Here is a 57,671-nt window from a genome sequence, read left to right on the forward strand (position 1 = left end):
ACTCGGCGATCCTATCCATATCGAAACGCGTCGCGTAAGTCTGGTATTGCGTAAGAAAGATCTGGCGTTATTAGAAGTGGAAGCGGTTTCCTGTTAATACAGTGAGTCTATAAAAATGAAAAAACTAACCATTGGTTTAATTGGCAATCCTAATTCCGGCAAGACTACTTTATTCAACCAGCTTACCGGCGCACGCCAGCGTGTAGGCAACTGGGCAGGCGTTACCGTTGAGCGTAAAGAAGGTCATTTCGCAACGACGGACCACCAGGTCACGCTGGTTGATTTACCCGGCACCTATTCTCTGACGACAATCTCATCCCAGACCTCTCTCGATGAGCAGATCGCCTGTCACTATATTTTAAGCGGCGACGCGGATCTCTTGATCAACGTGGTCGATGCTTCAAACCTTGAACGCAACCTCTACCTGACGTTGCAACTGCTTGAGCTGGGCATCCCCTGCATCGTCGCGTTGAATATGCTGGATATTGCCGAGAAGCAGCAAATCCGTATTGATATCGATGCCCTCTCCGCTCGCCTTGGCTGCCCGGTGGTTCCGCTGGTATCCACCCGCGCCCGCGGCATTGAAGCGCTGAAGCTGGCGATCGATCGCTACAAAGAAAACGACACCGTCGAGCTGGTTCATTATGCCCAGCCGCTGCTGCAGGAAGCGGATTCCCTCGCCGATGCGATGGCCAAAGATATGCCGTTAAAACAGCGCCGCTGGCTGGGCCTGCAGATGCTGGAAGGCGATATCTACAGCCGGGCCTACGCGGGTGATGCCGCGCAAAACCTTGATGCCGCCATTGCACGTCTGAGCGAGACAATGGACGATCCGGCACTGCACATCGCCGATGCGCGCTATCAGTGCATTGCCGCTATCTGCGATACCGTCAGCAACACCCTGACGGCAGAGCCGAGCCGCTTCACCACCGCAGTAGATAAAATCGTCCTCAACCGCTTCCTCGGGCTGCCGATTTTCCTGTTCGTGATGTACCTGATGTTCCTGCTCGCCATCAACATTGGCGGCGCGCTGCAACCGTTGTTTGACGTCGGCTCCGTAGCGCTCTTTATCCATGGGATTCAGTGGATTGGCTACACGCTGCACTTCCCGGACTGGCTCACGATCTTTTTGGCGCAAGGTCTTGGCGGCGGGATTAACACCGTGCTGCCACTGGTACCGCAAATCGGTATGATGTACCTGTTCCTCTCCTTCCTTGAAGACTCCGGTTACATGGCGCGCGCCGCGTTTGTAATGGACCGTCTGATGCAGGCGCTGGGACTGCCGGGCAAATCGTTTGTCCCGCTGATCGTCGGCTTTGGCTGTAACGTACCGTCGGTGATGGGCGCACGTACGCTGGACGCCCCGCGTGAACGTCTGATGACCATCATGATGGCGCCGTTTATGTCTTGTGGCGCTCGCCTGGCGATTTTCGCCGTCTTTGCCGCTGCGTTCTTTGGTCAGAACGGTGCGCTGGCGGTCTTCTCACTGTACGTACTGGGTATCGTTATGGCGGTATTGACCGGTCTGATGCTCAAACACACCATCATGCGTGGCGAAGCAACGCCGTTCGTGATGGAGCTACCGGTGTACCACGTGCCGCACATTAAGAGTCTGATTATTCAGACCTGGCAACGCCTGAAAGGCTTCGTTCTGCGTGCGGGTAAAGTCATCATCATCGTCAGCATTTTCCTCAGCGCGTTTAACAGTTTCTCGCTGAGCGGAAAAATCGTCGACAACATCAACGACTCTGCTCTGGCTTCCGTCAGCCGCGTAATCACGCCGGTCTTCAAGCCGATTGGCATTCACGAAGATAACTGGCAGGCAACCGTAGGTCTGTTCACCGGCGCGATGGCGAAAGAAGTGGTTGTCGGTACGCTGAACACGCTCTATACCGCAGAAAACATTCAGGAAGAAGAGTTCAACCCGGCAGATTTCCACCTCGGTGACGAGCTGCTCGGCGCGGTAGATGAGACCTGGCAAAGCCTGAAAGACACCTTCAGCCTGAGCGTACTGGCTAACCCTATTGAAGCCAGCAAGGGCGACGGTGAAATGGCTACGGGTGCAATGGGCGTGATGGGCGAAAAATTTGGCAGCGCTGCCGCCGCTTACAGCTACCTGATTTTCGTGCTGCTGTATGTGCCGTGTATTTCGGTAATGGGCGCTATTGCACGTGAATCCAGCCGTGGCTGGATGAGCTTCTCGATTCTGTGGGGCCTGAACATCGCCTACTCTCTGTCGACGCTGTTTTATCAGGCGGTCAGCTACAAAGAGCACCCGACCTACAGCCTGGTGTGCATTTTAGCTGTCATCCTGTTTAACATTGTGTTGCTGGGCCTGCTGCGTCGAGCTCGCAGTCGCGTGGATCTCGCACTGCTGGCGACCAACAGGACGGCAAGCTCCTGCTGTTCCAGCACCACTGGCGACTGCCACTAAGGTTATCGACAATGGCATCGCTTATTCAGGTTCGTGATTTATTGGCTTTGCGGGGACGCATGGAGGCAACTCAGATTAGCCACACGCTGCACACCCCGCAGCCCATGATTGACGCCATGCTGAATCAGTTAGAAAAGATGGGCAAAGCGGTGCGGATTCAGGAAGATGCCGACGGGTGTCTTTCCGGAAGCTGCAAGAGTTGTCCGGAAGGTAAAGCCTGCCTGCGCGAGTGGTGGGCTTTGCGCTAGTTCGATGCCGGATGGCGCTACGCTTCCGGTCTAAAAATGACTGCAAACGCCCTGGCCGGATAAAGCGTTTATGCTGATATCCGGCTTTTTGCGTAATGGATTCCACAAAGATGTCCCTGTTTCAGCAAAGCTGATCTATCCTCCAGCCTGTCGCGCATCGTTATCAACTCGTGGATGATTACTGGCGACCAGGGAAGTAGAGTCTCGTCATCTTGTTTCTCAGGTGACGGATCGCCATGAATACTGACACGACTGCTACGCCGCATGACGCGATTTTTAAAACGTTCTTAAACCACCCTGCTACCGCACGCGACTTTCTTCGGCTCCATCTTCCAGCCTCTTTGCAAAAACTGTGCGATCTGAACACGCTACAACTGGAATCGGGCAGCTTTATTGAGGACGATTTGCGCGCGTACTATTCCGATGTGCTGTGGTCATTAAAAACCCGCGAAGGCGATGGCTATATTTACACCATCATTGAGCATCAGAGTACCGCCGATGCCCATATGGCATTTCGGCTGATGCGTTATGCCATTGCGGTTATGCATCGTCATTTGGCTGCAGGTCACAAGAAACTCCCGCTGGTGATACCCATGCTTTTTTATCATGGCGCGGCTAGTCCATACCCCTACTCACTCTGCTGGCTGGACGAATTTGACGACCCAAAGGCTGCCAGACAACTTTATACCGCAGCGTTTCCACTGATCGATATCACCGTTGTTCCCGATGACGAGATCATGCAGCATCGCCGGATGGCGCTGTTGGAACTCATCCAAAAACATATTCGTAAACGCGATTTGATGGGGCTGGTAGAAAAACTGGCCATCCTGATTATTAAAGGACACGCTAATGACAGCCAGTTGAAAGCCTTGTTTAATTATCTAATGCAGGTCGGGGACACCACACATTTTACCGAGTTTCTTCATGAGGTCGCCGAACGTTTACCCCAACATAAGGAAAAGTTGATGACTATCGCCGAAAGATTACGACAAGAAGGGCATCTTAATGGTCTTCAGGAAGGTCATATGAAAGGGTTACAAGAGGGATTACAAGAAGGGTTACAAACGGGCTTGCAACAAGGTAAACGAGAGGAAGCTTTACGTATTGCATCAACCCTGCAGGCTGATGGTATCGACCCGCTGACCATCTTCAGAATTACCGGCCTGACCGCTGAGGATCTGGCTACGCGCAGCCATTAATCTCAAGCCCGGTAAGCGCGGCTCTACCGGGCAACACAACAGATTTATAGGCGTTTTTTTAACGCCACCAGCGCTGCGCAGAACTCTGCAGGATGCGAGATAAACGGTGCATGCGCCGCTTTAGCAAATATCAACGACTCGCTATGCGGCCACAGGGCATCGAGCATTGGGACCACTTTGCGCGGAACCAGTCCATCGAGATAGCCGTACAACCGCAGAAAAGGCATGTCCACAGCGCACAGAGGCTCACGCAGATCGACCGTTTTCAGGATCTCCAGTCCGCCATTGAGCACCTCGACATTCGGCATGGGTAACGCCAGAACTGTTTTCTTCAGTGCCCGTGCATCCTGACGCGCGGTGTCCGTGCCCATCGTCTGCAACGCCAGAAAACGTTCCACCGTACGCTGGAAATCTTCGCTCAACTGCTGCTGGAAACCTGCCAGCACTTCTGGCTTGATACCCGGCCACTCGTCGCGCGCGCTAAAGCAAGGGGAAGACGCCACGGTCACCAGCGCCTGAACACGTTCAGGATGGGTTAACGCCACCTGGCTTGCGACCAGCCCGCCCAGACTCCAGCCGAGCCAGATGGCTTTCTCCGGTGCCTGTTTTACTACCCGCTCAGCCATCTCTTCCAGCGACATTGCGCCGAACCCCTGGCTGCGACCAAATCCCGGTAAGTCGACAAGATGCAGCGTGAAATGCGAACTCAATTCCTCGCTTATGCAATGCCACACTTGCGCATTCAGTCCCCATCCGTGCAGCAGCACAAGATGACAATTTCCCGAACCCTGGGTCTGCCACCAGATGTCATTCATCAGTTATTGTTCTCTTTTAGCCTGAAAGGATGCTTCTATGCTAACAGTACCGGGATTGTGCTGGCTATGCCGAATGCCCCTGACGTTAGGGCATTGGGGGATCTGTTCAGTCTGCACACGGGCAACGCATCAGCACGTCAGCCGGTGCCCTCAATGTGGACTCCCTGCCGCGCATACCGTCGTTCCCTGCGGGCGCTGTCTGCAAAAACCACCGCCGTGGCAGCGACTGGTTACCGTCAGCGACTATGCTCTGCCGTTGAGCGGGCTTATCCACCAGCTCAAGTTTTCCCGACGTGGCGAAATGGCCCCCGCTCTTTCACGCTTGTTGTTGCTGGAGGTATTACAGGCCCGGCGCGTCAGCGGTCTTCCTCTGCCGGACAGGCTCGTCAGCGTCCCGCTCTGGCAACGCCGGCACTGGCGCAGAGGGTTTAATCAGAGCGACTTACTGTGTCGTCCCCTGGCACGCTGGCTAGGCTGCGACTGGGACAGCCGGGCCATCACGCGGGTTCGGGCAACCGCCACACAGCACCATCTCAGCGCCCGATTACGTAAACGTAACCTGAAAAACGCCTTTCGCCTTGAATTGCCAGTGCAGGGACTCCATATGGTCATTGTGGATGATGTCGTCACTACCGGAAGTACCGTCGCGGAAATCGCGCAGCTGCTTTTACGCAACGGCGCGGCGACTGTCCAGGTATGGTGCCTGTGTCGAACCTTGTAGAGCCTCGATGATGGGCGTATTATAACCAAGTAAAATAGTCAACTATTAGGCCATTACTATGATCCATATTTCCGATGCTGCACAAGCGCACTTTGCCAAACTGCTGGCAAATCAGGAAGAAGGGACACAAATCCGCGCATTTGTGATTAATCCCGGCACGCCTAACGCTGAATGCGGCGTTTCTTATTGTCCGCCGGACGCCGTGGAAGCAACCGACACCGCCATTAAATTTGACCTGCTGACCGCATATGTTGATGAACTGAGCGCACCGTATCTGGAAGATGCAGAAATCGATTTCGTTACCGACCAGTTAGGCTCCCAACTGACCCTGAAAGCACCAAACGCCAAAATGCGTAAAGTTGCCGATGATGCGCCGCTGATGGAACGCGTGGAGTACATGCTGCAATCGCAGATCAACCCACAGCTGGCAGGTCACGGTGGCCGCGTCTCTCTGATGGAAATCACCGATGAAGGCTACGCTATTCTGCAGTTTGGCGGCGGATGTAACGGCTGTTCAATGGTAGATGTAACGCTGAAAGAAGGTATCGAGAAGCAGCTGCTGGCTGAATTCCCTGAACTGAAAGGCGTTCGCGATTTAACCGAACACCAGCGCGGCGAGCACTCTTACTACTAACGCCTCAACCTGTAGAGTTTCCGTAGGCCCGTTAAGACGCATCCGCGCCGCCATCGGGCATTGATGCCGGATGGCAGCGTAATCGCTTTATCCGGCCTACAACCTTGCATTTCTCCGCATATTTCCTGCAACAATCCCCCTCATAATTTGACCAGCCTCTCATAATTTAAATTTTGCCTGCCCAGGTGATTTTCAAGCGCCGTATGTTACCCGTATCATTCGCATCAGCACCTAACACACACATAACAGCCAGCTAAACTGATTAGTTTTGAAGGCAACCAGCATTGGTGCTGAGAATGCTCTGTTCCCGGTCGGGACAATCGGAATTTGTCATCTAAACACTGACGTTACCCATAACAAAGTAAAGGCCAGGTAAATCATGCCATTAGTCATCGTTGCTATCGGTGTAATCTTGTTACTCCTCCTGATGATCCGTTTCAAAATGAACGGTTTCATCGCTCTCGTCCTGGTGGCGCTTGCTGTCGGATTGATGCAAGGGATGCCACTGGATAAAGTCATCGGTTCGATTAAAGCCGGCGTCGGCGGAACCCTTGGCAGCCTCGCCCTGATTATGGGTTTTGGCGCCATGCTGGGCAAAATGCTGGCGGACTGCGGCGGCGCACAGCGCATCGCAACCACCCTGATCGCTAAATTCGGCAAAAAACATATTCAGTGGGCGGTGGTATTAACCGGCTTCACCGTCGGTTTTGCCCTGTTCTACGAAGTCGGCTTCGTGCTGATGCTGCCGCTGGTGTTCACCATCGCCGCTGCTGCCAACATCCCGCTGCTGTATGTTGGCGTGCCGATGGCTGCTGCGCTGTCCGTAACTCACGGCTTCCTGCCGCCGCACCCAGGTCCGACCGCTATTGCCACCATTTTCCACGCAGATATGGGTAAAACCCTGCTGTTTGGTACGATTCTGGCAATCCCGACCGTTATTCTCGCCGGTCCGGTGTACGCTCGCTTCCTGAAAGGCATCGATAAGCCAATCCCGGAAGGTCTGTACAGCGCGAAAACGTTTACCGAAGAAGAGATGCCTGGCTTTGGCGTCAGCGTCTGGACCTCCCTGGTACCGGTTATCCTGATGGCGATGCGCGCCGTGGCGGAGATGATTCTGCCAAAAGGCCACGCTTTCCTGACGATGGCAGAATTCCTGGGTGACCCGGTCATGGCAACGCTTATCGCGGTGCTGATTGCGATGTTCACTTTTGGTCTGAACCGTGGACGTTCGATGGATCAGATCAACGACACGCTGGTGTCCTCCATCAAAATCATCGCGATGATGCTGTTGATCATTGGTGGTGGCGGTGCCTTCAAACAGGTCCTGGTGGATAGCGGCGTGGACAAGTACATCGCGTCAATGATGCACGGTTCAAACGTTTCTCCGCTGCTGATGGCATGGTCTATCGCTGCGGTACTGCGTATCGCACTGGGCTCCGCAACCGTTGCAGCGATCACCGCTGGTGGGATTGTGGCACCGCTGATTGCAACGACCGGCGTAAGCCCTGAGCTAATGGTTATTGCGGTTGGTTCCGGTTCCGTCATTTTCTCCCACGTGAACGATCCGGGCTTCTGGCTGTTCAAGGAGTACTTCAACTTGACCATAGGTGAAACCATTAAGTCATGGTCAATGCTGGAAACCATTATCTCCGTCTGCGGTCTGGTAGGATGTCTGCTGCTGGGTATGGTGGTCTGATAAAACTGTGCCGGGTGATGCTTCGCTGACCCGGCCTACCTGCTATCACCCTAAAAAAGCCGGGGAAATCCCCGGCTTTTTTACTTCTTCTTCGCGGCCGCTTTTCGGCGCTTATCCAAATCCTTAATCAGCTTGTTCACACCGTCATCGGCAAACATCTGCTCCAGCGTGGCGGTGAGCTTACGCCGCCAGTTTTTGTACTGGTCGCTGGTCCCCGGAATATTGACCGGCTCAGCCATATCCAGCCAGTCTTCCGGTTGCAGGCCCAACAGCGCACTGTTGCTGTCAGCGATGTAGCGTTGCATGCCGCGATTAAGAATCGGCGTCATCGACATCAGTGACGCCTTGTGACCAGCACGTTTTGGCAGGCACCCGTATTTGTGCAGCGCGTCCAGCAGCCCCTGTTTCGCCAGTTCTCTGTCCTGATACAACCCACGCAGCACGACTTCATCCGGGTACAGACCCAGCGCCTTACCCAGCGTCAGATCGCCGCTATCCCAATAACCTTTAAGCGTAGGAAGGTCATGCGTCGCCGCGACTGCCATTGATTGTTCCGGGTACGCTTTCGGCGCGCGGAAGTTTTTCTCATGGTCATTCTCAAAATAAAGCACTTTGTAGGAGTACACGCCGCTGTCACGCAGCTTGCTGACGATCTCTACCGGCACAGTCCCCAGATCTTCACCAATTACCATGCAGTGATGACGTTTACTTTCCAGCGCCAGAATTGAAAGCAGATCGTCGACCGGATAATGCACGTAGGCGCCGTGATCGGCAGTTTCGCCGTAAGGGATCCACCACAGACGCAGCATCGACATAACATGGTCGATACGCAACGCACCGCAGTTCTGCATATTGGCACGCAGCAGTTCGATAAACGGTTCGTAAGCGCGTGCCGTGATGATATGCGGATCCATCGGCGGCAATCCCCAGTTTTGCCCGAGCGGACCGAGAATATCCGGCGGTGCGCCAACCGAGGCTTTCAGGCAATACAACTCGCGGTCGCACCAGGTTTCCGCCCCGCCTTCGGCCACGCCGACAGCCAGATCGCGATATAATCCAATCGGCATCGCAAAGCCCTGGCTGGTTTTCCAGCAATCAGCAAACTGGGTATACGCCAGCCACTGCAACCACAGGTAGAAATCCACTTCATCACGATGCTCTTCGCAAAAGCGTTTCACCTCTGGCGAATCCACCGACTGGAAAGCTTGCGGCCACACCGGCCAGCCCCAGCGCAGTGCGTCCTCTTTCACCTGATGCGCATGCAGCGCGTCAAAGGCCGCCTGCCAGTACAGGCTATCCCCTTCCTGAGTCACAAACTGGCGAAATGCCGCCATCTGCTCATCGTCACGTGCAGAGAAGCTTTTCCATGCCATACGCAGCGCTGTCATCTTCAATGCGGTAACGGCAGAATAATCAACCCACTCGGTATCACGCGCGCGTTGCAGAGCTTGCTGAGTCGCGGGTTTCTGCCACCAGGCCTGCGCCTCTTTACTCAGGCGAAAATCGTCTACTGCGTTCACATCTATATAAATAACGTTCAGCCAGCGGCGTGACGACGGGCTGTACGGACTGGCACTCTCCGGGTTCGCCGGATACAGCGCGTGAATCGGATTCAGGCCAATAAACGCGCCGCCGCGTTGCGCCACCTCCACCAGCATGGCACGGAGATCGCCAAAGTCGCCAATCCCCCAGTTTTTTTCTGAACGCAGGGTATAGAGCTGAACGCATGCGCCCCACAGCTTCTGCCCGGCTAACAGAGCCTGCGGCTCATAGCAGCGTTTCGGCGCGACGATGATGCGGCAATAGGTACGCAACTCCCCCTGGGTGAGGGTAAGCGTGTGATACCCTTCCGGCAGCTTCGCCGGAAGGTTGAACGATTTACCGCCGACGGCATGCCCTTTGTGCTGCACGCCCTCTTCGGTGGTCAGCAGCCAGGTAAACTCTCCGCGTCCCTCAACTGCCAGCGGCATTTTCTTACCAGCGGTATAAACCATGACATTCGGCACCGGGGTCACCGCCACCTGAGCGGTGGCGGTGGAGCGATGCATAGCGTCAAGCAAACGCCGCTTGGTTTCGACGCCAATAGACTGCGGTTTACCGTGGGCATTAATGTAATTGGGGCTGATCCCCGCCGCCAACGCGGCATTATCCAGACGTTTGCTTTCCATCGCGATTCCTTAACGTTTCGCCTGCCAGATACGAGTCTGATAATCGCGGATGGAGCGATCCGAACTGAACATGCCGCAACGCGCGGTATTCAGAATCGCCGCCCGGGTCCAGGCCTCCTGGTCACGATACAACACGTCAACCTGCTTCTGGGCTTCAACGTAGGCCGCGAAGTCCGCCATTAACAGATACGGGTCACCGCCCTGCTTGCCGATACTGTGCAGCATCTGGTCGAAGGCATGTTTATCGCCGTCGCTGTACTTCCCGCTTTCCAGCTCTTTCAGAACAGCATCCAGCACTTTATCTTTCTTACGCCATTTCACCGGGTCGTACCCTTTGGCCTTGAGCGCCTTCACCTCTTCCACAGTATGACCAAAGATAAAGATATTCTCGTCACCGACCTTCTCGGCGATTTCGACGTTTGCGCCATCCAGCGTACCGACGGTTAACGCACCGTTCAGCGCCAGCTTCATGTTACCGGTGCCGGAAGCCTCTTTCCCTGCGGTGGAGATTTGCTCAGAGATATCCGCCGCTGGGATCAACATTTCCGCCGCCGAGACACAATAATCCGGCAGGAATACGACCTTCAGCTTGTCGCCCACTTGCGGGTCGTTATTGATGGTTTCTGCGACCTTGTTAATGGCGAAGATGATATTTTTCGCCAGGTAGTAACCCGGAGCGGCTTTCGCGCCAAACAGGAATACGCGCGGCACGCGATCGGCCTGCGGGTTCTCACGGATTTCTTTGTATAACGCCAGAATATGCAGCAAGTTGAGGTGCTGACGCTTGTACTCATGCAGGCGTTTAATCTGAATATCAAAGAGAGCGTTAGTCGTTATCTCAATACCGGTACGCGCTTTAATAAACTTCACCAGACGCACTTTGTTCGCCAGCTTGATGTCACGATACTGCTGACGAAACTTCGCGTCGTCGGCGTATTTTTCCAGGTTAATCAACTGATCAAGGTCGTTGGCCCACTCTTTTTTCAGCGATTTATCCAGCAGCGCGGCAAGTGCCGGGTTGCACTGCTTAATCCAGCGACGCGGAGTAATCCCGTTAGTGACGTTATGGAATTTGTTCGGCCAGAGCTGATGATATTCCGGGAACAGATCCTTCACCACCAAATCGGAGTGCAGCGCCGCCACGCCGTTAACCGCAAAGCCGCTGACCACGCACATGTTGGCCATACGCACCTGTTTGTTGTGCACCACCGCCAGCTTCGCCCAAACTTCAGCATCACCCGGCCAAGTTTTATCGACCAGCTTCTTAAAGCGGTCGTTAATCTCTTTGATGATTTGCATATGGCGCGGCAGTAGTGCTTTCACCAGCTTCTCGTCCCAGCACTCCAGCGCCTCTGGCATCAAAGTGTGGTTGGTATAAGCAAAGGTCTTGCTGGTAATAGCCCACGCATCGTCCCAGCTCATCTGGTGCTCATCAATCAGTACACGCAGTAGCTCAGGGATGGCGATGGTCGGGTGAGTATCGTTGAGCTGAATCACCTCAAAATCAGCCAGCTCATGCAGTTTACGCCCTGCCAGATGATGGCGGCGCAGAATGTCAGCTACGGAGCAAGCGCACTGGAAGTATTGCTGCATCAGGCGCAGCTTTTTACCCGCGGTGTGGTTGTCGTTCGGGTACAGCACTTTGGTGAGTTTTTCAGCGTCGATGCCCTGCTGCTCTGCGCGCAGGAAATCGCCGTCATTAAATTTGGTCAGGTTAAACGGATGCGCGTGACTGGCCTGCCACAGACGCAGCGGTTGCGCCACGCCGTTACGGTAGCCGAGAACCGGTAGATCCCAGGCCTGGCCGGTGATAACAAACCCCGGCTCCCAGTGCCCTTCTTTGGTGACCTTGCCGCCAATCCCTACTTGCACATCCAGTGCCTCGTTGTGACGGAACCACGGATAGCTGCCGCGATGCCAGTCATCCGGGGCTTCCATCTGCTGCCCATCGGCAAATGACTGACGGAACAGGCCGTACTGGTAGTTGAGACCATAGCCCGTCGCCGATTGACCGACTGTCGCCATCGAATCAAGGAAGCAGGCCGCCAGGCGCCCCAATCCACCGTTACCCAGCGCCGGGTCGATCTCTTCTTCCAGCAGGTCGGTTAGGTTGACGTCATGCGCTTTCAGCTCATCGCTCACCGCCTGATACCAGCCGAGATTGAGTAAGTTGTTGCCAGTCAGACGGCCAATCAAAAACTCCATCGAGATGTAGTTAACATGGCGCTGATTTTTTGCCGGTTTCGCCGCAGGCTGGGCGCTGAGTAACTCAGCCAACGCCCCACTCACTGCCTGCCACCACTGGCGCGACGTCATTTCTTGAGCCGACAGTAAACCGAAGCGCTGCCACTGACGCGTCAGGGCAGCCTGAAATTGATCTTTGTTGAAAGTAGGCTGTGACATAGGGGTTCCAGATCCTTAGGTAATAAAACAACGTTATCGCTAGTTTGCCAGGCTCGTTGTTGACCTTCCTCATCCTGGCACGGATTAGGCAGGGAGGAGGAGCGGGGATGAGCATAAAAGTGTGATCGCTGCCACTTAAAGAGGGTGTTATCGCCCGTAAATTCGCGTAAGTCCGGCATAACGCCCCTGTAATGCCCAACGGACGACGCATTAATAACAAGAGATAAATCGACAATATCAAATAGAGGGGTGACGATGGGAAACAATCTGTAAACAGAGAAATAGTTTCTAACCTGAAATATCCAAGGTGGATAAGATAATTCACATAAAACTTTTAAGTCGGCCACAAAATTCGGCTCTTTACATTAAACAACTGAGTAACCTTATAAAAAGGGAGGTATTTTTCGGCTCAGCCAAAATACCGACGGATCCAGTCGCCACGCCTGTTGTGACTCTTTAAAGCAATTAATGTAATAGATGTATAGATTTGTGACATAGTGCAAAATCAGACACACAAAAAGTCCGCTTAGCTTGCATAAAACACTAATCTGGCCGACCTTATATCTATTAATTACGAAGCGCAAAAAAAAATCATTTTTCCCCATTTTCACACAGTGAAGTGAGTAACTTATGTTGATTCCGTCTAAATTAAGTCGTCCGGTTCGACTCGACCATACGGTGGTTCGTGAGCGCCTGTTGGCTAAACTTTCCGGCGCGAACAATTTCAGGCTTGCCCTGATAACAAGTCCTGCTGGTTATGGAAAAACGACGTTGGTTTCACAATGGACAGCGGGGAAGAACGAATTAGGCTGGTACTCTCTGGATGAAGGCGATAATCAGCAAGAGCGCTTTGCCAGCTATCTGATCGCCGCTATCCAGCAGGCAACCGGTGGACACTGCACCACCAGCGAAGCAATGGTGCAAAAGCGCCAATACGCCAGCCTGACGTCACTGTTTGCGCAGCTATTTATTGAACTGGCCGAGTGGCATCGCCCGCTCTACCTGGTAGTGGATGATTATCATCTCATCTCCAATCCGGCAATTCACGAAGCGATGCGTTTCTTCCTGCGTCATCAGCCTGAGAACCTCACGTTGGTCGTGCTGTCGCGCAACCTGCCGCAGTTGGGTATTGCCAACCTGCGAGTACGCGATCAGTTGCTGGAGATAGGCAGCCAACAGCTGGCGTTTAACCACCAGGAAGCCAAACAATTTTTCGATCGACGTTTGTCCTCGCCTATCGAAGCGGCAGAAAGCAGCCGGATGTGCGATGACGTTGCTGGCTGGGCCACGGCGTTACAGCTGATTGCCCTCTCCGCCCGCCAGAACAACCACTCTGCACACCAGTCCGCACGCCGCCTCGCCGGGATCAACGCCAGCCATCTGTCCGATTATCTGGTTGATGAAGTGCTGGACAGCGTCGACCTCGGCACCCGTCATTTCCTGCTGAAAAGCGCCATTCTGCGCTCAATGAACGACGCACTGATCGTCCGGGTCACCGGGGAAGAAAACGGCCAGATGCGGCTGGAGGAGATTGAGCGCCAGGGATTATTCTTGCAGCGGATGGATGACGTCGGGGAGTGGTTCAGCTATCACCCGCTGTTTGGCAGCTTTTTACGCCAGCGCTGTCAGTGGGAGCTGGCAAGCGAACTGCCCGAATTACACCGCGCCGCCGCTGAAAGCTGGATGGCGCAAGGTTTCCCCAGCGAAGCTATCCACCACGCGCTGGCGGCAGGCGACGCGCATATGCTACGCGATATCCTGCTTAACCATGCGTGGGGACTGTTTAACCACAGCGAACTGACATTACTGGAAGAGTCGCTGAAAGCCCTGCCGTGGGAAAGTCTGCTGGAAAATCCGCGTCTGGTTCTGCTGCAAGCCTGGCTGATGCAAAGCCAGCACCGCTACGGCGAGGTTAATACCCTGCTGGCGCGCGCTGAGCAGGAAATGAAAGGCGACATGGAACCGACGCTGCACGCCGAATTTAACGCCCTGCGTGCGCAGGTCGCGATTAACGACGGAAATCCTGACGAAGCCGAGCGCCTGGCAAAGCTGGCGCTAGATGAGTTACCCATCGCCTGGTTCTATAGCCGTATCGTCGCCACCTCGGTACACGGTGAAGTCCTGCACTGCAAGGGCGATCTCACGCGTTCTCTGGCGTTAATGCAGCAAACCGAGCAAATGGCGCGCCACCATGACGTCTGGCATTACGCGCTGTGGAGTTTAATCCAGCAAAGCGAAATTTTGTTTGCCCAGGGCTTTTTACAGGCCGCCTGGGAGACTCAGGAAAAAGCGTTTCAGCTGATCAAAGAGCAGCATCTGGAACAGCTGCCGATGCACGAGTTCCTGGTGCGTATTCGCGCGCAGCTGCTGTGGGCATGGGCGCGCCTGGACGAATCGGAAGCGTCTGCCCGCTCGGGTATTGAACTGCTTTCCACATTCCAGCCGCAGCAACAGCTACAGTGCCTGGCGCTGCTGATTCAATGTTCGCTGGCCCGGGGGGATCTCGATAATGCGCGTAGCCTGCTCAACCGCCTGGAAAACCTGCTGGGTAACGGTCACTATCACAGTGACTGGATCTCGAACGCCGATAAGGTACGGGTGATTTACTGGCAAATGGTGGGCGACAAAAACTCGGCCGCCAACTGGCTGCGCCACACGCCGAAACCGGAATTCGCCAATAACCACTTCCTGCAAAGCCAGTGGCGCAACATCGCCCGCGCGCAGATCCTGCTGGGCGAGTTTGAACCGGCTGAGATTGTGCTGGAAGAGTTGAATGAAAATGCGCGCAATCTGCGCCTGATGAGCGATCTGAACCGTAACCTGCTGCTGCTTAATCAGCTCTACTGGCAGGCAGGACGCAAAAATGACGCACAGCGCGTGTTACTCGACGCGCTGCAGCTGGCCAACCGCACCGGATTTATCAGTCACTTTGTCATTGAAGGTGAGGCCATGGCGCAGCAACTGCGTCAGCTGATTCAGCTCAATACCTTACCGGAACTCGATCAGCACCGCGCCCAGCGTATTTTGCGTGAGATTAACCAGCATCACCGCCATAAATTCGCCCACTTCGATGAAGGATTCGTTGAGCGTCTGCTTACTCACCCGGAAGTACCGGAGCTTATTCGCACCAGCCCGCTGACCCAGCGCGAATGGCAGGTTCTTGGGCTGATTTATTCGGGCTACAGCAACGAGCAGATCGCCGGAGAATTGGCCGTCGCGGCAACGACCATCAAGACGCACATCCGCAATTTGTATCAAAAGCTCGGCGTCGCACACCGCCAGGATGCGGTGCAACATGCGCAGAAACTGCTGAAAATGATGGGGTATGGGGTTTAGTTAATGCCTGATACGCTACGCTTATCAGGCCTGGAATTAACTTAGCACAGCTCTAACTGAATATGATGATCCGCGATAACCTGCATCACGCCAGCTGGCGGCAGCGTGTCGGTATACACCGCATCCACCATGCTGATACTGCCCATATTCACCATCGCGTTACGCCCAAACTTCGAGTGATCCACCACCAGCATCACATGCCGTGAATTCTCAATAATCGCGCGCTTGGTGCGAACTTCGTGATAATCAAACTCCAGCAGGGAGCCATCGCTATCGATACCGCTAATCCCTAAGATGCCGAAGTCCAAGCGGAACTGAGAAATAAAGTCGAGGGTCGCTTCGCCCATAATACCGCCGTCGCGGCTACGCAGTTCGCCACCGGCGAGTATGATGCGGAAATCCTCTTTCGCCATCAGCGTATTCGCCACATTGAGGTTGTTGGTCACAATGCGTAAATTGCTGTGATTGAGCAGCGCGTGAGCCACCGCTTCCGGCGTGGTGCCGATATCAATGAACAACGTAGAACCGTTCGGGATCTGCGTGGCAACTTTGCGGGCAATGCGCTCTTTTTCCGACGTCTGTGTCGCTTTACGGTCATGCCACGGGGTGTTGACCGAGCTGGAGGGCAGCGCCGCGCCACCGTGATGGCGCAAAATCATGTTCTGATCGGCCAGATCGTTAAGATCGCGGCGAATCGTCTGCGGGCTGACGGAGAAATGCTCCACCAGCTCCTCGGTACTGACGTATCCCTGTTTCTTTACCAGCTCGATGATCGCGTCATGTCGTTGTGTTTGCTTCATTATTGTTCCCTGAAATTACGTTCGTTTTCGTACATTCATAGTATCGGCAAACGCCATTGCCAGACCCACGGCCAGCCCGGCGATATGTGCGCCGTTCGCCATCGACATGCCGAACACATCAAACCAGCCGGCAACAATCCAGATCAAAGCAAAGATAATCAAACCACGCTGCAGGAAAATACCACTTTGTGGATCGCGCTCGCCGCGCAACCACACATAACCCATCAGCGCATATACCACGCCAGACAGCCCACCAAACCACGGGCCGCTAAATTTCTGCTGAACGTAGCCGCTTAGCAGGGCGCTGATCACGGTAATTACAATCAGTTTTCCGCTGCCCAGACGCTTTTCTACCGCACCGCCGAGATACCACCACCACAGCAGGTTGAACAGAATATGCATCAGCGAGAAGTGCATAAAAGCGTGGGTAAAATAACGCCAGAATTCAAATTTCAGCGAAGGGTCAAACGGCCATGCCAGCCAGAGCATCACGGTCTGGTCGCCCAGCATGTTCATCGCGATAAACACTAGCACACACGCGGCCATCACCACCCAGGTTACCGGGCCTGCGCGTTCGCGCAATGTGGCCAGGAACGGATAACGCTGGTAGCGCAGACCGCTGTCGGTATGACCCGACTGCCAGCTTGCCGCGAGGTAACGCGGATCGCCTGGATTCTCCAGAAATCGCGCCAGCTCAGCATGCACGCGCTCAGCCTGGGACTCATCCGCCAGCCAGACATCCGTTTGCTGATGTTGTTGAATCGTCAGGATAACGCCCTGTGTCGCCATATAATCAACAAATGCCTGCGCCACGCGGGGGTTAGCAAAAGAGGTAATCATCAACATGGTTGCTGTCGCTTATTCCACACAAAAGAGGACAGTATATATACCCTTCTGACTTCGAGCTGCATCTTTGTTGGCTTTCCTCACTCACTCCGGTCACGTACTGTTCGTACGCTCCCGGAGATTCGCTGCGTCGCCGTCGCGATGCAACTCGAATTAATTTGGGTATAGTCTTACGAACCGTATGCCACTTCTGCCGGAAAATGTCGATGCCAGGCGTCGAAGCCGCCGTCAACACTGTAAACCGCGTCATAGCCCTGCTGAAGAAGATATTGCGCCGCGCCTTTACTGCTGTTGCCGTGATAACACATTACTAACACGGCGGTGTCGAAATCATGCTCGCGCATAAATGACCCCAGCGTGTCGTTCGTCAGATGAAACGCCTGCGGGGCGTGACCCATCGCATAGCTTTGCGGGTCGCGGATATCCACTAACACCGCGGCCCCCTGGTGCAGCTTCTGATGCGCTTCTTCGACATTAATACATTCAAACTGATCCATTGCTCTCTCTTCTTTATATTGCAGGTGACGCTTTTCAGACATGTTACTTCTTAGTGTACGTCCCGACGGCAGTTAAACGCCATAATGTTATATGTATCACTGTAAATTGTTTATCCGATGTTACCAATGGCGCGATTCTTTGCTATTATGCTCGATAACGAACATTAATGAGCTATAACGAAAGTGCGAGAGGCCAGCATGGAAACCAAAGATCTGATTGTGATAGGTGGAGGCATCAACGGTGCCGGTATCGCGGCAGATGCCGCTGGACGCGGTTTATCCGTGCTGATGCTGGAAGCGCAGGATTTAGCCTGCGCCACCTCTTCCGCTAGCTCCAAACTCATCCACGGTGGCCTGCGCTACCTGGAACACTACGAATTTCGCCTGGTGAGCGAAGCGCTGGCCGAACGTGAGGTGTTGTTGAAAATGGCACCGCATATCGCCTTCCCGATGCGCTTTCGTCTGCCCCATCGCCCGCACCTGCGTCCAGCATGGATGATCCGCATTGGTCTGTTTATGTACGATCATCTGGGCAAACGCACCAGTTTGCCGAGTTCGACCGGTTTGCGTTTTGGCGCAGATTCCGTAATGAAACCTGAGATTGTGCGCGGTTTCGAATATTCTGACTGCTGGGTAGACGATGCGCGGCTGGTTTTGGCAAACGCCCAAATGGTCGTACGCAAAGGCGGAGAGGTGTTAACCCGCACTCGCGCTACCTCCGCTCGCCGTGAAAACGGTTTGTGGATTGTTGAAGCTGAAGATATCGATACCGGTAAAAAGCACACCTGGCAGGCGCGTGGTCTGGTCAATGCCACCGGCCCATGGGTGAAAGAGTTCTTCGACGACGGCATGCATCTGCCATCGCCGTACGGTATTCGTCTGATTAAAGGCAGCCACATCGTGGTGCCGCGCGTCCATACCCAGAAGCAAGCTTATATTCTGCAAAACGAAGATAAACGTATTGTATTTGTCATCCCATGGATGGACGAATTCTCGATCATCGGGACGACTGACGTCGAATACAAAGGCGACCCGAAAGCGGTAAAAATTGATGAGAGTGAAATCAATTACCTGCTGAAGGTCTACAACGCGCACTTTAAGAAACAGCTGGGCCGTGACGATATCGTCTGGACCTACTCGGGCGTACGTCCGCTGTGCGATGACGAGTCCGACTCGCCGCAGGCTATCACCCGTGATTACACGCTGGATATCCACGACGAAAACGGCAAAGCGCCGCTGCTGTCGGTCTTTGGTGGTAAGCTGACGACCTATCGTAAGCTGGCCGAACACGCGATGGAAAAACTGGCGTCGTACTATCAGGGAATCGGTCCGGCGTGGACAAAAGAGTGCATTCTGCCAGGCGGTGACATCGGCGGCGATCGTGAAGATTACGCGGCCAAACTGCGCCGTCGCTACCCGTTCCTGACCGAGTCGCTGGCGCGCCATTATTCGCGCACCTACGGCAGTAACACCGAATGGATTATCGAGGAAGCCACCTCGCTTGCCGAGTTAGGTGAAGACTTCGGCCATGAGTTCTATGAGGCCGAGCTGAAATATCTGGTCGATCACGAATGGGTGCGCCGTGCGGAAGATGCGCTGTGGCGTCGCACGAAAGAAGGTATGTGGCTGAACGCTGAACAGCAGTCGCGCATGACCCAGTGGCTGGCAGAGTACATTGAGAAACAGCAGCTGTCGCTGGCGTCTTAAGACACTCGATATAAAACTGTAGGCCCGGTAAGCGTCAGCGCTACCGGGCCTTTTGCCGGATGGCGGCTAACGCCTTATCCATCCGGCCTACAGATCGTCCTGCCCTTGTTACAACCGCACCGAGTCGATATGCCAGATGTTTTCGGCGTACTCTTTGATCGTCCTGTCCGACGAGAAGTAGCCCATGTTGGCGATATTAATCATCGACTTGGTGGTCCACTCTTCCGGGTGGCGATACAGTTCGTCAACCTTATCCTGGCAATCAACGTAGCTGCGATAATCCGCCAGAACCTGATAGTGGTCGCCAAAGTTGATCAGCGAGTCAACCAGGTCACGATAGCGCCCCGGCTCCTCAGGGCTGAATACACCGCTGCCAATCTGCGTCAGCACCTGGTGCAGCTCTTCGTCTTTCTCGTAATACTCACGCGGCTTGTAGCCCTGGCTGCGTAAGGCTTCGACCTCTTCCGCCGTATTACCAAAGATAAAGATATTTTCTGCGCCCACATGCTCCAGCATCTCGACGTTGGCACCGTCCAGCGTCCCAATGGTCAGCGCGCCGTTGAGGGCAAACTTCATATTACTGGTACCAGAGGCTTCGGTCCCGGCCAGCGAAATCTGCTCAGACAGGTCGGCAGCAGGAATAATCACCTGCGCCAGGCTGACGCTGTAGTTAGGAATAAACACCACTTTCAGCTTGTCACCAATTTGCGGATCGTTGTTGATCACTTTCGCGACGTCGTTGATCAGGTGAATGATGTGCTTCGCCATGTAATAGGCCGAAGCCGCTTTACCGGCGAAGATATTCACGCGCGGCACCCACTCGGCATCAGGATCGGCCTTAATGCGGTTGTAGCGGGTGATCACATGCAGCACGTTCATCAACTGGCGTTTGTACTCGTGAATACGCTTGATCTGCACATCAAACAGCGATTTCGGGTTCACCACCACGTTAAGCTGCTGGGCAATGAGCGTTGCCAGACGTTTTTTATTCTCCAGTTTCGCACGGCGCACCGCCTGATTTACCAGCGGGTAATCGCAGTGCTGTTCAAGCTCGCTTAGCTGGCTGAGATCGGTTCGCCAGGTGCGGCCAATGTTCTCATCCAGCACCTCAGAGAGCGATGGGTTAGCCAGCGCCAGCCAGCGGCGCGGCGTCACGCCGTTGGTGACGTTACAGAAGCGAGTCGGGAAAATCTTCGCAAAGTCAGCAAACAGCGACTGCACCATCAGGTTGGAGTGCAGCTCAGAAACGCCGTTAACCTTGTGGCTCACCACCACTGCGAGCCATGCCATACGCACCCGGCGGCCGTTGGATTCATCGATAATCGACGTCCGTCCCAGCAGACTGGTATCGTTCGGATACTGTTCCTGCAATGTCTTCAGGAAGTAGTCGTTAATCTCAAAGATGATTTGCAGATGGCGCGGCAGAATTTTGCCCAGCATATCGACAGGCCAGGTCTCCAGCGCTTCGCTCATCAAGGTGTGGTTGGTATACGAGAAGACCTGGCAGCAGACCTCGGACGCATTATCCCAACTGAATTTGTGCTCATCGATCAGCAGACGCATCAGCTCAGGAATCGACAGTACCGGATGGGTGTCGTTGAGGTGAATGGCGATCTTATCTGCCAGGTTGTCGTAGGTTTTGTGCAGTTGATAATGACGGTTCAGGATGTCCTGCACCGTGGAGGAGACCAGGAAATACTCCTGGCGCAAACGCAGCTCGCGTCCGGAATAGGTGGAGTCATCCGGATACAGCACGCGGGAGACGTTCTCGGAGTGGTTTTTATCTTCCACCGCCGCAAAGTAGTCGCCCTGGTTAAATTTACCGAGGTTGATTTCGCTACTGGCCTGGGCATTCCACAAGCGCAGCGTATTGGTGGCGTCTGTGTCATAACCGGGAATAATTTGGTCGTAGGCTACCGCGAGGATCTCTTCAGTTTCTATCCAGCGCGTTTTCTTGCCTTCCTGCTGAATACGCCCGCCAAAGCGCACTTTGTAACGCGTATTGTGGCGTTTGAATTCCCACGGGTTACCGTATTCCAGCCAGTAGTCCGGTGACTCTTTCTGTCGGCCATCAACAATGTTCTGTTTGAACATGCCGTAGTCATAACGAATACCGTAGCCGCGTCCCGGCAGACCCAACGTTGCCAGTGAGTCCAGGAAGCAGGCCGCCAGGCGCCCGAGGCCACCGTTGCCAAGACCAGGGTCGTTTTCTTCATCGATCAGATCTTCAAGATCCAACCCCATACCTTCCAGCGCATTTTTGACATCGTCATAAATACCCAACGATAACAGTGCATTGGAAAGTGTGCGGCCAATCAGAAACTCCATTGACAGATAATAAACCTGTCGAGTTTCCTGGGATAATTGCGCACGGTTAGAACGCAGCCAGCGCTCCACGAGACGATCGCGCACCGCGAACAACGTGGCGTTCAGCCACTCATGTTTATTGGCAATAACCGGGTCTTTACCAATCGTGAACATCAGCTTGTAGGCGATAGAATGCTTAAGTGCCTCTACGCTGAGTGTGGGCGATGCATAAGTAAATGGAGCATTCATATAGGTGATTCCTGGATATCTATTTCAAACGATAGTAAAGCTCACGGTATGACTTCGCCGCGACTTGCCAGCTAAAATCCATGGTCATGGCCTGACGTTGTACAAACCGCCACAGCGAAGGCCGGGACCACAATACGAAAGCACGCCGAATCGCGCGTAGCAGCGACCAGGCATTACTATCTTCAAATACAAACCCACTGGCGATACCATCCGCCAGGTTTTCCAGCGAACTGTCAGAGACCGTATCAGCCAGCCCACCGGTGCGCCGCACCAGCGGCAGCGTGCCGTACTTCAGTCCATACAACTGCGTTAAGCCACACGGCTCAAAACGGCTGGGAACCAATATAACGTCGGCCCCACCCATGATGCGGTGCGAGAAGGCTTCGTGATAGCCAATCTGTACGCCCACCTGTCCTGGATGTTCCGCCGCCGCGGCGAGGAAACCTTCCTGTAAAACCGGATCGCCCGCACCAAGCAATGCCAGCTGTCCACCCTGCTCTAACAACCCCGGTAGCGCTTCCAGCACCAGATCCAGCCCTTTCTGACTGGTCAGGCGGCTGACTACGGCAAATAACGGCACTTTGTCGTTAACCTTAAGTCCCATCGCGATCTGTAGCTGGCGTTTGTTCTCCGCCTTCTCTTCCAGCGTTTCACGCGTATACCGCGACGCCAGCAGCAGATCGGTTTCCGGGCTCCAGATTTTTTCATCAACGCCGTTCAGCACACCGGAAAGACGTCCTTCACGATGACGCTGCTGCAACAGACCTTCCATGCCGTAGGCAAACTGCGGCTCGGTAATTTCCCGCGCGTAGGTCGGACTGACCGCCGTAATGTGGTCGGCGTAGTACAACCCGGCCTTCAGGAAAGAAATCTGCCCGTTAAACTCCAGTCCGTGCACGTTAAAGCACGACCATGGCAATTGGATGTCATCCATATGCTTTGCATAAAACATGCCTTGATACGCCAGGTTGTGCACAGTGAACACCGATTTCGCCGGATGGCCGCGCGCCGCCAGATACGCCGGGGCCAGACCGGCATGCCAGTCGTGCGCATGCACCACATCCGGGCGCCAGAATGGGTCAAAGCCACAGGCCATTTCACTGCCGACCCAACCCAGCAGCGCAAAACGCAGCACGTTATCGGTATATGCAAACAGGTTAGTGTCGTGATACGGGCTACCGGGACGGTCATAGAGATGCGGCGCGTCAATCAGGTAAATGCCCACACCGTTGAAATGCCCGAACAACAGCGTAATACGTCCGGCGAAGGTATCGCGACGCGTCACTACCTGCGCATCGGGAATGCCGCGACGGATATCAGGAAACGCCGGGAGCAGCACGCGGGCATCCACACCGTCCGCGATTTGCGCTGCGGGTAACGCCCCAATAACATCCGCCAGTCCCCCGGTTTTTAACAAAGGGAACATCTCTGAACAAACGTGTAAAACCTGCATTATCGCTCCTGTTTGATCTGCAGTTTGCGCAGCATTTCACGCGTGACCAGTACAATACCTTCCTCTGAACGGTAGAAACGACGAGCATCTTCTTCCGCGTTTTCACCAATCACCATGCCTTCAGGAATAACGCAGGCGCGGTCGATAATGCAACGACGTAAGCGGCACGAACGTCCCACCCACACTTCAGGTAACAACACTGCCGAATCAATGTTACAGAATGAATTCACCCGCACTCGCGGGAACAGAACGGACTGCACTACCACCGAACCAGAAATAATACAGCCGCCGGAAACCAGCGAGTTCAGCGTCATTCCGTGGCTACCGGAACGGTCCTGAACAAATTTCGCCGGCGGCAGTGATTCCATATGCGTACGGATTGGCCAGTCCTGGTCGTACATATCCAGTTCAGGCGTCACCGAAGCCAGATCGAGGTTTGCTTTCCAGTAGGCTTCCAGCGTTCCCACATCGCGCCAGTACGGCTCGGATTCCGGGTCAGACTGTACGCAGGACAATGGGAATGGATGAGCATATGCCATGCCAGCTTCGGTGATTTTCGGGATGATGTCTTTGCCAAAATCGTGACTGGATTTTTCATCGAGATCATCTTCCGCCAGCAGTTCATACAGATAATCGGCGTCGAAGATGTAGATCCCCATACTGGCAAGCGATTTGGTCGGATCATTAGGCATCGCTGGCGGGTTGGCAGGTTTTTCAACGAACTCGATAATTTTATCGGTGTCGTCCACGTCCATTACGCCAAACGCGCTGGCCTCTTCAATAGGCACAGGCATACAGGCCACTGTGCAACGCGCGCCTTTCTCAACGTGGTCGATCAGCATGCGTGAGTAGTCCTGCTTATAAATATGATCGCCCGCGAGGATCACCACATATTCCGCTTTATAGCGTCGAATGATGTCCAGGTTTTGGGTCACCGCATCCGCCGTACCGCGATACCAGTTTTCACCCTGCATCCTCTGCTGGGCAGGCAGCAGATCGACGAACTCGTTCATCTCTTCACTAAAGAACGACCAGCCGCGCTGAATATGCTGCACCAGCGTGTGTGACTGGTACTGAGTGATCACGCCGATACGGCGGATCCCAGAATTAAGACAGTTGGATAAGGCAAAATCGATAATGCGGAACTTACCGCCAAAGTGCACGGCAGGCTTGGCACGCTTATTGGTTAAATCTTTCAGGCGAGTACCGCGGCCACCGGCCAGGATCAGGGCAACAGATTTTAATGGCAGCTGGCGCGCCAACATTACACGATCGTTCTTCTCTAAACTTACCATGACTAACTCCTTTTTATCTTCTCTGGAACACACACAGTCCGTGCGCAGGTCCCTGCCAGACCGCCGTAAGCACCGGATTATCCTCTCCGGCAAATGGGGGAATGGCGTGCCATTCCCCTTCAGGTAAAACGATATCTGTCACCTCAAGCGTGGCGTTTATTGCAATCAGGAAACGATCTGAAAGCAGGATTTGCATCTGCCTCGGGCCGTTATGCCACTCATCCGCACTTAAGGGTTGTGCGTACTTATTCAGCCAACGAACATTGCCATCGCCCTCTTCCCACCAGCAATCGCCTGTTAATGCAGGTATTTGCCGACGCAGATGAATCAACGCGGCGGTAAATGTGGTTAGCCCACTGTTTGCCTGCTGCCAGTCCAGCCAGGTTAAGGCGTTATCCTGGCAGTAAGCGTTATTATTACCGTGCTGGCTATGACCATGCTCATCACCCGCCAGCAGCATCGGCGTCCCCTGGGAGAGCAACAGCGTGGTTAGCAGCGCATGAATGCTGTCGCGCCGCCGCTCAATCAGGTCCAGCGAGCCGCCTAATCCTTCTTTACCATGATTGTCACTGTAGTTATTGCTAGTGCCGTCGCGATTTTCCTCACCATTCGCTTCATTGTGCTTATTTGTGAAGCAAACGCAGTCGCGTAGCGTAAAACCGTCATGCGCGGTCACCAGATTGACCGTGGCGCTGGGATTGCGGCCCGGGCGTTTAAACACGTCGCTGGATGCAGCAAAACGTCCGGCAAACTCGCCCAACGAGAGATTACGCTGGAGCCAAAAACGTCGCGTCGCATCGCGGAAATGGTCGTTCCACTCGGCAAACGGAGGGGGGAAATTCCCCACCTGATACCCGCCTTCACCAATATCCCACGGTTCCGCAATCAGCTTGGCGCGTGAAAGCAGCGGACAGTTTTGGATCGCGGTAAACAGCGGAGCATCCTGACGAAACTCAGGCGTACGCCCCATGACGGAAGCCAAATCAAAACGAAAACCATCCACATGGCAGGTTTCAACCCAGTAGCGCAGGCACTCGCATGCGTATTCCACAACGCCAGGATGGCTCAGATTGATGGTGTTCCCACAACCGGTCCAGTTGTAGTAATCGCCATCATCTCTGATCCAATAATAGCTACGGTTATCAATTCCGCGCAGCGAGAAGACAGGTCCTTCGAGATCCAGCTCGGCGCTGTGGTTTAAAACGATGTCGAGAATGACCTCAATACCCGCTTTGTGCAGCGCTTTTACCGCGTCGCGAAACTCATCAAGCGCACTCTCCGGCGAGCTGGCATAGGCCGGATGCAGCGCATACATCGCCACCGGGTTGTAGCCCCAGTAGTTTGACAGGCCCAGCCGCTGAAGCCGCGGTTCGCTGGCGAAATGCGCCACCGGTAACAGCTCCAGCGCGGTAATGCCGAGGCGCTTGAAATAGTCGAGCATCACCGGATGACCCAGCGCTTTGTAGGTCCCGCGAATTTCTTCCGGCAGGTCAGGATGCAAATACGTCAGCCCTTTGACATGCGCTTCGTAAATTACAGTATTGCCCCACGGCGTGCGCGGCGGGGCATCATCCTCCCAGTCATAATGGTCGGACACCACCACGCCCTTCAGCGCGATGGCGGCGTTATCATGATGATCCGGTTCATTCAGCCCACCGTGCAGCAGTGGGTTATCTTTTAACTCGCCATCCACCCGACGCGCGCAAGGGTCAAGCAGCAGTTTCGCCGGATTAAACCGGTGGCCCTGCTGCGGTTGCCACGGACCATGTACGCGATAGCCATAGCGTAGACCGGGACGGGCGTTGGCCAGATAGCCGTGCCAGACATCGCCGCTACGCCCCGGCAGGTCGTAGCGGAGTTCGCAGCCTTGCTCATCGAATACGCATAATTCAACGCGTTCAGCGTGGGCCGAAAAGAGGGTGAAATTGACGCCATGGCCGTCATACGTTGCACCATGGGGGGTGGCGTTGCCGGTTGCCAGTTGCGTCATTATCCCTCCCGCACCAGCCAGATCGTTGCCAGCGGTGGCAACGTCAGGCTCAGTGAGTGCTGACGACCATGACTGGCGATTTCATCGCTGTGTACCGCGCCGCCGTTACCGGTATTGCTACCGTGATAATGCATCGAGTCGGTATTGAGGATCTCGCGCCATTTGCCCGGCTGATTGATACCGAAGCGATAGCCGTGGCGAGGTACTGGCGTAAAGTTGCTGATAACGATGATTTCATTACCGACTTTGTCACGACGAACGAAAGCCAGCACCGAACGTTCTTTGTCATCTACCACCAGCCACTCGAAGCCATAGGCATCAAAATCAAGCTCGTGCAGCGCTTTGTGATGACGATAGGTAAGGTTCAGATCGCGCACCAAACGCTGTACGCCGTGATGCCAGTTATCGCCGCCTTCCAGCAGATGCCAGTCGAGGCTGGCGTCATGGTTCCACTCACGCCCCTGAGCAAACTCGTTGCCCATAAACAGCAGTTTCTTGCCCGGGAAGGCCCACATCCAGCCGTAGTAGGCGCGCAGGTTGGCAAACTTCTGCCATGCGTCTCCCGGCATGCGATCGAGAATTGATTTTTTACCGTGTACCACTTCATCGTGCGACAGCGGCAGGACAAAGTTTTCGGTGTAGTTGTACAGCATGCCGAAGGTCAGCTTATCGTGATGGAACTGACGATGAACCGGATCCAACTTCATGTAGTCCAGCGTGTCGTGCATCCAGCCGAGGTTCCACTTATACCAGAACCCTAAACCGCCCATATCCTGTGGCCTTGAAACGCCGGCAAAGTCGGTGGACTCTTCCGCCATGCTCACGGCCCCCGGCACCTGCTCGCCAAGAATACGGTTGGTATTGCGTAAAAACTCAATGGCTTCGAGGTTTTCACGACCGCCAAATTCGTTCGGGACCCACTCCCCTTCTTTACGGCTGTAGTCGCGATAAATCATCGACGCCACGGCATCTACGCGCAGCGCATCGATACCAAAACGTTCAATCCAGTACAGGGCATTGCCTACCAGATAGTTACTGACTTCACGGCGACCGTAGTTGTAGATCAGCGTGTTCCAGTCCTGGTGATACCCTTCGCGCGGGTCGCTATGCTCATACAGATTGGTGCCATCAAACTCTGCCAGACCAAAGTCGTCCGACGGGAAATGGCCCGGCACCCAGTCGAGAATGACGTTCAGTCCGGCCTGATGCGCGGCATTCACAAAATAGCGGAAATCATCACGCGTCCCGAAACGACGGGTCGGCGCATACATACCGGTAGGTTGGTAGCCCCAGCTACCGTCGAACGGATGCTCATTAATCGGCAACAGTTCGAGATGGGTAAAGCCCATCCACTTGACGTAAGGCACCAGTTGATCCGCCAGTTCGCGGTAGCTCAGCCAGAAGTTGTTATCGGTATGACGACGCCATGAGCCCAGGTGCACTTCATAGATAGAGATCGGCGCATCAAACTGGTTGGCTTTTTTTCGCTCCTCGCTTTGCACCACTTTTTCCGGCAGACCGCAGATAAGCGACGCGGTTTCCGGGCGCATTTGCGCTTCGAAGGCGTAAGGGTCCGCTTTGATTCGCAGCTTACCGTTCGCATCGATCATCTCGTATTTATACAGTTGACCATGCTGCGCGCCGGGGATAAACAGCTCCCAGATACCGCTTTCTTTGCGCAGGCGCATCGGGTGGCGACGGCCATCCCAGTAATTGAACTGCCCAACCACTGACACGCGTTGAGCGTTAGGCGCCCAGACGGAGAAGCGCGTACCGGTTACGCCATCCATGGTATCCGCATGCGCGCCCAGCGTTTCGTAAGGTCGCAAGTGCGTACCTTCAGATAACAGCCAGGCATCCATATCCTGGATCAGCGGGCCAAAACGATAAGGGTCATCAATCAGATTCTCCTGTCCATGCCAGACAACAGCTAACTGATAGCGAAAGAAATTTTTACGGCGGGGAAGTACAGCACAGAAAAAACCGCGAGAGTCGAGGCAGTCCAGCTTGCCGACTTTGCGTCCGGTTTTGGGTTCGATCACCCACACTTCGGTGGCGTCAGGTAATAGGGCGCGGACTTCAAGTCCAGCGTCAGTTTGGTGCATACCGAGTACGGAAAAAGGATCCGCAAAATGGCCTGCAATTAGCGCATTAATCACGTCTCTATCGATACGAACGGACATGGTTGTCATCCTGTTTTATGGTGTCACGCCTTCCAACTGATCTTCGACATCAGGTAGTGACACTTTTTTTGACCTGAACGGCGCAGCACAATTGTGCATCCTCTCTGCGTCGTCCCACCTTCAGGCAACAACTTAATACCTCCGGTACTAAGTCACCCTTAAAGAATAGCCAATGCTTTATCTTACTCCTGGTAAAAAATGAAACATCTGCGCTTACTCCTGTATTACGCAAAAAAATGGGTGACTCAGCACCCATTGTTAAAACACGCAATCACTCTGCCGGAAAGCCGTATTGACTGATCCGGCCAGGTGATTCGCGTCGTTTGTAGGCCTGATTAACGTGGCGTCATCAGGCCGTCCCACATTACGCCAACTGACGCAGCATACGGCGCAATGGCTCTGCAGCACCCCACAGCAACTGGTCGCCCACGGTAAAGGCTGACAGGAACTCCGGTCCCATATTCAGCTTACGCAGACGGCCTACTGGCGTGGTCAGCGTGCCGGTAACGGCCGCCGGGGTTAACTCACGCATGGTGATATCCCGATCGTTTGGCACGACTTTGGCCCACGGATTGTGCGCTGCCAGCAGTTCTTCCACGGTCGGAATAGACACATCTTTTTTCAGTTTAATGGTGAACGCCTGGCTGTGGCAGCGCAGCGCACCGACGCGCACGCACAGACCATCAACCGGGATCACGGAAGAGGTGTTAAGAATTTTGTTGGTTTCAGCCTGTCCCTTCCACTCTTCGCGGCTCTGACCGTTATCAAGCTGTTTGTCGATCCACGGAATCAGGCTACCGGCCAGCGGTACGCCAAAGTTATCAACCGGCAGTTCACCGCTGCGGGACAGGGTCGTCACTTTACGTTCGATATCGAGAATAGCAGAGGAAGGGGTTGCCAGTTCATCGGCCACATGGCCATACAGATGACCCATCTGGGACAGCAGTTCGCGCATATGGCGCGCGCCGCCGCCAGAGGCCGCCTGATAGGTCGCCACGGAAACCCAGTCAACCAGGTCATTGGCAAACAGGCCACCGAGGGACATCAGCATCAGGCTAACGGTACAGTTACCGCCGACAAAGGTCTTAATACCTTTGTTCAGGCCGTCAGTGATGACATCCTGGTTAACCGGATCGAGAATGATGATGGCATCGTCTTTCATACGCAGCGAAGAGGCCGCGTCAATCCAGTAACCCTGCCAACCGCTTTCACGAAGCTTTGGATAGATTTCGTTGGTATAATCGCCGCCCTGACAGGTCACGATGATATCGAGCGCCTTCAGCGCATCCAGATCAAAAGCGTCCTGAAGCGTGCCGGTCGCGGTTCCACCGAATGTCGGTGCCGCCTGCCCGAGCTGGGAAGTAGAAAAGAAAACAGGGCGAATGGCGTCGAAGTCACGCTCCTCAACCATGCGTTGCATGAGAACAGAGCCGACCATACCGCGCCAGCCGATAAAACCAACATTTTTCATAGCGTTTTTTCCTGCAGAGATGTGTGCTGTGTATGCTAACCAGTATCCTACTGGCCTATCCTTCACCATACAAAAAGCAGCCAAAGTCGCAAGTGAAATTAATCAATGATAGCGAAGCCATCAGTAATGCGACTTATCCCGCTGCGCAAGCAAGCAGAAAGTCCGCAGTAATTATCAGGGAATTTGAGTTATGAATGAAATCATTTCAGCGGCAGTTTTATTGATCCTTATTATGGATCCGCTCGGAAATCTGCCCATTTTCATGTCCGTATTGAAACATACCGAACCCAAACGCCGCCGCGCGATTATGATTCGCGAGCTGTTTATTGCACTGTTGGTGATGCTGATATTCCTGTTTGCGGGCGAGAAAATACTGGCATTTCTTAACCTGCGCGCGGAAACCGTATCGATCTCAGGGGGCATCATTTTGTTCCTGATCGCCATTAAGATGATTTTCCCCAGCGCCACCGGGAATAGCACCGGGCTTCCGGCAGGCGAAGAGCCGTTTATCGTGCCGCTGGCGATTCCGCTGGTAGCCGGTCCGACAATCCTGGCTTCATTAATGCTGTTATCACATCAGTATCCGAACCAGATGGGGCATCTGGTGATTGCGCTGCTGATCGCCTGGGGTGGTACTTTTGTGATTTTGCTGCAGTCTTCGCTGTTTTTACGCCTGCTGGGCGAGAAAGGGGTTAACGCACTGGAGCGCCTGATGGGGCTGATTCTGGTGATGATGGCTACCCAGATGTTCCTCGACGGCGTAAGGATGTGGATGAAGGGGTAATCTCCCCTTTTTGGCTCAGATAGCATGTTACCCGGAGAACAGTTCCGTTCACGTTATGCTCATTACTTCTCTGAGATCTCGTCACCAGTGAACGTGTTAAGGGGGCTACGCAGCCCCCTTAACAATCCTGGCTCTCCGGCACCGCTGTAATTTCAGGTATTCCTTACGCTTTTAACTCGCTGAAAAAACGTATATTCATTTCTGCGAGGTGCCTTCCGGAATGCCCTCTTGTCAGCATCGCGGATTGGCATTATCTTCTCGCTGCACCTGCAAAATCAGGTGCCAGGATTGGTCCCCTGATTACCTCATTCGCGATAAAATTCACTTTTGTCGTGCGACCAGCTACACCTCAATGGTGGGCTGGACGGTGGCGTCGTAAGACGCGCCGGTATCCAATGAGGCCGGTAGGACCAACTCCGTTCAGCCCGCCACCAAAAGGTTGGTCCCTTAGGTGGCGGTAAAATTTGACTCATTGGAGGCTGCCCTATGGCGACTACCCCTCTCTTTTCACACTCTTTATTTACCCTGCCCTTTAGCCATGCCACGGATTTCACCGAACTGGCGGATAACTGCGAGCGTTTTGTCGAAGGGCTGGTTGAATGCCATGACCCGGTTGAAAAACTGGCGATTTGTGCACGTCTGTCGGCCTGTCTCGCGTTATTGCAACCGACCTTAACGGAGCCTGTACCGCAGCATCTGCAAGCGAGCCTGACGGTAGAAACATTCCCGACCCGTTTTCCCCTTTTCGAGCCGGAACCAGACCAGATGGGGCGCTACTGTCAGTTATTAACGCACCTGCTGATGAGTAAAACGCTGTCTGACGAGATGGAACGAGTGGCGGGTGACTTACTGCAGGATCTGGTGGGCTATTTCGCCGATACGCTAAAAGCGCCGCGCAGGCTGAAAACAGAAGAAGGGCTGGTCATGCTATAAAAAGCCGGGTAGCGCTTGCGCTTACCCGGCCTACGGTGTGGATGTGTGCTCGTTTCCAGGCCCGGTAAGCGCAAGCGCCACCGGGCAATGCCATCAGCTCAACAGCTGAAAGGCAATCATACCGACAATCGCACCGACCGTGCCGAGGATGGTTTCCATCATCGTCCAGGTCTTCAGCGTTTGCGCTTCGGTCGCACCGGTAAATTTACCGAACAACCAGAAACCAGCGTCGTTAACGTGGCTGACCACGATAGAGCCGCCCGCGATACAGATAGACAGTGCCGCCATCTGGGCACCGGAGTAGTTCAGTTGCTCAATCACCGGCATCACCAGACCAACCGCCGTTAAGCAGGCCACAGTCGCGGAACCCTGAATGATACGCACCGCCGCCGCCAGCACGAAGCAGGTGATGGCAATCGGCAGGCCCATACCGGTTAACGCTTCGCCCAGCGCCGGACCGACGCCAGAATCAACCAGAACCTGTTTGAACACACCGCCCGCACCAATCACCAGCAGAATAATCCCCGCCGGCTGCAGCGCATGGCCACAGATCTCCATCACGCGGTCTTTTGGCATGCCCTGGCGTACCGCCAGACCGTAAATCGCCACCAGACAGGCAACCAGAATCGCGGTAAACGGGTGACCGATAAACTCGAACCATTCATAGGTTGTAGAACCGACCGGAACAAAGCGTGCGGCGATAGTTTTCAGCCCCACCAGAACCAGCGGCAGCAGGATAAGCGATAAGCTGAAGCCAAAGGATGGCATTTTGCCTTCGCCCAGATGCGGCTCGGAAATATCTTCCGGTACGTGCAGCTCGACGTAACGGCTGATGAAATTCCCCCACAGCGGCCCGGCGATAATCATGCCCGGAATCGCGGCACACAGGCCAATCAGGATCATCCAGCCAAAGTCGGCGTGCATCTGAGAGGCCAGCAGCATCGGCGCAGGCCCAGGCAGCAGAAATGCCGCAGCAGCCGCTACGCCCGCAAACAGCGGGATCACAAGCTTAACCAGGTTTGTCCCCGTATGGCGCGCCATTGAGAATGCCACGCTAATCAGCAGCACAATTGCCACCTCAAAGAATAGTGGCAGCGCACAAATCAGACCGGCCAGGCCAATCGCATAATGTGCGCGTCTGTGACCGAAGGATTTCAGCATTTTGACGGCAATCTGATCGACAGCGCCGGTCTCATGCAAAATCTTGCCGAACATCGCCCCCAGCGCCACAACAATCGCCAGGAAACCGAGCGTGCCTCCCATCCCTTTTTCCATGGTCGCCGCGATTTTATCGAGCGGCATACCGGAAAAGAGACCTGCACCAATGGATACCACCATCAAAGCAACGAAGGCGTGCATACGCGCCTTCATTACTAAAAACAGCAGTAATAAAACGGACCCTACTGCTGTTAAAACAAGCGTTAATGTACTCACTACTTACTGCCCTGGTTAATAACCTCAATGGTGCTGGCGACCACACCGTCCAGTGGTTGATCGATATCGACCACCAGTACATCGTTTTCATTCGCACCCGGTTCTTCCAGCGCTTCAAACTGGGTCACCAGCATCTGCGTTTTGAAGAAGTGGCCTTTACGCGCTTTCAGGCGGCTTTCGATAACGTCAAAATCCCCTTTCAGATAGATGAAAGAGAGGTTCGGGTTACCGTCGCGTAGCTGGTCGCGATAGACTTTTTTCAGGGCGGAACAGACGATCAGCGAAACCTTGTTGGTACGTTGCATCGCAAAGGCGGCGTCATTCAACGCCTGTAACCACGGTTTGCGGTCGTCATCGTTGAGTGGCTCACCAGAAGCCATTTTCATGATGTTGCTGCGCGGATGGAGAAAATCGCCATCAAGAAACGCGGCCTGCAGTTGATGCGCCACTTCGCTGGCGACAGCAGATTTACCGCTGCCCGATACGCCCATCAGAACGTAAACGTGGTGATCATGATTAGTCGTGCTCAAAGCGTTGCCCCCACTGGTACAAGAATCAGGAAATTGTTACGGGTAACTGTTATCGGTAACATTGTCCAGCCGGATAAATAGAGAAGCAATATCCATTCGTGCTCGAAGTGTATAAGTGTGAGCTACTTCAAACTTGTTGGCTTAAATAGATCCGCCCGGTGACAAGGTGAAACCTAAATCTAACATTTTAGGTGTAACGGCTTCACCGCGGATGCGCGCCAGCAGACGTTCTGCGCCAATGCTGCCCATGCGTTCACGCGGCGTGAGCACGCTCGCCAGACGCGGCTCCATCACCTGCCCGATGTCGTGACCGTGGAATCCGGCAATCGCCATGTCATCAGGGATTTTCAGCCCTAAACGCTGGCATTCGAAGGCCGCCCCTACCGCCAGGTCATCGTTGGTACAAAAGACACCATCGAGCTGCGGGTATTCACGCCGCGCCTGACGGATAAGTTCAATACCGGAGGAGTAGGAAGAGGACTGCTCCACCATCACGCTGTACGGCACCAGGTCGGCATCGCGCATTGCCTGCTCGTAGCCTCTCTGTTTGATGATAGTACGTTCATCAAGGCGTGCGCCAAGATAGGCAACATGACGGTGCCCGCGGGCGATGATAGCGGCTGTCATCTGACGCGCGGCTTCGAAGTTGTCGAAGCCCACGGCAATATCAAGGCATGGGGACTGGCTGTCCATCAGCTCAACCACCGGGATACCGGCAACCTCAATCATTTTCAGCGTACGGGGCGTATGGCTACGTTCGGTGAGGATCAGGCCATCAATATTCCACGACAGCATCGATTCCAGACGCTCTTGTTCCATCTCAGGCTTATAGCCGTAGTGCGCCAGCATGGTTTGATAACCATGAGCGTCAGTGACAGCCTCAATGCCGCGTAGCACTTCAGCAAAAACCTGGTTAGTAAGAGACGGTAACAGCACGCCGATAGCGCGGCTGGTGGCGTTAGAAAGGATATCAGGAGCGCGATTGGGAATATAACCCAGCTCATCAAGTGCAGCGGCAATTTTGCCCCGCAGCGCCACGGAGACCTGCTCCGGGTTACGCAAAAAGCGGCTGACCGTCATTTTGGTTACGCCCACGCGGTCGGCTACATCCTGAAGTACGGGTCTTTTCTTTTTCATCGTCCTGAAGCGTTAAAAAGGGATAGATTCCCCCAGTTTACCACGGACGTGCGTGAACCTTCGCAGAGAAAAAAAGGAGTTTTTTATTGTGAGAAATACACAAAATCATTCGAGTTGCATCAAGGCGGCGACGCAGTAAATCCCCGGGAGCGTACATTAAGTACGCGACCGGGGTGAGCGAGGAAAGCCAACACAGATGCAGCTTGAAGGATGCCGTGTATTTTTATACTGGCGGCAGATCAAACAACAACACTTCGCTGTCGCTGTCGGCATGAATAGAAATGGCCTGTTCATCCCAGATTGCCAGACCATCGCTGGTGGTCGCTTTGGTCCCGTTAATTGTCACGTTACCTTTTACTACCTGGATCCAGACGCGGCGTTCAGCGGCAATCTGATGCACCGACTGCTCATCTTTGACCAGTGCCCAACGGTAAAGCTCCATATCCTGGTACACTTTCAGCGAACCATCACGGGCATCCGGCGACAGCACCAGTTGTTTACCCTGAGCGGCATCAAAACGGCGCTGCTCATAGCGTGGGGTAATACCGTTTTCCTGCGGCATGATCCAAATCTGATACAGATGCAGCTTCTCTGTATTGCTCGGGTTGTACTCCGAGTGACGGATCCCCGTCCCGGCGCTCATTATCTGGAACTCACCGGCCGGAACCTGCTCTTTGTTCCCCATGCTGTCCTGATGTTCCACCGCGCCTTCCAGCACGTAAGTCAGGATTTCCATGTCTTTATGGGGGTGAGTGCCAAAGCCCTGACCTGCGTCGATCACGTCATCGTTAATCACGCGCAGTGCCGAGAACCCCATAAAGTTTGGGTCATAGTAGTTGGCAAAAGAGAAGGTATGCCAGGAATCGAGCCAGCCATGATTAGCGTGGCCACGGTCATTAGCTTTGCGTAAGTAAATCATTGTGTTCACCCCCAGATGTTTTCGATGGAGTAAGTGTGGACTCAATCCGCCGGGGATCATAGAGGGTGAAAATTGACTCCTCTGTTCAAAAAAAATGAACAAGCCCAGAGGAGTCTGCGCAGGCTATTTGGCGAGAGTTATCGTCGCCGGAGAAGCCTGTTCAAAGGCGCGTTCGAGGAGTTCCAGATTGGTAAGAACTTCAGATTCCTTGACGTAATTAGGCGTACCGGCTGTTAGCGTCTGGTAAAGCGCATCATAGACGCGACCGTAATCCCCCACTTCCGGCTGCACCTCTTCTTTTACCGTCAGGCCGTCATCATTGACGTACTCCAGCATCCCAATGGAATCGTCAGCAGCGAAACCTGGCTCACCTGGCATGATATTGGCCTTCAGGCTGGTTTCCTGCTGGTCGATGCCGTACTTCACAAACGAGCCTTTGGTACCGTGAACGATAAACTTCGGATAGTCGATTTTCACCAAGTGACTGGTTTTAACAATGGCTTTCAGAGAGCCGTAGAACAGCTGCGCTTCAAAGGTATCGTCCGGGTTCGCTTTGTTGCGCAGACTGCGGATGTCATAGGCCACGCAATCGGGACGACCGAACAGCGAGATAATCTGATCCATGGTATGTACGCCCAGACCATAGAATGCGCCGTCCTGCGGCAGTCCCGGCTTGGTTTCCGCCTCGGGGCGGTAGTAATCGAAATGGCTTTCAACCTCAACAATTTCGCCGAGCTTGCCGCTCTCAATCGCTTTTTTAGCGGTGAGGAAGCAGGAATCAAAACGACGGTTCTGATATGGCGTAACGGTCAGCCCTTTGCTTTGTGCCAGTTCGAACAGTGCTTTTGCTTGCGCAAGCGTCGGCGTGAAGGGTTTCTCAACCAGCACGTTTTTACCCGCTTCCAGCGCGCGTTTGGCGTATTCAAAATGGCTGTCAGCATGGGTACAGACGATCACCAGCTTCACCTGCGGATCGTTTAAGATCTCGTCAAGGTCACTGGTGAAGTGAATATGTGAATATTGTGGCGCCTGCTCTTCCGGCTTGGCGTGGCGGCGAAAAATGTGCGCGACATGCCAGCTATTTTTGCGGTTGAGGACGTACGGCAAATGGTAGCGAGTGGTGCTTTTACCAAAACCAATAAATGCGCAGTGTAAGGTCATGAGACGATCCTTTCGAAGGTGATTGTCTACACCATAGCGCAAAGCGGCTGGAGACTGAATGTTGGATTCTTTGCCGGATGGCGCTTGAACTGCACCACAGGGCGACAGGATCGGCCGTCGGCGTCGCAGGCAGTTTGTTCACGGCAAGCGCGCAGGGCCCGGAGCGTACTAAATGTACGTGAGGAGCACGAGCACTTCCCGGGGACGAAATGGCAAGTAAGCCAGGCAGACACAAAACCTCAAAAAAAAAGCCAGCAAAAGCTGGCTAAAGTAATACTGGAAGCAATGTGAGCAATGTCGTGCTTTCAGGTTCTCCGTAGGGGTTCCCCTGAACGCAGAGCAATAATAATCATTCTCATTCGCACTTGTCTACTTCTTTTTGCAAAAAAATGCAGTTGACGGAATTTTCTTTCTCAGCGAGTGTAAATACACAATTAACCCTGCTGGAGATAAGGAATGAGTGAGATAGTGATACGCCACGCTGAACCGAAAGATTACGACGCAATTCGTCAGATCCACGCCCAGCCGGAGGTGTACCACAACACGCTACAGGTTCCTCATCCTTCCCTCGAGATGTGGCAAGCGAGGCTAACCGAGCAAGCCGGGGTCAAACAACTGGTTGCCTGTATTGACGATATCGTCGTGGGGCATCTCTGTATTGAGGTCGCGCAACGCCCGCGTCGCAGCCACGTGGCTGATTTTGGTATCTGCGTGGATGCACGGTGGCACAATCGCGGCGTTGCCAGCGCGTTGATTCGCACGATGATCGACATGTGCGACAACTGGCTGCGCGTCGAGCGTATTGAGCTAACGGTATTTGTTGATAATGAGCCGGCCGTGGCGGTGTATAAGAAATACGGCTTTGAAATCGAAGGCACAGGTAAGAAATACGGCCTGCGCAACGGTGAATACGTTGATGCCTACTTTATGGCTCGCGTGAAATAAAATTAAGGGCGAGTTTTATCGCCCTTCTTATTGAAAGGACGCAAGAGTGAAAAAGTACCTTCTCCTGGTGTTGCTGGCAGCACTCTCCCCTGCTTTCGCCACTACCGTACAAAATCTCGATTCCGTGCCCAGCGCTATTCAACACCCGGAAGGTAAACAGATTTTTGCTGAGCAAATGGCGGGAGCAACCCCAGCCAAAGGATTTGGCGAGCTTCCACAGGGATTATCTGAGAACGCGTGGATTGCCTGGGTTGCGCCGAATGAAGATCCTGACAACCTGATCCTCACGGGTGCCAAAGCCTGGGGCAAAGACGGCAAATATATCGGTGTCGCCTGTTTCGCCGCCAATCCGGCCGACGCCGGGCAGGCAAAGAAATACGCGGATAACAACTGTCCGGAAAACTACAGCAACGGGCGCGCCAATAAATTATATCTCGGCGTTTTTTCCTGGCAGAACCAACAGCTAACGCCGATTGCACGCTCGGAAAAACCATTAAACCAACTCTCTGAGTGGAATAAAACCGCCGAAAAAGAGAGCGATGATGAGTCCGTCAGACCACTGGCCTATTACACAAAACTGGATCTGGCACCATACCGGATCGCACCCGATACGCTGGCGTTTGGGGTGCGCGGTGGATACTCTGAGGCGTATTCCGGCGGCGGCGCATTTTATGAAGTGCTGGAGCTCTATGCGATCAAAGACAACAGGATAATCAACGTGTATTCCGACCTTGTTTATCAATATACGGACATCGCCGGAGAGTGGAATAAAGACGGTACAAGACAGCACGACATCAGCGAGAGTAAATATATCCTCAAAATGCGTTCGGCAAAAACGCACGGGTTTTATGATTTAGAGCGAGTAAACCTGCAGGATAAAAGCAGCCAAATATTCCGCTGGTCTGAATCGCTGCAGCGATATGCGCCATTCATCATCGATAAAAGATAGCGGCGAAATCTTTGGTTTAGGCACTGCCTGGCCGCTGGAGAAATATTTACAAGACTACGAAGAGAGCAAAACAACACGAAGCTAAGGTTACCTGGAGACAATGAATTATAATAACTGCCATTGGGCCTTCCAAACCGGCCCTCTTCCAGCGAAGAGGGCCGTTATCCTCAGTAACCCGCCGTTAAATCATCCACGGAACGCGGGTCGGACGCGCCATACAGTGCGCCATCCGGTCCAACCATAATGCTCTGCGTGCTGCCCATCGCTTCTTTCAACGCCACTTTCTGTCCTTTTTGCTCCAGCAGCTTGATTGTATCCGGGCTGAAGCCCTTCTCAATACGAAGCTCATCCGGCAACCACTGATGATGGAAGCGTGGTGCGTTGGTCGCTTCGGCGACGTTCATCCCGAAATCAATGCTGTTGACCACCATTTGCAACACAGTAGTGATAATTCGGCTCCCGCCTGGGCTGCCGGTAACCAGCCAGGTTTTCCCATCTTTTACCACGATAGTCGGCGACATAGATGACAGCGGACGCTTCTTCGGTCCGACCGCGTTGGCATCGCCGCCTACCAGACCGTATACGTTCGGTACGCCCGGCTTGGCAGAGAAGTCGTCCATTTCATTATTGAGCAGAATGCCAGTATTACCCGCCACAATACCGGTCCCGAAGGTGGTATTCAGGGTATAGGTCACCGCCACGGCATTGCCGTCTTTATCCACCACCGAGAAGTGAGTGGTCTGATTGCTTTCATACGGGGCGAGCTTGCCAGGTTTAATCTGGCTGGAAGGCTTAGCCTTGTTGATATCAATCTGATCGGCAAGCGTTTTAGCATAGGCTTTGTTGGTCAGAGCCTGCCATGGCACTTTCACAAAATCGGGATCGCCCAGATACTCCGAGCGGTCAGCGTAGGCATATTTCTCCGCTTCAGCCATGACCTGCATGGCGTCGGCGCTGCCAAACCCGTACTTCTTCATATCAAAGTTTTCAAGAATATTGAGGATCTGCACGATGTGAATACCGCCAGAGGACGGCGGCGGCATGGAGAAGACCTGATACCCGCGATAGTCACCGCTAATCGGCGTACGCTCCACGGCTTTATAGCTGGCTAAGTCCTCTTTGGTCATCAGCCCACCGTTCTTCTGCATTTCCCCGGCGATCTGATCGGCAATAGCCCCTTTATAAAACGCATCCGGGCCGCTTTCGGCAATCATTTCCAGGCTTTTCGCCAGGTTCTTTTGCACCAGCTTATCGCCTTTTTTCAGTGGCTCGCCGTCTTTCCAGAAAATGGCTTTGCTGTTCTCGTGATTAGGGAGCACTTCACTGCCATAGGTTTTCAGATCGTCGGCCAGTGCGTCATTAACCACAAAACCCTCTTCCGCCAGCTTCATCGCCGGACGTACCACTTTGTTCAGCGGCATCGTGCCGTATTTCTCCAGCGCCAGCGAGAAACCCGCGACGGTACCCGGCGTACCGGATGCCAGATGCGACGTCAGTGACTTTTTCGCATCGGCGTTGCCCTGCTCATCAAGGAACATGTCGCGGGTCGCGCCAGCAGGGGCCATTTCGCGAAAATCAATCGCCGTGGTGTTACCGTCTTTGGTACGCAGCAGCATAAAACCGCCACCACCCAGATTGCCCGCCTGGGGATGCGTCACCGCCAGCGCGTAGCCAACGGCCACGGCGGCATCGACAGCATTCCCACCCTGTTTAAGAATATCCACCCCCACCTGAGTGGCAAGCGCATCCACGGAGGCCACCATCCCCTGCTGCGCACGCACGGGATGGAACACATCCTCCTCAACACCGTATGATACCGGCGGCGGTGCAGCCGGAGCGGCAGCAACGCTAAAACAACTTCCTGAGAGCAGAGCAGCAATGGCTACCCGGCGTAAAAACGTCGGTTTTATCATCGTTATTCTCCAGATGTATGGGGGTCAGCCCCCACTAAGCCTGGTGCATAACTCTGAAATAATCATCGTAACGGCGAGAAAGGAGTAAACTTAAGAGATCCCCGAGAGGAGAAAAGCGATGAAACGACTCTTACTTTTAGCCATGCTGTTGCCGTTTGCAGGCTTTGCACAGCCCATCAACACCATGAATAACCCGAATCAACCCGGTTATCAGATCCCGAGCCAGCAGCGTATGCAAACCCAAATGCAATCGCAGCAGATTCAGCAGAAAGGGATGCTCAATCAGCAGTTGCAAACGCAGACGCGTATGCAACAACAGCATATGGAAAACCAAATCAATTCCAACTCCCAGCGCGTCCTTCAGTCTCAGCCTGGCGAGTTTAATTCCAGCCAGCAGCAAATGCTGCCCAACAGCAACGGTGGGATGTTAAGTGGAACCCGTAACCCGGACAGCTCGCTGAATAAGCAACATATGCTGTCAGAGAAAAAGAACGGCGACATGCTGAAGCCCTCCAGCACGCCGCAGCCTAACGTTCCGTTAAAAACAATTGGGCCTTAACAGGGCTGGAAATCCGGACCAATTGTATCAATGGCATCGGTACAGATGCAGTCCACTCCCCAGCGTAGCAGTTCCGCCGCGCACTGGGGTCGGTTGACGGTATACACCAGAATACGCAGTCCTGCGTCGCGCAGCGCATCCACGCGCGCTTCATCCAGCAGCTTGTGATTAAGATGAATAGAGACGCAGCCCAGCCGCGTTGTCAGCTCACGCCAGTCCTCGCGCCACTCATCAAGCAGTAAGCCTCTCGGCAGTTCAGGCGCCGCCTGCTGCGCCGCTTCAAGCGCGTCAATTTCAAAGGATGACAACAGCGGTGGCGTCATTCCCGCCCACAGTTCCCGAGCGGCCAGCGCTACGGCTTTGCCGGTTAACGTTCCGGTGCCGGTGGTAGGTTTAATTTCAATATTCGCCATCATACCGTGCTGACGGCAGCGCTCGGCCACTTGCGAGAGCAGCGGTAGCGGTTCGCCTTTAAACTCACCGCTAAACCAGCCGCCGGCGTCTACGCGCAATAAATCCTGCCAGTTCAGCTCGCCTGCCACACCCCAACCATTGCTGGTACGTTCCAGGTTGTCGTCATGCAGCAAGAAGATCTCACCGTCTTTCGACAATTTAGCGTCAAACTCAATCATGGTATGCCCGTATCGCGCCCCCATGTCGATCGCCGCCAGGGTGTTTTCCGGTGCCAGCTTACCGCCGCCGCGATGGGCGACGATATGGGGGTAAGGCCAGTTACTCATACGCGTTGTCCTGTTTCGCCATCAAAAAGATGCAGATGATTTTCCGGCAGATGCAGCCACAGCGTGCTGCCTGCCGTCGGGCGATGCTGATGCGCCAGTCGCACCACCAGCTTTTGCTCACCCCAACGTCCGTGTGCCAGGTTATCCGCTCCCAGCATTTCCAGCGTGTCGACGACCAACGGCACGCCGCCTTCGGCCTGCGAGCTTAGCGCAATATGCTCCGGGCGGATGCCCAACGTCATGTTGCGCCCACCAGACTCCTTCGCGCTTCTGCCGAGGGGCAACGTCATGCCGTCATCCAGCTCAAAATGGGTGCCCGAGGCGCTGATGCGCCCGTCCAGCAGATTCATCGCCGGGCTGCCGATAAAACTCGCCACAAAGCGGCTGGCAGGCTTTTCATATACCTCAACCGGCGTGCCGATCTGCTCGGCAATGCCTTTGTTCATCACCATCACCCGCTGGGCGAGGGTCATCGCTTCAACCTGATCGTGCGTCACATACAGTGAGGTGGTTTTCAGTCGGCGATGCAGATGTTGTAACTCCAGGCGCATCTGTACGCGCAGCTTGGCATCGAGGTTAGACAGAGGCTCATCAAACAGGAATACCGCTGGGTCACGGACAATCGCCCGCCCCATCGCCACACGCTGGCGCTGACCGCCGGAAAGCTCGCGCGGACGACGCTTGAGCAGTTCACCCAGCTCGAGAATTCGCGCCGCCTCTTTCACCCGTTCGGCAATATGCTCCTTGCCCATCCCGCGGATTTTCAGCCCCCAGGCCATATTTTCTTCCACGCTCATATGTGGGTAGAGCGCGTAGTTCTGAAAGACCATCGCAATGCCGCGATCCTTAGGCTCCATTTCGGTGACGCGTTTATTATCAATCCAGATATCGCCGCCGCTCACCCGTTCAAGCCCGGCCACCATCCGTAGCAGCGTTGACTTACCGCAGCCGGATGGGCCAACCATCACGATAAATTCTCCGTCCGCGACATCCAGTGTCAGCGGTTTAATCACCTGGGTTTTGCCGTCCCAGCTTTTGGTTACTGCCTGTAGTTTTAAACCAGCCATTTTTATTTCTCACTATCGACCAGGCCACGTACGAAGGCACGCTGCATGGCTAACACGATGATTACCGGAGGGATGAGCGTCAGCAGCATGGCTGCCATTACCTGATTCCACTGCGTGGTGCCTTCACCAGTAGCAATCATGCCTTTGATACCTGCCACCGCAGTGCCCAAATTGACATCGGTAATAATTAACAACGGCCACAGATACTGGTTCCAGCCGTAGATAAAGGTGATCACAAACAGCGCCGCCAGATTGGTTTTTGACAGCGGTAGTACAATATCGCGGAAAAAACGCATCGGTGACGCGCCGTCAATACGCGCCGCCTCAACCAGTTCATCCGGCAGGGTCATAAAAAACTGCCGGAACAGGAACGTCGCAGTCGCCGATGCCATTAACGGCAGCGTCAGACCCGCATAGCTGTCGAGCATTTTCAGGTTGGCGATCACTTCCACCGTCGGGAAAATACGCACCTCGACCGGCAGCATCAGCGTGATAAAAATCATCCAGAAGAACAGGTTACGCAGTGGAAAGCGGAACCAGACGATGGCGAATGCGGAGAGCATAGAGACGGTGATTTTCCCTACCGTAATACTGAACGCCATGATGAAACTGTTGAGCATCATCAGCCAGAACGGCGCGCTGTTGACGCCCACGCCGTTGACCCAGATGTATTTCATGTTTTCCAGCAGCTGTGTGCCGGGAACCAGCGTCATCGGCGTTTCAAAGACTGCTTTGTTATCCAGCGTCGCCGCGACAAACGCGACGTACAGCGGAAACAGGATCACCATGATCCCCATAATCAACATGGCATGGCTGAATATTGTCAGCCCACGACGATTCTCAATCATTGGTAACGCACCTTACTTTCCACATAGCGGAACTGCGCCACCGTCAAAATAATGACCAGGAACATCAGCACTACCGATTGGGCGGCCGAGGCGGAGAGATCCAGCCCGACAAAGCCTTCGCGATAGATCTTATAAATCAACGTAGTGGTCGCCTGTACCGGCCCACCCGCCGTGGCGGCATCGATCACCGGGAAGGTATCAAAGAAGGCATAAACCAGATTCACCACCAGCAGAAAGAAGCTGACCGGTGCAATCAGCGGCAGCGCCAGCTTAAAGAAGCGGCGAACCGGTCCCGCACCATCAATCGCGGCGGCTTCAATCAGCGACCGCGGAATAGACTGTAGTGCGGCAAAGAAGAACAGGAAGTTGTAACTAATCTGCTTCCAGACCGACGCAAACACCACCAGAAACATCGCCTGACCGCTGTTTTGCGCATGGTTCCAGTCATAGCCAAACTCACCGAGAAAATGGGTAATCAACCCGCGCCCTGGGTTAAACAGGAAGATCCACAATACGGCGGCGACGGCGGGCGCGACGGCATAAGGCAACAGCATCAGCGTCTGGTAAAAACGGCTGCCGCGCACCACGTAATTCACCAGCGCCGCAAAAAATAACGACACCAGCAAACCGCTTACCGTGACTAACGTACTGAACTTAATGGTGGTCCAGAATGAATCAAGGTAGTACGGGTCATGAAACAGCGCGATAAAGTTTTCCAGTCCGACAAACTGGCTAGAAAGACCAAACGGATCAACGGATTGTAGTGAATACCACAGCGCTTCACCGGCGGGCCAGATAAAGAAAATAACGGTGATAACCAGCTGCGGGGCCACCAGCAAATAGGGAAGCCAGCGCGAGCGGAACACCGGACGGGATGAAGACATGTAGGTTCTTTTCCTGGAAGGTGCCAGATTGCGGTGCAAACACCGTATCCGGCCTACAAACTACACGCATTTGTAGGCCGGGTAAGTCGCAGCCGCCACCCGGCATTTCACATTACGATTTAGTCGATTGCTCAAAGCGGCGCAGTAACTGATTGCCACGCTCAACGGCAGCATTCAGCGCCTGCTGCGGGGTTTTCTTCCCGGTCCAGACGCTTTCCAGTTCTTCATCTACGATGGTGCGGATCTGCGGCATGTTGCCCAGACGCAGCCCTTTGGTGAACGGCAACGGTGGCTTGTTCAGCATCTGGCGGGTGGCGATATCAGCCCCAGGGTTCTTATCATAGAAGCCCTGCTCGCGTGTCAGGTCGTACGCGGCGGTGGTAATGGGCAGGTAGCCGGTCTTCTGATGCCATTCAGCAGCAATTTCAGGTTTCGCCAGGAAGTTGAGGAACTGCGCCACGCCTTCGTAGGTTGCTTTGTCTTTACCCTGCATCACCCACAGGCTGGCTCCCCCGATAATCGCGTTCTGCGGCGCGCCCTTCACATCGGCATCGTACGGCATCATGCCGACGCCATAGTTGAATTTGGCGTAGTGGCGGATGTCAGCCAGAGAACCGGAAGAGGCGGTGGTAATGGCACAATCCCCGTTATAGAACTTCTCGGTAGACTCGTCTTTACGCCCGAAGTAGCTGAAATCCCCTTTTTTGTTCAACTCTTCCAGCAGGGCGATATGTTTCACCTGTTCCGGTTTATTGAATTCCAGCACCGCGTCAGTACCGTCAAAACCGTTGTTTTTGGTGGCTACCGGCAGACCATTCCAGGCGCTGAAGTTTTCAATCTGAATCCATCCCTGCCAGCCGCTGGCGTAGCCGCACTTCATGCCTGCTGCTTTCAGCTTCGCGGTGTATTCTGCCAGATCCTGCCAGGTTTTTGGCGGCTGCTCAGGATCTAAACCGGCTTTTTTGAAGGCATCTTTGTTGTAGTACAGCACCGGCGTGGAGCTGTTAAACGGCTGGGAGAGTAAGTGTCCGCTTTTAGAGTCGGTGTAATAACCGGAAACCGTCGGCACGAACTGAGACTCATCGAAGTTAATACCAGCCTCTTTGAATACTTCATAGACCGGTTTAATGGCTTTCGAGGCCATCATCGTTGCCGTGCCCACTTCATAAACCTGCAGTAGCGCAGGTGCGTTTCCGGTACGGAAAGCCGCAATACCTGCGCTCAGGTTCTGCTCGTAGTTGCCTTTGTACTGCGGAACAATTTTGTAGTCGGGATTGGCGGCATTAAAACGTTGCGCCAGTGAATCAACTTCTTTACCCAGTTCACCTTCCATTGAGTGCCAGAACGGGATAGTGGTGACGGCCAGAGCCTGACCTGCAAACGCCAGGCTAAGTGCCAGTCCTAAAGCTGTATGTCGTAACGATATCATCGGTTATCTCTCTTGTTGTGCCGGATGCGCGATATCACGCGTTTTATGCTCGCGGGGGTAACATGACATGCTCGAATGACAGAAAAATAACTTTTTTATTACAAAAAAAAGATAGTAAGGCGACAAACAGATGGCAAGGCGGTGAAAGCGTAGTGACAGGAAAATGCGGGGTGGTGCACAACAAAGCCAGGTAACGCTATGTCTTACCCGGCCAGGATGGCGTTATCTGTTGCAGCCAGCAAAGAACATTAATCTTTACGCCAGCGTCGTTCATATTCATTCTGTAAACGCTGCTGTTCCCGCCGCTCACGTTCGCGCTGAATATCCGATTTCTCATCTTCCCAGCCCGGGCAGACAGAGGTGGTGAACACTTCACAGGGCGAGCTGGACTGCGCTAACGAGTTGTCCGGTTTCTCTTCCCAGATTGAAGGGTCGCGCGGGTCGAACGCTGGCGGTGTTAAGGCCAGGGTATTTGATGAAAGCGTCCAAAACAAACCGCCAATCATCATGCAGATACCGGAACGTATCATCCTTTCTCCATGTTCACTTTTATTATTGATAACTATTCTCAATAATAACATAGAGCAATAAAAAGGGGCCATATCAGGCCCCCTTGTCCATTCAGAGAATGTTAACCGCCCAGATACGCGCTGCGCACTGCTTCGTTAGCCAGTAACGCATCACCAGTGTCTTCCAACACCACATGACCGTTTTCCAGCACGTAGCCGCGATCGGCGAGCTTCAGCGCCTGGTTAGCGTTCTGTTCGACGAGGAAGATTGTCATCCCCTGCTCGCGCAGTTGTTCGATGGTGTTGAAGATCTGCTGGATGATAATCGGCGCCAGACCCAGCGACGGTTCATCAAGCAGCAGCAGTCGCGGCTGACTCATCAGCGCACGGCCTATCGCCAGCATCTGCTGTTCACCGCCGGACATCGTGCCCGCACGCTGAATTCGACGTTCATGCAGGCGGGGAAACAGGTCATACACCCACTTGATGCGTTCCTGAAACTGGTCCTTTTCGGCAAAGAAGCCGCCCATCGCCAGGTTCTCTTCCACCGTCATGCGGGAAAACACGCGACGCCCTTCCGGAACAATCGCTACCGCTTCGCGCATGATTTTCGCCGTCTGCCAGTCGGTAATGTCTTTACCATCAAAGACAATTCGCCCACTTGTCGCTCGCGGATCGCCGCACAGCGTACCAAGCAGCGTGGTTTTTCCCGCACCGTTGGCGCCGATAAGCGTCACGATTTCACCCTGATTGATATACAAGCTGACGTCGTGCAGCGCCTGTATCTTGCCGTAGTGGGCGCTGACTTTGTCAAAGGACAACATGACTTTTTCCATATTATGCGTCACCACCATTATGCTTCACCTAAATAGGCGCGGATCACGTCCGGGTTGTTACGAATCTGTTCCGGCGTCCCGTTCGCCAGCGGCGTGCCCTGATTCACCACGTAAATACGGTCGGAAATACCCATCACCAGCTTCATGTCGTGCTCAATCAACAAAATGGTGGTGTTGTGATGGTTACGCAGTTCAGCAATCAGCTCGTCCAGCTCTTTGGTCTCTTTCGGGTTGAGGCCTGCGGCGGGTTCGTCGAGCATCAGGATTTCCGGCTGGGTCACCATGCAACGTGCAATCTCCAGACGGCGCTGGTCGCCGTAGGCCAGGTTACTGGCCTGACGGTTGGCGTGCTCCAGCAAACCAATACGCTCCAGCCAGGTGGCGGCGCGATCCAACGCTTCACTCTGCGCGCGACGGAACGACGGGGTTTTCAACAGGCCGGAGAAGACGCCGGTTTTCAGCTGCTGATGTTGCGCCACCAGCAGGTTTTCAATCACCGTCATCTCGCGAAACAGACGCACGTGCTGGAAAGTACGCACCACACCCATCCGCGCAATTTGCTGACCCGGCAGCCCTTCCAGATGTTGGTCGCGCAGCTTAATCGTCCCACCCGTCGGCTTATAAAAACCGGTCAGGCAGTTAAAGACCGTGGTTTTTCCCGCGCCGTTTGGCCCGATTAACGAGACGATCTCCTGTGGTCTCAGCTCCAGTTTAACGTTGTTTACCGCCAGCAGACCGCCGAAGCGCATCATCAGGCCGTTGACGGATAATAATGGCTGACTCATGCCTGCTCTCCTTTTGCTTCCCCGTTTTTCAGCTTCAACTGCGGACGGGTCATCGGCAACAAGCCCTGCGGACGCCAGATCATCATCAGTACCATTAAACCACCCAGCATTAACATGCTGTATTCATTGAAATCACGCATCAGCTCGCGTGACACCACCAGCAGGATGGCCGCGAGGATCACTGCAAACTGTGAGCCCATTCCGCCCAGTACCACAATCGCCAGCACAAAGGCCGACTCGGCAAAGGTGAAGGATTCCGGGCTGACAAAACCCTGACGCGCGGCAAACAACGTACCGGCAAAACCGGCAAACGCGGCGCTGATGGTAAAAGCGGTCAGCTTGATACGCGTAGGATTTAAGCCCAGCGAGCGACAGGCAATTTCATCTTCGCGCAGCGCTTCCCACGCACGACCCAACGGCATACGCAGCAGACGGTTGATGACAAACAGCGAGAAGACCACCAGCAGCAGCGCCACCAGATAGAGGAAAATCACGCGGTCAGAGGGATCGTACTTCACGTTAAAGAAGTTGCTGAAGGTATCCCAGCCACCTTCACGGGCAGTACGATTGAACTCCAGACCGAAAAAGGTCGGTTTCGGGATCTGGCTGATACCGTTCGGACCACCGGTCACTTCGGTGTTGTTGAGCAGCAGGATACGGACGATTTCGCCGAAGCCTAAAGTCACAATCGCCAGATAGTCACCGCGCAGGCGCAGTACCGGGAAGCCGAGCATAAAGCCCGCAGCAGCGGAAACCAGCCCCGCCAGCGGCAGACAGGTCCAGAAGCCGAGTCCGTAATAGTGGTTCAGCAGCGCGAAGGTGTAAGCACCGATGGCATAGAAGCCGCCGTAGCCCAGCACCAGCAGACCGGAAAGCCCCACCACCACGTTTAAGCCGAGGCCGAGGATGATATAAATCATCGTCAGCGTGGCAATATCAACCGTACCGCGCGACACCATAAACGGCCACGCCACGGCAATCACCAGCAGCGCGACCAGGAACAGCTTCTGTTTAACGGTGGAGCCATCAATCGCCGGCAGAATAAACTTCGGTCCGGAGACGCTCTTCAGGCCCTTCTGGAAAGCTGGACGCAACAGTTGGAAGAGAAAGACCACGCCAGTGCCGATAAACACCCACTGCCAGCGGATATCCGCGGCGGTATCCACCACCAGTTTGGTGCCGTCAAGCTCCAACTGGACGCCCATAAAGACGCCCGCCAGGATGAAGAACATAGCGGCAGAGAGCAGCGCCATTGCAAAATGCATCGGTTTCATACTTTCTCTACCTCCGGGCGACCCAGAATACCGGTCGGCATCACCAGCAGCACCAGAATCAGCAGCGCGAATGAAACCACGTCTTTGTATTCGGTACTCAGATAAGCAGAGGAGAGCGCTTCCGCGACACCCAGAATCAGACCGCCGATCATCGCCCCAGGAATGCTGCCGATGCCGCCCAGTACCGCCGCAGTAAAGGCTTTCATCCCGGCCATAAAGCCGATATAGGGGTTAATTACGCCGTAGAACTGGCCGAGCAGTACGCCCGCTACCGCCGCCATTGCCGCGCCAATCACAAAGGTCAGCGCAATCACGCGATCGGTATTTATGCCGAGCAGGCTGGCCATTTTCAGGTCTTCCGCGCAGGCACGGCAGGCACGGCCCATACGGGAGTAACAGATAAACAGCGTCAGCGCCAGCATCGCCAGGAAGGTTACAATCCAGATAACCAACTGCATGGTGGTGATGGAAGCAGAGAAGTTTTCGCTACTGCCGACGGTCCACTGGCCGTTAAACAGGCTGGGCAGCGCCACATCGCGCGAACCTTCCGTCAGGCTGACGTAGTTTTGCAGGAAGATGGACATCCCGATAGCGGAAATCAGCGCGATCAGGCGCTTAGAGCTGCGCACGGGCCGATACGCTACGCGTTCAATGCTCCAGCCGTAGGCGCTGGCAATCACAATCGCGCCGACAAAGCCCGCCGCGACCAGTAGCCAGCTGGAATCAATACCCATCATCATTAGCGCAGCGATGATCATAAAGGAGACATAGCTGCCGATCATATACACCTCGCCGTGGGCGAAGTTGATCATGCCGATAATGCCGTACACCATCGTGTAACCGATAGCGATCAGCGCGTAGGTGCTTCCCAGCGTGACGCCGTTAAACATCTGCTGCAAGAAATAGAGGAACTGCTCGGACATAAGGTAACCTTTCTTAACCCGCCCGTTTTGCACGGGCGGTGGGATAACTCGTCTTCAGCTATTACTTCGCGACGGTCGATGATCCGTCCGCGTGCCACTGGAAGACACCAAACTCAAATCCCTTCAAATCGCCTTTTTCGTCCCATTTCAGCGGCCCAATCACGGTGTCAGCCCCGTGTGCTTTCAGATCTTTCACCAGATCCAACGGCTCTTTGCTACCGCTGCGATCCATTGCTGTCGCCAATGACTGGACGGCTGCATAAGTGATCCACACGTACGGTCCGGTTGGATCTTTCTTGTCAGCTTTGAGCGCATCGACGATAGCTTTATTCGCCGGATCCTGGTCATAGCGTTTTGGCATGGTCACCAGCATGCCTTCAGCGGCATCACCGGCAATATTAGACAGCGACGCATTGCCCACGCCCTCAGGTCCCATAAACTGGGTATTCAGCCCGACGGAGCGAGCCTGCCGCAGCATTTGTCCCATTTCCGGGTAGTAGCCGCCGTAATAAACAAAATCGATATTTTCTTTTTTCAGGCGGGCGATCAGCGCAGAAAAATCTTTTTCCCCGGCAGTGATCCCGTCAAAGAAGACGATATTGGCTTTGCCCGCTTTCAGGCTCTCCTGCACTGAACGCGCCAGGCCTTCACCGTATTGCTGTTTATCGTGAATGATGGCGATGCGTTGCGGCTTCACCTTCTCCAGAATGTATTTCGCGGCGGTCGGCCCCTGAGAGGAGTCCAGGCCCGCTGTACGCATAATGTGTGCGTAACCGCGCTGGGTAAGTTCCGGGTTGGTCGCGCCCGGGGAAATCATCAGAATGCCTTCGTCTTCATAGATATCTGATGCGGGCTGCGTGGAGGATGAGCACAGATGACCAATAACGTACTGAATGCCGTCATTGACGATTTTGTTCGCTACCGCAACGGCCTGTTTCGGATCGCAGGCGTCGTCATATTCGACGGCAACCAGTTTGTCGCCTTTGACCCCGCCTTTGGCATTGATATCTTTAATGGCCTGACGTGCGCCATTAAATTCCATATCACCCCACTGCGCGACCGGACCTGACATCGCCCCGACAACAGCGACCTTGATATCCTCCGCCATGACCGCGTGTGACATTGCCAGTGCTATCACCCCTGCGATGATTGTTTTCGCATTCCGTTTCATTTTCCTGAATCCCCATTCGTGATGATGTATATATTTTGTATTTATGTGGTTAAAAAGCAGACTGTGCTTTTTTTGAACTGTACTATTTTTACCAGTCTCGTTAATGGTTTAGCGCAGTTTTTTAAGCAAATTACGGCTAAAATCTCTATTTTTCAGTCGATTAAGAAAAGATAATATTCTGCTTTTCACTATAGATAAACAAAAAAAGTGCATTTGTCAGCATAAAATAACGGCACAAAGAGCGGAATAAAATGCTGCATTCCAGGGTATTATCCTGCCTGTTTTTCAATCTCTACTGTTTCAATCTGTCATTGTCGTTGTTACAAAACTATTAACCTGGTTAATCGCATTAAAAAGAGAAAGCATCCGGGCGAATTATTTCGGTACACTGATTCCATCTTTTGTGATTTGGACATGCTGTTAATGAAGCTGACCATCGTTCGTTTAGATAACTTTAGCGACCAGGACCTGATTGATCTGGGCAAAATCTGGCCGGAATATTCCGCCTCATCATTAAGCGTAGATGAAACGCACCGGATCTACGCCGCACGCTTTAACGAGCGTCTGTTAGGCGCCGTGCGGGTAACCCTGAGCGGCACACAAGGCGCACTGGATTCATTGCGCGTGCGCGATATCACCCGCCGTCGCGGCGTCGGGCAGTATTTGATCGAAGAAGTGATCCGGGAAAACCCTGACGTGAGTTCGTGGTGGATGGCCGACGTCGGCGTTGAAGACCGCAGCGTGATGGCCGCATTTATGCAGGTGTTAGGGTTTACGGCTCAGGAGAATGGCTGGGAAAAGCGCTAAAAAAAGCCGGGTGGCGTTAACGCTTACCCGGCACTCGATCACTTGGCGTCGGTCGCCGTCCCGTTAGCATGCCAGTCAAACACACCGAATTCGAAACCTTTCAGATCGCCCTTCGCATCCCAGGACAGTGGTCCCATGACGGTTTCCACCGAGTTTGCTTTCAGATACTTGGCAATTTCAGCCGGATCGTCAGACTGGTTCAGACCGGCCTGCAAAGATTGCAGCGCGGCGTAGGTGGTCCATACGAATGCGCCGCTCGGATCCTGTTTCTTAGCTTTGATAGCATCTACGATGGGTTTGTTCGCTGGAACCTGGTCGTAGTTCTTCGGTTTCGTTACCAGTAAGCCTTCTGCAGATTCACCGGCGATGTTAGACAGCGACACGTTCGCTACACCTTCTGGCCCCATAAACTGGGTTTTCAGACCCGCGGCGCGTGCCTGGCGCAGGATTTGCCCCATTTCCGGGTGGTAACCGCCGTAGTAAACGAAATCGATATTCTCTTTCTTCAAACGCGCTACCAGCGTAGAAAAATCTTTTTCCCCGGCGGTGATCCCGTCAAAGAACACCACGTTGGCGTTACCCTTTTTCAGGCCATCCTGCACCGCGCGGGCCAGACCTTCACCGTACTGCTGCTTATCATGAATAATCGCGATGCGCTGCGGCTTCACTTTTTCAACGATATATTTGGCGGCCGTTGGGCCCTGATCGGAATCCAGACCAGTGGTACGCATTACCAAGCTATAGCCGCGCGCGGTCAGCTCCGGCGCCGTTGCCGCTGGGGTGATCATTAGAATGCCTTCGTCTTCATAGATGTCTGACGCAGGCTGAGTGGAAGAAGAGCACAGGTGACCGATTACGTATTTAATCCCGTCGTTGACCACTTTGTTCGCAACCGCTACCGCTTGTTTCGGGTCACAGGCATCGTCATATTTCACCATGACCAGTTTGTCACCTTTCACGCCTCCCTTGGCGTTGATATCCGCAATTGCCTGCTCTGCGCCGGTAAATTCCTGATCGCCATATTGTGCTACCGGGCCAGACATCGCCCCGACGACGGCAACTTTAATATCCTTAGCAAACGCCATATTGCTCAAAGACAGGGCGATACATCCTGCCAATAACGCTTTACCCTTCATATTCATCCTGACAATCCCCATTATTGTGGTTATTACGTGTGTTGTGATGTTGTTGTTCAGCACTTTATTTCGATTATTGGATAGCCACCCGTGCTTTAGCAGCATACTCTGCTAAAACATACCCGATTTTTATTATTTTGGAATAGCTAAATTTGACATGCAGATAACAACCTGATGACAAATAGCATAAACGTCAGAGGAGAGGGAGAGATAAAAACAAAAAACCCCGGATTTTCATCCAGGGTTTATCAGCATTTCCAGGTCGGCGGAAGATTACGCTTCGATCGCCGCACGCAGTTTTTTCATGGCGTTCTTTTCAAGCTGACGAACACGTTCAGCAGAGACGCCGTAGCGATCGGCCAGTTCTTGCAACGTCGACTTGTTGTCTTCGTCCAGCCAACGGGCGCGAATGATGTCCTGGCTACGCTCGTCCAGACCCTCCATTGCGTGGGTCAGTTTGTTCGCGGCCTGATCTTCCCAGTTATCTTCTTCAATGCCGTCGGCAAAGTTAGATGATTTATCCTGCAGATACAGAACCGGTGCCATCGGCTGGCTGTCAGACTCGTCGTCTGAAGACATGTCAAACGTCATGTCCTGCGCCGCCATACGGGATTCCATTTCGCGCACGTCTTTGCTGGAAACACCCAGCTCACGAGCAACCATTTCAACTTCGTCCTGATTGAACCAGCCCAGACGCTGCTTGGTTTTACGCAGGTTAAAGAACAGCTTACGCTGCGCTTTGGTGGTCGCGACTTTTACGATACGCCAGTTACGCAGAACGTATTCGTGGATCTCAGCTTTGATCCAGTGCACGGCGAAAGAAACCAGGCGCACACCCACTTCCGGGTTGAAACGGCGCACGGCTTTCATCAGGCCGATATTACCTTCCTGAATCAGATCCGCCTGCGGCAGGCCATAGCCCGCATAATTACGAGCAACATGAACAACAAAGCGCAGGTGAGACAGGATCAGCGTTTTAGCTGCTTCCAGATCGCCCTGGTAATGCAGCTTTTCAGCAAGTAGCCGCTCCTCGTCAGCCGACAACATCGGCCACGCGTTCGCAGCCCGGATGTAAGATTCCAGGTTACCAACAGGGGCTAAAGCTAAATTTTGCATTTCTTTGGTCATTCAAATCCTCTCAATCTTTTCATCTGACGCGTTGGCTAAAACCAATAGCAACAACCATGCCAGAGCTTATGAGCAACGAGAATATCATTCAATCTTTTATCAGACAGTGATTTTATCCACAAGTTCCATGTCGTAATGTGTATAGATTACGCACAAAATGTGACATCACAATGAATACGCCGGGAAGAGATAACAGGGACTCTTTCCCTGCAGAGCGAACTACTCAGTGCAGGGAAAGATTATACCAGAGATTTTTTAATCGGGGGTAAAGTGGCGTAAATGTTGAACCGTGGCAAGCCAGGCTGCCACCCAGCCAATCATCGAGCACACCAGCAGTAATAACAGGCATTCGTCGAATGATAAGCCGCTGATATCAAACTTAGTTCCAAAAACCTGCGCCACCTCAGTAACCGCTGACGACAGGCGCATCACCAAAATTTCTGACAAAATTAGTGAAAGAAATGCGCCGGAAAAACCGAGCAGCGCACCGCCGTAGAGGAACGGACGCAGGATAAACCCATCCGTCGCGCCAATCAGTTTCTGCACGTTAATGGTATCGCGACGCGCAAAAATACTCAGCCGCACACTGTTACCGATGACGAGGAAGACCGCCGCTACCATCAGCACGCCAATCATCGCGGAGACGCGTCCGACAAGGCCCGTCAGCGCCGCCAGACGGGCAAACCAGCTGTCATCCATGCGCACTTCATCAATACCGTTGATTTGTGCGATACGGTCGCGCAGCGTGTTCAGCGACTCCGTGCCCTGGAAGTCCAGTTTCGGGATAACTACCGCCACGGCCGGTAGCGGGTTCTCTTCCAGCATATCCAGCGCGCCGCCAAAGCCGGACCAGTTACGGAATTCGCCCAGCGCGTCATCGCGGGAAAGGTAATTCACTTTCTCCACGCCCTGCTCGGCCTGCAACTGACCAACTACCCGCGCCGCTGCATCATCATCCAGCGTTTTTTGCAGGTAAACGGTGATCTGCGGAGAAGGATAATACTGGCTTGCCGCATGGTCGACGTTCTTATAAACCATGTAGCATACGCTTGGCAGCGTCAGGGAGATGGCAATAACCATCACCGTCAGGAACGTCGCCAGCGGCTTGCTTTTCAGGTCCTGTAACGCGCCCTGGAACGCGTAGCGTACCTGCTCGTTAAAGACATTGGTTTTACGCGAGTTCGGCTTTGGCGCGGCTTTCGCCCGCTTTGGCGCGTTACGACCGCCATCTCCCGGCGCGCCGCCCGATTTACGGAAGCGATCCAGTCGGCCGCCGAACTGTTTGATTTGATTAATAGCGTCACGTCTATTCATGGGCCAGGCCTCCATGCAGATGTCCATCGCTCAGAACCATTTGGCGATAGGAGCGACGGGAGATCAGGCCAATATCGTGCGTGGCCATTAATACCGTGACCCCGACGCGGTTAAACTCTTCAAACAGGCGAAGGATCCCTTCCGACAACGCGTCATCCAGGTTCCCTGTTGGTTCATCCGCCAGCAATACCGCAGGTTTGTTCACTACCGCGCGGGCGATGCCCACGCGCTGTTGTTCACCGCCGGAGAGCTGAATAGGGAAGTTTTTCGCTTTGTCCAACAGTCCGACCTTATCCAGCGCCGCTGACACGCGACGACGAATATCGTCCCCGCTGGCGCCCGCGATGATCAGCGGGATTGCCACGTTGTCAAACACGGTTCTGTCCATCAACAGGTGGTGATCCTGAAAAATCATGCCAATCTGACGACGCAGAAACGGCACTTCACGGTTTTTCAAACGGCTGATGTCATGCCCGCTGAAGTAGATTTTCCCGGCGCTGGGCCGTTCAATTCCACAAATCAGCTTCAGCAGGGTACTTTTCCCCGCACCGGAGTGGCCGGTCAGAAATGCCATCTCGCCAGGCTGCATATGGAAGGTAACTCCCTGCAGCGCTTGTCTCCCACCGAGATAGGCCTTGCTGACATGTTCAAAGCGAATCATTGTTAATCCTCTCGGGCAAAAAGTGCCTCTATAAAATCGTCCGCTTTAAACGGACGTAAATCCTCGATACGTTCGCCCACACCGATATAGCGGATAGGGATGCCAAACTGATCGGCAACCGAGAAGATGACCCCGCCCTTCGCTGTACCGTCCAGCTTAGTCAGGGTGATACCGGTTAAGCCCACGGCTTCATGGAACAGTTTGGCCTGGCTTATTGCATTCTGCCCGGTGCTGGCGTCGATAGTCAGCATAACTTCATGCGGCGCATCTTCGTCGAGCTTCTTCATGACGCGAACGATTTTTTTCAATTCTTCCATCAGGTGCGATTTGTTCTGCAAACGCCCTGCGGTATCAGCGATCAGCACATCTACATTACGCGCCTTCGCCGCCTGGATGGCATCAAAGATGACGGACGCGGAATCCGCGCCGGTATGCTGAGCAAT

At 54.0% G+C, this 57,671-nt stretch carries 48 protein-coding genes and 2 pseudogenes (2 of these 50 cut by a window edge); 16 read left to right on the forward strand and 34 right to left on the reverse strand.

Annotation, left to right across the window (positions count from 1 at the left end; all coding sequences use genetic code 11):
- The 4 genes from feoA to OGV38_RS02055 form a co-directional block, all read left to right on the forward strand.
- On the forward strand, positions 1–97 hold the final stretch of the coding sequence (feoA, locus tag OGV38_RS02040) for a ferrous iron transporter A (RefSeq protein WP_003023519.1). 131 nt of this gene lie to the left of the window's left edge; only the last 97 of its 228 coding nucleotides appear in the window; the start codon falls outside the window, past its left edge; the stop codon is at positions 95–97.
- An 18-nt stretch (positions 98–115) separates the two neighbouring features.
- Positions 116–2,434, forward strand: coding sequence for a Fe(2+) transporter permease subunit FeoB (gene feoB, locus OGV38_RS02045; protein ID WP_286472883.1), 2,319 nt, complete (start codon positions 116–118; stop codon positions 2,432–2,434).
- 11 nt (positions 2,435–2,445) lie between these two features.
- On the forward strand, positions 2,446–2,682 hold the full coding sequence (gene feoC / locus OGV38_RS02050) for a [Fe-S]-dependent transcriptional repressor FeoC (protein WP_003023516.1): 237 nt from the start codon (positions 2,446–2,448) through the stop codon (positions 2,680–2,682).
- A 236-nt stretch (positions 2,683–2,918) separates the two neighbouring features.
- Positions 2,919–3,881, forward strand: coding sequence for an Rpn family recombination-promoting nuclease/putative transposase (locus OGV38_RS02055; protein WP_075848111.1), 963 nt, complete (start codon positions 2,919–2,921; stop codon positions 3,879–3,881).
- 44 nt (positions 3,882–3,925) lie between these two features.
- On the opposite strand, the gene bioH is transcribed toward OGV38_RS02055, so the two are convergent.
- Complete coding sequence (gene bioH, locus OGV38_RS02060; RefSeq protein WP_016154806.1) at positions 3,926–4,696, reverse strand: pimeloyl-ACP methyl ester esterase BioH; 771 nt, start codon at positions 4,694–4,696, stop codon at positions 3,926–3,928.
- A gap of 37 nt (positions 4,697–4,733) precedes the next feature.
- Here bioH and gntX point away from each other — a divergent pair, with 37 nt between their 5' ends.
- From gntX to gntT, 3 genes are all read left to right on the forward strand, one after another.
- Positions 4,734–5,417: a DNA utilization protein GntX gene (gene gntX, locus OGV38_RS02065; protein WP_149382082.1), complete on the forward strand. Its 684-nt coding sequence runs from the start codon at positions 4,734–4,736 to the stop codon at positions 5,415–5,417.
- Between the two features lie 58 nt (positions 5,418–5,475).
- Positions 5,476–6,051, forward strand: coding sequence for a Fe-S biogenesis protein NfuA (nfuA, locus tag OGV38_RS02070; protein WP_286472884.1), 576 nt, complete (start codon positions 5,476–5,478; stop codon positions 6,049–6,051).
- Between the two features lie 379 nt (positions 6,052–6,430).
- The gene (gene gntT, locus OGV38_RS02075) at positions 6,431–7,747 is read left to right on the forward strand and encodes a gluconate transporter (protein WP_269519460.1); all 1,317 of its coding nucleotides are present in this window, start codon (positions 6,431–6,433) and stop codon (positions 7,745–7,747) included.
- 80 nt (positions 7,748–7,827) lie between these two features.
- Here the strand turns inward: gntT and malQ are convergent, their stop codons facing one another.
- Both malQ and malP read right to left on the reverse strand, forming a co-directional pair.
- A complete protein-coding gene (gene malQ / locus OGV38_RS02080) occupies positions 7,828–9,915 on the reverse strand; it encodes a 4-alpha-glucanotransferase (RefSeq protein WP_269519462.1) in 2,088 nt (695 codons plus the stop codon).
- A gap of 9 nt (positions 9,916–9,924) precedes the next feature.
- The gene (gene malP, locus OGV38_RS02085; RefSeq protein ID WP_269519464.1) at positions 9,925–12,318 is read right to left on the reverse strand and encodes a maltodextrin phosphorylase; all 2,394 of its coding nucleotides are present in this window, start codon (positions 12,316–12,318) and stop codon (positions 9,925–9,927) included.
- Positions 12,319–12,948: 630 nt separating this feature from the next.
- On the opposite strand from malP, the gene malT reads away from it, so the two are divergent.
- A complete protein-coding gene (malT, locus tag OGV38_RS02090; RefSeq protein ID WP_286472886.1) occupies positions 12,949–15,654 on the forward strand; it encodes an HTH-type transcriptional regulator MalT in 2,706 nt (901 codons plus the stop codon).
- Positions 15,655–15,695: 41 nt separating this feature from the next.
- Here the strand turns inward: malT and OGV38_RS02095 are convergent, their stop codons facing one another.
- The 3 genes from OGV38_RS02095 to glpE form a co-directional block, all read right to left on the reverse strand.
- Entirely contained in the window at positions 15,696–16,454 is a 759-nt protein-coding gene (locus OGV38_RS02095; RefSeq protein ID WP_103283365.1) for a DeoR/GlpR family transcriptional regulator, read from the reverse strand.
- Positions 16,455–16,469: 15 nt separating this feature from the next.
- The gene (gene glpG, locus OGV38_RS02100; protein ID WP_049040645.1) at positions 16,470–17,300 is read right to left on the reverse strand and encodes a rhomboid family intramembrane serine protease GlpG; all 831 of its coding nucleotides are present in this window, start codon (positions 17,298–17,300) and stop codon (positions 16,470–16,472) included.
- Between the two features lie 170 nt (positions 17,301–17,470).
- On the reverse strand, positions 17,471–17,797 hold the full coding sequence (gene glpE, locus OGV38_RS02105) for a thiosulfate sulfurtransferase GlpE (protein WP_003023495.1): 327 nt from the start codon (positions 17,795–17,797) through the stop codon (positions 17,471–17,473).
- Positions 17,798–17,995: 198 nt separating this feature from the next.
- On the opposite strand from glpE, the gene glpD reads away from it, so the two are divergent.
- Positions 17,996–19,504, forward strand: coding sequence for a glycerol-3-phosphate dehydrogenase (glpD, locus tag OGV38_RS02110; RefSeq protein WP_286472887.1), 1,509 nt, complete (start codon positions 17,996–17,998; stop codon positions 19,502–19,504).
- A 108-nt stretch (positions 19,505–19,612) separates the two neighbouring features.
- On the opposite strand, the gene glgP is transcribed toward glpD, so the two are convergent.
- The 6 genes from glgP to asd form a co-directional block, all read right to left on the reverse strand.
- Positions 19,613–22,060, reverse strand: a complete 2,448-nt coding sequence (gene glgP / locus OGV38_RS02115; protein ID WP_286472889.1) for a glycogen phosphorylase — start codon at positions 22,058–22,060, stop codon at positions 19,613–19,615.
- A 19-nt stretch (positions 22,061–22,079) separates the two neighbouring features.
- The gene (glgA, locus tag OGV38_RS02120; RefSeq protein ID WP_286472890.1) at positions 22,080–23,513 is read right to left on the reverse strand and encodes a glycogen synthase GlgA; all 1,434 of its coding nucleotides are present in this window, start codon (positions 23,511–23,513) and stop codon (positions 22,080–22,082) included.
- A complete protein-coding gene (gene glgC, locus OGV38_RS02125; RefSeq protein ID WP_016154815.1) occupies positions 23,513–24,808 on the reverse strand; it encodes a glucose-1-phosphate adenylyltransferase in 1,296 nt (431 codons plus the stop codon). Before glgC ends, glgA begins: the two co-directional genes overlap by 1 nt.
- Positions 24,809–24,821: 13 nt before the next feature.
- Positions 24,822–26,798 carry a glycogen debranching protein GlgX gene (gene glgX, locus OGV38_RS02130; protein WP_016154816.1) on the reverse strand — a complete coding sequence of 659 codons (1,977 nt, stop codon included), beginning with the start codon at positions 26,796–26,798 and terminating at the stop codon, positions 24,822–24,824.
- Positions 26,798–28,981 (reverse strand): 1,4-alpha-glucan branching enzyme, encoded by a 2,184-nt coding sequence (gene glgB, locus OGV38_RS02135; RefSeq protein ID WP_016154817.1) that lies wholly within the window; start codon positions 28,979–28,981, stop codon positions 26,798–26,800. Before glgB ends, glgX begins: the two co-directional genes overlap by 1 nt.
- A 364-nt stretch (positions 28,982–29,345) precedes the next feature.
- Positions 29,346–30,452, reverse strand: a complete 1,107-nt coding sequence (gene asd, locus OGV38_RS02140) for an aspartate-semialdehyde dehydrogenase (protein WP_016157652.1) — start codon at positions 30,450–30,452, stop codon at positions 29,346–29,348.
- Positions 30,453–30,642: 190 nt separating this feature from the next.
- On the opposite strand from asd, the gene yhgN reads away from it, so the two are divergent.
- Together yhgN and OGV38_RS02150 are read left to right on the forward strand one after the other, a co-directional pair.
- Positions 30,643–31,236 (forward strand): NAAT family transporter YhgN, encoded by a 594-nt coding sequence (yhgN, locus tag OGV38_RS02145; protein ID WP_003023480.1) that lies wholly within the window; start codon positions 30,643–30,645, stop codon positions 31,234–31,236.
- 486 nt (positions 31,237–31,722) lie between these two features.
- On the forward strand, positions 31,723–32,169 hold the full coding sequence (locus tag OGV38_RS02150; protein ID WP_185654942.1) for a hypothetical protein: 447 nt from the start codon (positions 31,723–31,725) through the stop codon (positions 32,167–32,169).
- A gap of 93 nt (positions 32,170–32,262) precedes the next feature.
- Here OGV38_RS02150 and gntU read toward each other — a convergent pair whose 3' ends face one another.
- The 5 genes from gntU to OGV38_RS02175 all read right to left on the reverse strand — a co-directional run bounded on the left by gntU (position 32,263) and on the right by OGV38_RS02175 (position 37,350).
- On the reverse strand, positions 32,263–33,603 hold the full coding sequence (gene gntU, locus OGV38_RS02155) for a gluconate transporter (protein WP_286472891.1): 1,341 nt from the start codon (positions 33,601–33,603) through the stop codon (positions 32,263–32,265).
- Positions 33,603–34,133: a gluconokinase gene (gene gntK / locus OGV38_RS02160; RefSeq protein ID WP_003023475.1), complete on the reverse strand. Its 531-nt coding sequence runs from the start codon at positions 34,131–34,133 to the stop codon at positions 33,603–33,605. Before gntK ends, gntU begins: the two co-directional genes overlap by 1 nt.
- 141 nt (positions 34,134–34,274) lie before the next feature.
- On the reverse strand, positions 34,275–35,270 hold the full coding sequence (gene gntR / locus OGV38_RS02165; RefSeq protein ID WP_016157654.1) for a gluconate operon transcriptional repressor GntR: 996 nt from the start codon (positions 35,268–35,270) through the stop codon (positions 34,275–34,277).
- A gap of 223 nt (positions 35,271–35,493) precedes the next feature.
- A complete protein-coding gene (gene yhhW / locus OGV38_RS02170; protein ID WP_003023472.1) occupies positions 35,494–36,189 on the reverse strand; it encodes a quercetin 2,3-dioxygenase in 696 nt (231 codons plus the stop codon).
- A 123-nt stretch (positions 36,190–36,312) separates the two neighbouring features.
- Positions 36,313–37,350: an oxidoreductase gene (locus OGV38_RS02175; protein WP_046274517.1), complete on the reverse strand. Its 1,038-nt coding sequence runs from the start codon at positions 37,348–37,350 to the stop codon at positions 36,313–36,315.
- 456 nt (positions 37,351–37,806) lie between these two features.
- Between OGV38_RS02175 and yhhY the strand changes: the two genes are divergently transcribed.
- From yhhY to OGV38_RS02185, 3 genes and pseudogenes are all read left to right on the forward strand, one after another.
- Positions 37,807–38,295 (forward strand): N-acetyltransferase, encoded by a 489-nt coding sequence (yhhY, locus tag OGV38_RS02180; RefSeq protein ID WP_019078130.1) that lies wholly within the window; start codon positions 37,807–37,809, stop codon positions 38,293–38,295.
- 46 nt (positions 38,296–38,341) lie between these two features.
- A pseudogene (locus OGV38_RS24905) lies at positions 38,342–39,223 on the forward strand (hypothetical protein); the annotation flags it as partial.
- Positions 39,218–39,329 (forward strand): annotated as a pseudogene (locus tag OGV38_RS02185) (hypothetical protein); the annotation flags it as partial. The pseudogenes OGV38_RS24905 and OGV38_RS02185, both read left to right, overlap by 6 nt.
- Positions 39,330–39,411: 82 nt before the next feature.
- On the opposite strand, the gene ggt reads toward OGV38_RS02185, so the two are convergent.
- On the reverse strand, positions 39,412–41,157 hold the full coding sequence (gene ggt, locus OGV38_RS02190; RefSeq protein ID WP_046274514.1) for a gamma-glutamyltransferase: 1,746 nt from the start codon (positions 41,155–41,157) through the stop codon (positions 39,412–39,414).
- A gap of 118 nt (positions 41,158–41,275) precedes the next feature.
- Here ggt and OGV38_RS02195 point away from each other — a divergent pair, with 118 nt between their 5' ends.
- Positions 41,276–41,716 (forward strand): DUF2756 family protein, encoded by a 441-nt coding sequence (locus OGV38_RS02195; protein WP_016157658.1) that lies wholly within the window; start codon positions 41,276–41,278, stop codon positions 41,714–41,716.
- Here the strand turns inward: OGV38_RS02195 and ugpQ are convergent.
- The 11 genes from ugpQ to livK form a co-directional block, all read right to left on the reverse strand.
- Complete coding sequence (gene ugpQ / locus OGV38_RS02200; protein WP_269519481.1) at positions 41,713–42,456, reverse strand: glycerophosphodiester phosphodiesterase; 744 nt, start codon at positions 42,454–42,456, stop codon at positions 41,713–41,715. The two genes, OGV38_RS02195 and ugpQ, sit on opposite strands and share 4 nt — an antisense overlap.
- Positions 42,453–43,523, reverse strand: a complete 1,071-nt coding sequence (locus tag OGV38_RS02205) for a sn-glycerol-3-phosphate import ATP-binding protein UgpC (protein ID WP_019078126.1) — start codon at positions 43,521–43,523, stop codon at positions 42,453–42,455. Before OGV38_RS02205 ends, ugpQ begins: the two co-directional genes overlap by 4 nt.
- Positions 43,524–43,525: 2 nt before the next feature.
- Positions 43,526–44,371, reverse strand: a complete 846-nt coding sequence (ugpE, locus tag OGV38_RS02210; protein WP_003023450.1) for a sn-glycerol-3-phosphate ABC transporter permease UgpE — start codon at positions 44,369–44,371, stop codon at positions 43,526–43,528.
- On the reverse strand, positions 44,368–45,255 hold the full coding sequence (gene ugpA, locus OGV38_RS02215) for a sn-glycerol-3-phosphate ABC transporter permease UgpA (protein WP_269519487.1): 888 nt from the start codon (positions 45,253–45,255) through the stop codon (positions 44,368–44,370). Before ugpA ends, ugpE begins: the two co-directional genes overlap by 4 nt.
- 112 nt (positions 45,256–45,367) lie before the next feature.
- Positions 45,368–46,684, reverse strand: a complete 1,317-nt coding sequence (gene ugpB / locus OGV38_RS02220) for a sn-glycerol-3-phosphate ABC transporter substrate-binding protein UgpB (RefSeq protein WP_286472894.1) — start codon at positions 46,682–46,684, stop codon at positions 45,368–45,370.
- A 248-nt stretch (positions 46,685–46,932) separates the two neighbouring features.
- Entirely contained in the window at positions 46,933–47,214 is a 282-nt protein-coding gene (locus OGV38_RS02225) for a hypothetical protein (RefSeq protein WP_046274511.1), read from the reverse strand.
- Positions 47,215–47,315: 101 nt separating this feature from the next.
- Positions 47,316–48,029, reverse strand: coding sequence for a high-affinity branched-chain amino acid ABC transporter ATP-binding protein LivF (gene livF, locus OGV38_RS02230; protein WP_085951092.1), 714 nt, complete (start codon positions 48,027–48,029; stop codon positions 47,316–47,318).
- A gap of 17 nt (positions 48,030–48,046) precedes the next feature.
- Positions 48,047–48,814, reverse strand: a complete 768-nt coding sequence (livG, locus tag OGV38_RS02235; RefSeq protein WP_286472895.1) for a high-affinity branched-chain amino acid ABC transporter ATP-binding protein LivG — start codon at positions 48,812–48,814, stop codon at positions 48,047–48,049.
- Positions 48,811–50,088, reverse strand: a complete 1,278-nt coding sequence (gene livM, locus OGV38_RS02240; RefSeq protein ID WP_286472896.1) for a branched chain amino acid ABC transporter permease LivM — start codon at positions 50,086–50,088, stop codon at positions 48,811–48,813. Before livM ends, livG begins: the two co-directional genes overlap by 4 nt.
- The gene (livH, locus tag OGV38_RS02245) at positions 50,085–51,011 is read right to left on the reverse strand and encodes a high-affinity branched-chain amino acid ABC transporter permease LivH (protein ID WP_286472897.1); all 927 of its coding nucleotides are present in this window, start codon (positions 51,009–51,011) and stop codon (positions 50,085–50,087) included. Before livH ends, livM begins: the two co-directional genes overlap by 4 nt.
- A gap of 61 nt (positions 51,012–51,072) precedes the next feature.
- Complete coding sequence (gene livK / locus OGV38_RS02250) at positions 51,073–52,182, reverse strand: high-affinity branched-chain amino acid ABC transporter substrate-binding protein LivK (RefSeq protein WP_047415930.1); 1,110 nt, start codon at positions 52,180–52,182, stop codon at positions 51,073–51,075.
- Between the two features lie 423 nt (positions 52,183–52,605).
- On the opposite strand from livK, the gene panM reads away from it, so the two are divergent.
- Entirely contained in the window at positions 52,606–52,989 is a 384-nt protein-coding gene (gene panM, locus OGV38_RS02255; protein WP_016154837.1) for an aspartate 1-decarboxylase autocleavage activator PanM, read from the forward strand.
- Between the two features lie 38 nt (positions 52,990–53,027).
- Here the strand turns inward: panM and livJ are convergent, their stop codons facing one another.
- The 5 genes from livJ to ftsY all read right to left on the reverse strand — a co-directional run.
- Entirely contained in the window at positions 53,028–54,131 is a 1,104-nt protein-coding gene (gene livJ / locus OGV38_RS02260) for a branched chain amino acid ABC transporter substrate-binding protein LivJ (protein WP_029139730.1), read from the reverse strand.
- 267 nt (positions 54,132–54,398) lie between these two features.
- Positions 54,399–55,253, reverse strand: coding sequence for an RNA polymerase sigma factor RpoH (gene rpoH, locus OGV38_RS02265; RefSeq protein WP_005121585.1), 855 nt, complete (start codon positions 55,251–55,253; stop codon positions 54,399–54,401).
- Positions 55,254–55,508: 255 nt separating this feature from the next.
- Positions 55,509–56,567: a permease-like cell division protein FtsX gene (gene ftsX, locus OGV38_RS02270; RefSeq protein ID WP_286472898.1), complete on the reverse strand. Its 1,059-nt coding sequence runs from the start codon at positions 56,565–56,567 to the stop codon at positions 55,509–55,511.
- Positions 56,560–57,228, reverse strand: coding sequence for a cell division ATP-binding protein FtsE (gene ftsE / locus OGV38_RS02275; RefSeq protein ID WP_003023420.1), 669 nt, complete (start codon positions 57,226–57,228; stop codon positions 56,560–56,562). The genes ftsX and ftsE overlap by 8 nt, the downstream gene beginning before the upstream one ends.
- 2 nt (positions 57,229–57,230) lie before the next feature.
- On the reverse strand, positions 57,231–57,671 hold the 3' portion of the coding sequence (ftsY, locus tag OGV38_RS02280; RefSeq protein ID WP_222186591.1) for a signal recognition particle-docking protein FtsY. It continues 1,086 nt past the right edge of the window; only the last 441 of its 1,527 coding nucleotides appear in the window; the start codon falls outside the window, past its right edge; the stop codon is at positions 57,231–57,233.

Source organism: Citrobacter sp. Cb080 (genome assembly GCF_030334745.1).
GTDB classification, from domain to species: Bacteria; Pseudomonadota; Gammaproteobacteria; order Enterobacterales; family Enterobacteriaceae; genus Citrobacter; species Citrobacter braakii.

What these genes read in the sequence shown, in the direction of transcription:
- yhhY (WP_019078130.1), top strand. Translation starts at nt 37,807, where the DNA reads ATGAGTGAGATAGTGATACGCCACGCTGAACCGAAAGATTACGACGCA.
- glgB (WP_016154817.1), bottom strand. Translation starts at nt 28,981, where the DNA reads ATGTCCGTTCGTATCGATAGAGACGTGATTAATGCGCTAATTGCAGGC.
- nfuA (WP_286472884.1), top strand. Translation starts at nt 5,476, where the DNA reads ATGATCCATATTTCCGATGCTGCACAAGCGCACTTTGCCAAACTGCTG.
- livF (WP_085951092.1), bottom strand. Translation starts at nt 48,029, where the DNA reads ATGGAAAAAGTCATGTTGTCCTTTGACAAAGTCAGCGCCCACTACGGC.
- ftsX (WP_286472898.1), bottom strand. Translation starts at nt 56,567, where the DNA reads ATGAATAGACGTGACGCTATTAATCAAATCAAACAGTTCGGCGGCCGA.
- OGV38_RS02055 (WP_075848111.1), top strand. Translation starts at nt 2,919, where the DNA reads ATGAATACTGACACGACTGCTACGCCGCATGACGCGATTTTTAAAACG.
- gntR (WP_016157654.1), bottom strand. Translation starts at nt 35,270, where the DNA reads ATGAAAAAGAAAAGACCCGTACTTCAGGATGTAGCCGACCGCGTGGGC.
- yhhW (WP_003023472.1), bottom strand. Translation starts at nt 36,189, where the DNA reads ATGATTTACTTACGCAAAGCTAATGACCGTGGCCACGCTAATCATGGC.
- gntX (WP_149382082.1), top strand. Translation starts at nt 4,734, where the DNA reads ATGCTAACAGTACCGGGATTGTGCTGGCTATGCCGAATGCCCCTGACG.
- livM (WP_286472896.1), bottom strand. Translation starts at nt 50,088, where the DNA reads ATGAAACCGATGCATTTTGCAATGGCGCTGCTCTCTGCCGCTATGTTC.
- livK (WP_047415930.1), bottom strand. Translation starts at nt 52,182, where the DNA reads ATGAAACGGAATGCGAAAACAATCATCGCAGGGGTGATAGCACTGGCA.
- rpoH (WP_005121585.1), bottom strand. Translation starts at nt 55,253, where the DNA reads ATGACCAAAGAAATGCAAAATTTAGCTTTAGCCCCTGTTGGTAACCTG.
- glpE (WP_003023495.1), bottom strand. Translation starts at nt 17,797, where the DNA reads ATGGATCAGTTTGAATGTATTAATGTCGAAGAAGCGCATCAGAAGCTG.
- livH (WP_286472897.1), bottom strand. Translation starts at nt 51,011, where the DNA reads ATGTCCGAGCAGTTCCTCTATTTCTTGCAGCAGATGTTTAACGGCGTC.
- ugpA (WP_269519487.1), bottom strand. Translation starts at nt 45,255, where the DNA reads ATGTCTTCATCCCGTCCGGTGTTCCGCTCGCGCTGGCTTCCCTATTTG.
- malP (WP_269519464.1), bottom strand. Translation starts at nt 12,318, where the DNA reads ATGTCACAGCCTACTTTCAACAAAGATCAATTTCAGGCTGCCCTGACG.
- glgX (WP_016154816.1), bottom strand. Translation starts at nt 26,798, where the DNA reads ATGACGCAACTGGCAACCGGCAACGCCACCCCCCATGGTGCAACGTAT.
- glgP (WP_286472889.1), bottom strand. Translation starts at nt 22,060, where the DNA reads ATGAATGCTCCATTTACTTATGCATCGCCCACACTCAGCGTAGAGGCA.
- OGV38_RS02175 (WP_046274517.1), bottom strand. Translation starts at nt 37,350, where the DNA reads ATGACCTTACACTGCGCATTTATTGGTTTTGGTAAAAGCACCACTCGC.
- bioH (WP_016154806.1), bottom strand. Translation starts at nt 4,696, where the DNA reads ATGAATGACATCTGGTGGCAGACCCAGGGTTCGGGAAATTGTCATCTT.
- feoC (WP_003023516.1), top strand. Translation starts at nt 2,446, where the DNA reads ATGGCATCGCTTATTCAGGTTCGTGATTTATTGGCTTTGCGGGGACGC.
- malQ (WP_269519462.1), bottom strand. Translation starts at nt 9,915, where the DNA reads ATGGAAAGCAAACGTCTGGATAATGCCGCGTTGGCGGCGGGGATCAGC.
- feoB (WP_286472883.1), top strand. Translation starts at nt 116, where the DNA reads ATGAAAAAACTAACCATTGGTTTAATTGGCAATCCTAATTCCGGCAAG.
- glpD (WP_286472887.1), top strand. Translation starts at nt 17,996, where the DNA reads ATGGAAACCAAAGATCTGATTGTGATAGGTGGAGGCATCAACGGTGCC.
- gntT (WP_269519460.1), top strand. Translation starts at nt 6,431, where the DNA reads ATGCCATTAGTCATCGTTGCTATCGGTGTAATCTTGTTACTCCTCCTG.
- yhgN (WP_003023480.1), top strand. Translation starts at nt 30,643, where the DNA reads ATGAATGAAATCATTTCAGCGGCAGTTTTATTGATCCTTATTATGGAT.
- malT (WP_286472886.1), top strand. Translation starts at nt 12,949, where the DNA reads ATGTTGATTCCGTCTAAATTAAGTCGTCCGGTTCGACTCGACCATACG.
- livJ (WP_029139730.1), bottom strand. Translation starts at nt 54,131, where the DNA reads ATGAATATGAAGGGTAAAGCGTTATTGGCAGGATGTATCGCCCTGTCT.
- panM (WP_016154837.1), top strand. Translation starts at nt 52,606, where the DNA reads ATGAAGCTGACCATCGTTCGTTTAGATAACTTTAGCGACCAGGACCTG.
- OGV38_RS02225 (WP_046274511.1), bottom strand. Translation starts at nt 47,214, where the DNA reads ATGATACGTTCCGGTATCTGCATGATGATTGGCGGTTTGTTTTGGACG.
- ftsE (WP_003023420.1), bottom strand. Translation starts at nt 57,228, where the DNA reads ATGATTCGCTTTGAACATGTCAGCAAGGCCTATCTCGGTGGGAGACAA.
- glgA (WP_286472890.1), bottom strand. Translation starts at nt 23,513, where the DNA reads ATGCAGGTTTTACACGTTTGTTCAGAGATGTTCCCTTTGTTAAAAACC.
- OGV38_RS02150 (WP_185654942.1), top strand. Translation starts at nt 31,723, where the DNA reads ATGGCGACTACCCCTCTCTTTTCACACTCTTTATTTACCCTGCCCTTT.
- ugpB (WP_286472894.1), bottom strand. Translation starts at nt 46,684, where the DNA reads ATGATATCGTTACGACATACAGCTTTAGGACTGGCACTTAGCCTGGCG.
- OGV38_RS02205 (WP_019078126.1), bottom strand. Translation starts at nt 43,523, where the DNA reads ATGGCTGGTTTAAAACTACAGGCAGTAACCAAAAGCTGGGACGGCAAA.
- glpG (WP_049040645.1), bottom strand. Translation starts at nt 17,300, where the DNA reads ATGTTGATGATTACCTCTTTTGCTAACCCCCGCGTGGCGCAGGCATTT.
- asd (WP_016157652.1), bottom strand. Translation starts at nt 30,452, where the DNA reads ATGAAAAATGTTGGTTTTATCGGCTGGCGCGGTATGGTCGGCTCTGTT.
- ugpQ (WP_269519481.1), bottom strand. Translation starts at nt 42,456, where the DNA reads ATGAGTAACTGGCCTTACCCCCATATCGTCGCCCATCGCGGCGGCGGT.
- ggt (WP_046274514.1), bottom strand. Translation starts at nt 41,157, where the DNA reads ATGATAAAACCGACGTTTTTACGCCGGGTAGCCATTGCTGCTCTGCTC.
- OGV38_RS02195 (WP_016157658.1), top strand. Translation starts at nt 41,276, where the DNA reads ATGAAACGACTCTTACTTTTAGCCATGCTGTTGCCGTTTGCAGGCTTT.
- glgC (WP_016154815.1), bottom strand. Translation starts at nt 24,808, where the DNA reads ATGGTAAGTTTAGAGAAGAACGATCGTGTAATGTTGGCGCGCCAGCTG.
- OGV38_RS02095 (WP_103283365.1), bottom strand. Translation starts at nt 16,454, where the DNA reads ATGAAGCAAACACAACGACATGACGCGATCATCGAGCTGGTAAAGAAA.
- livG (WP_286472895.1), bottom strand. Translation starts at nt 48,814, where the DNA reads ATGAGTCAGCCATTATTATCCGTCAACGGCCTGATGATGCGCTTCGGC.
- ugpE (WP_003023450.1), bottom strand. Translation starts at nt 44,371, where the DNA reads ATGATTGAGAATCGTCGTGGGCTGACAATATTCAGCCATGCCATGTTG.